The organism is Arthrobacter pasteuri, from assembly GCF_054510955.1.
The window spans coordinates 852821-910491 of sequence record NZ_JBTNDO010000001.1; the positions used below are offsets into that span (position 1 = coordinate 852821).

The 57671-nt window shown below is 69.4% G+C and carries 44 protein-coding genes and 1 pseudogene (1 of these 45 cut by a window edge); 20 read left to right on the plus strand and 25 right to left on the minus strand.

The window, feature by feature from the left end:
- Positions 1-130, plus strand: the 3' end of a protein-coding gene (locus ACX80H_RS04015; protein ID WP_459311200.1) for an NAD-dependent epimerase/dehydratase family protein. It extends 968 nt beyond the left edge of the window; the window shows 130 of its 1098 coding nt (coding positions 969-1098); its start codon lies off the left edge, out of view; its stop codon occupies positions 128-130.
- A gap of 175 nt (positions 131-305) precedes the next feature.
- Here ACX80H_RS04015 and ACX80H_RS04020 read toward each other — a convergent pair whose 3' ends face one another.
- Both ACX80H_RS04020 and ACX80H_RS04025 read right to left on the minus strand, forming a co-directional pair.
- Entirely contained in the window at positions 306-2219 is a 1914-nt protein-coding gene (locus ACX80H_RS04020; protein ID WP_459311201.1) for a hypothetical protein, read from the minus strand.
- Complete coding sequence (locus tag ACX80H_RS04025) at positions 2216-3436, minus strand: acyltransferase family protein (RefSeq protein WP_459311203.1); 1221 nt, start codon at positions 3434-3436, stop codon at positions 2216-2218. Before ACX80H_RS04025 ends, ACX80H_RS04020 begins: the two co-directional genes overlap by 4 nt.
- A 115-nt stretch (positions 3437-3551) precedes the next feature.
- On the opposite strand from ACX80H_RS04025, the gene rfbA reads away from it, so the two are divergent.
- A complete protein-coding gene (gene rfbA / locus ACX80H_RS04030; protein ID WP_459313358.1) occupies positions 3552-4424 on the plus strand; it encodes a glucose-1-phosphate thymidylyltransferase RfbA in 873 nt (290 codons plus the stop codon).
- Positions 4425-4506: 82 nt separating this feature from the next.
- Here rfbA and ACX80H_RS04035 read toward each other — a convergent pair whose 3' ends face one another.
- The 6 genes from ACX80H_RS04035 to ACX80H_RS04060 form a co-directional block, all read right to left on the minus strand.
- Complete coding sequence (locus ACX80H_RS04035) at positions 4507-6507, minus strand: DUF6541 family protein (protein ID WP_459311205.1); 2001 nt, start codon at positions 6505-6507, stop codon at positions 4507-4509.
- A gap of 81 nt (positions 6508-6588) precedes the next feature.
- Positions 6589-7317 carry an ABC transporter ATP-binding protein gene (locus tag ACX80H_RS04040; protein WP_459311207.1) on the minus strand — a complete coding sequence of 243 codons (729 nt, stop codon included), beginning with the start codon at positions 7315-7317 and terminating at the stop codon, positions 6589-6591.
- Positions 7317-8225: an ABC transporter permease gene (locus ACX80H_RS04045; RefSeq protein ID WP_459311208.1), complete on the minus strand. Its 909-nt coding sequence runs from the start codon at positions 8223-8225 to the stop codon at positions 7317-7319. The genes ACX80H_RS04040 and ACX80H_RS04045 overlap by 1 nt, the downstream gene beginning before the upstream one ends.
- Positions 8222-10249: a glycosyltransferase gene (locus tag ACX80H_RS04050; protein ID WP_459311209.1), complete on the minus strand. Its 2028-nt coding sequence runs from the start codon at positions 10247-10249 to the stop codon at positions 8222-8224. The genes ACX80H_RS04045 and ACX80H_RS04050 overlap by 4 nt, the downstream gene beginning before the upstream one ends.
- Positions 10246-11433 carry a UDP-galactopyranose mutase gene (gene glf / locus ACX80H_RS04055; RefSeq protein ID WP_301226703.1) on the minus strand — a complete coding sequence of 396 codons (1188 nt, stop codon included), beginning with the start codon at positions 11431-11433 and terminating at the stop codon, positions 10246-10248. The genes ACX80H_RS04050 and glf overlap by 4 nt, the downstream gene beginning before the upstream one ends.
- A gap of 151 nt (positions 11434-11584) precedes the next feature.
- Positions 11585-13642, minus strand: a complete 2058-nt coding sequence (locus tag ACX80H_RS04060) for an acyltransferase family protein (protein WP_459311210.1) — start codon at positions 13640-13642, stop codon at positions 11585-11587.
- A gap of 194 nt (positions 13643-13836) precedes the next feature.
- On the opposite strand from ACX80H_RS04060, the gene ACX80H_RS04065 reads away from it, so the two are divergent.
- A complete protein-coding gene (locus tag ACX80H_RS04065; RefSeq protein WP_459311211.1) occupies positions 13837-17991 on the plus strand; it encodes an FtsK/SpoIIIE domain-containing protein in 4155 nt (1384 codons plus the stop codon).
- On the opposite strand, the gene ACX80H_RS04070 is transcribed toward ACX80H_RS04065, so the two are convergent.
- Positions 17954-18376 (minus strand): hypothetical protein, encoded by a 423-nt coding sequence (locus ACX80H_RS04070; protein WP_459311212.1) that lies wholly within the window; start codon positions 18374-18376, stop codon positions 17954-17956. The genes ACX80H_RS04065 and ACX80H_RS04070 overlap by 38 nt on opposite strands.
- Positions 18377-18617: 241 nt before the next feature.
- On the opposite strand from ACX80H_RS04070, the gene ACX80H_RS04075 reads away from it, so the two are divergent.
- Positions 18618-18866, plus strand: a complete 249-nt coding sequence (locus ACX80H_RS04075) for a WhiB family transcriptional regulator (protein ID WP_055769355.1) — start codon at positions 18618-18620, stop codon at positions 18864-18866.
- 100 nt (positions 18867-18966) lie between these two features.
- Here the strand turns inward: ACX80H_RS04075 and ACX80H_RS04080 are convergent, their stop codons facing one another.
- From ACX80H_RS04080 to ACX80H_RS04095, 4 genes are all read right to left on the minus strand, one after another.
- Positions 18967-20445 (minus strand): sensor histidine kinase, encoded by a 1479-nt coding sequence (locus tag ACX80H_RS04080; protein ID WP_087076421.1) that lies wholly within the window; start codon positions 20443-20445, stop codon positions 18967-18969.
- Between the two features lie 144 nt (positions 20446-20589).
- Positions 20590-25428, minus strand: coding sequence for an NAD-glutamate dehydrogenase (locus ACX80H_RS04085; RefSeq protein ID WP_459311213.1), 4839 nt, complete (start codon positions 25426-25428; stop codon positions 20590-20592).
- A gap of 47 nt (positions 25429-25475) precedes the next feature.
- Positions 25476-26801 carry a CpaE/TadZ family protein gene (locus tag ACX80H_RS04090; protein ID WP_459311214.1) on the minus strand — a complete coding sequence of 442 codons (1326 nt, stop codon included), beginning with the start codon at positions 26799-26801 and terminating at the stop codon, positions 25476-25478.
- Entirely contained in the window at positions 26798-27451 is a 654-nt protein-coding gene (locus tag ACX80H_RS04095; RefSeq protein ID WP_459311216.1) for a CpaB family protein, read from the minus strand. The genes ACX80H_RS04090 and ACX80H_RS04095 overlap by 4 nt, the downstream gene beginning before the upstream one ends.
- Before the next feature lie 180 nt (positions 27452-27631).
- Here ACX80H_RS04095 and ACX80H_RS04100 point away from each other — a divergent pair, with 180 nt between their 5' ends.
- The gene (locus tag ACX80H_RS04100; protein WP_225437410.1) at positions 27632-27856 is read left to right on the plus strand and encodes a helix-turn-helix domain-containing protein; all 225 of its coding nucleotides are present in this window, start codon (positions 27632-27634) and stop codon (positions 27854-27856) included.
- Positions 27857-27920: 64 nt separating this feature from the next.
- Here ACX80H_RS04100 and ACX80H_RS04105 read toward each other — a convergent pair whose 3' ends face one another.
- A complete protein-coding gene (locus ACX80H_RS04105) occupies positions 27921-28481 on the minus strand; it encodes a hypothetical protein (protein ID WP_459311218.1) in 561 nt (186 codons plus the stop codon).
- A gap of 121 nt (positions 28482-28602) precedes the next feature.
- Here ACX80H_RS04105 and ACX80H_RS04110 point away from each other — a divergent pair, with 121 nt between their 5' ends.
- Positions 28603-29553, plus strand: a complete 951-nt coding sequence (locus tag ACX80H_RS04110) for a LysM peptidoglycan-binding domain-containing protein (RefSeq protein WP_459311220.1) — start codon at positions 28603-28605, stop codon at positions 29551-29553.
- A 166-nt stretch (positions 29554-29719) separates the two neighbouring features.
- Positions 29720-30334, plus strand: coding sequence for an Rv3235 family protein (locus ACX80H_RS04115; RefSeq protein WP_459311222.1), 615 nt, complete (start codon positions 29720-29722; stop codon positions 30332-30334).
- Here ACX80H_RS04115 and secA read toward each other — a convergent pair whose 3' ends face one another.
- From secA to mtrA, 7 genes are all read right to left on the minus strand, one after another.
- Positions 30335-33043, minus strand: a complete 2709-nt coding sequence (gene secA, locus ACX80H_RS04120; protein ID WP_459311224.1) for a preprotein translocase subunit SecA — start codon at positions 33041-33043, stop codon at positions 30335-30337.
- Positions 33044-33166: 123 nt separating this feature from the next.
- Positions 33167-34378: a winged helix-turn-helix domain-containing protein gene (locus tag ACX80H_RS04125; protein WP_459311226.1), complete on the minus strand. Its 1212-nt coding sequence runs from the start codon at positions 34376-34378 to the stop codon at positions 33167-33169.
- A gap of 117 nt (positions 34379-34495) precedes the next feature.
- Entirely contained in the window at positions 34496-35230 is a 735-nt protein-coding gene (gene hpf / locus ACX80H_RS04130; RefSeq protein ID WP_459311228.1) for a ribosome hibernation-promoting factor, HPF/YfiA family, read from the minus strand.
- Between the two features lie 218 nt (positions 35231-35448).
- The gene (locus tag ACX80H_RS04135; protein ID WP_459311230.1) at positions 35449-36408 is read right to left on the minus strand and encodes a ComF family protein; all 960 of its coding nucleotides are present in this window, start codon (positions 36406-36408) and stop codon (positions 35449-35451) included.
- Positions 36409-36469: 61 nt separating this feature from the next.
- Positions 36470-38224, minus strand: coding sequence for an LpqB family beta-propeller domain-containing protein (locus ACX80H_RS04140; protein ID WP_459311232.1), 1755 nt, complete (start codon positions 38222-38224; stop codon positions 36470-36472).
- Complete coding sequence (gene mtrB, locus ACX80H_RS04145) at positions 38211-39890, minus strand: MtrAB system histidine kinase MtrB (RefSeq protein WP_459313359.1); 1680 nt, start codon at positions 39888-39890, stop codon at positions 38211-38213. Before mtrB ends, ACX80H_RS04140 begins: the two co-directional genes overlap by 14 nt.
- Before the next feature lie 295 nt (positions 39891-40185).
- Positions 40186-40863: an MtrAB system response regulator MtrA gene (gene mtrA, locus ACX80H_RS04150; protein WP_459311234.1), complete on the minus strand. Its 678-nt coding sequence runs from the start codon at positions 40861-40863 to the stop codon at positions 40186-40188.
- A gap of 503 nt (positions 40864-41366) precedes the next feature.
- On the opposite strand from mtrA, the gene ACX80H_RS04155 reads away from it, so the two are divergent.
- From ACX80H_RS04155 to ACX80H_RS04180, 6 genes are read left to right on the plus strand one after another with little or no spacing between them, the layout of a single operon-like run.
- Positions 41367-42473: a DUF7847 domain-containing protein gene (locus ACX80H_RS04155; protein WP_459311235.1), complete on the plus strand. Its 1107-nt coding sequence runs from the start codon at positions 41367-41369 to the stop codon at positions 42471-42473.
- Positions 42474-42522: 49 nt separating this feature from the next.
- A complete protein-coding gene (locus ACX80H_RS04160; RefSeq protein ID WP_459311237.1) occupies positions 42523-43182 on the plus strand; it encodes a DUF4129 domain-containing protein in 660 nt (219 codons plus the stop codon).
- Positions 43179-44480, plus strand: coding sequence for a DUF4350 domain-containing protein (locus ACX80H_RS04165; protein WP_459311239.1), 1302 nt, complete (start codon positions 43179-43181; stop codon positions 44478-44480). The genes ACX80H_RS04160 and ACX80H_RS04165 overlap by 4 nt, the downstream gene beginning before the upstream one ends.
- Positions 44477-45559 carry an AAA family ATPase gene (locus tag ACX80H_RS04170; RefSeq protein WP_459311241.1) on the plus strand — a complete coding sequence of 361 codons (1083 nt, stop codon included), beginning with the start codon at positions 44477-44479 and terminating at the stop codon, positions 45557-45559. The genes ACX80H_RS04165 and ACX80H_RS04170 overlap by 4 nt, the downstream gene beginning before the upstream one ends.
- Positions 45560-45605: 46 nt before the next feature.
- Positions 45606-46898 (plus strand): DUF58 domain-containing protein, encoded by a 1293-nt coding sequence (locus ACX80H_RS04175; RefSeq protein ID WP_459311243.1) that lies wholly within the window; start codon positions 45606-45608, stop codon positions 46896-46898.
- 59 nt (positions 46899-46957) lie between these two features.
- Positions 46958-47626 carry a DUF4166 domain-containing protein gene (locus tag ACX80H_RS04180; RefSeq protein WP_459311245.1) on the plus strand — a complete coding sequence of 223 codons (669 nt, stop codon included), beginning with the start codon at positions 46958-46960 and terminating at the stop codon, positions 47624-47626.
- A gap of 30 nt (positions 47627-47656) precedes the next feature.
- Here the strand turns inward: ACX80H_RS04180 and ACX80H_RS04185 are convergent, their stop codons facing one another.
- The 4 genes and pseudogenes from ACX80H_RS04185 to ACX80H_RS04200 form a co-directional block, all read right to left on the minus strand.
- Positions 47657-48700, minus strand: coding sequence for a uroporphyrinogen decarboxylase/cobalamine-independent methonine synthase family protein (locus tag ACX80H_RS04185; RefSeq protein ID WP_459311247.1), 1044 nt, complete (start codon positions 48698-48700; stop codon positions 47657-47659).
- Positions 48701-48827: 127 nt separating this feature from the next.
- Positions 48828-49208 (minus strand): annotated as a pseudogene (locus ACX80H_RS04190) (chorismate mutase); the annotation flags it as partial.
- 43 nt (positions 49209-49251) lie between these two features.
- Entirely contained in the window at positions 49252-50394 is a 1143-nt protein-coding gene (gene mnmA / locus ACX80H_RS04195; protein ID WP_459311248.1) for a tRNA 2-thiouridine(34) synthase MnmA, read from the minus strand.
- Complete coding sequence (locus tag ACX80H_RS04200) at positions 50391-51617, minus strand: cysteine desulfurase family protein (protein ID WP_459311250.1); 1227 nt, start codon at positions 51615-51617, stop codon at positions 50391-50393. Before ACX80H_RS04200 ends, mnmA begins: the two co-directional genes overlap by 4 nt.
- Positions 51618-51731: 114 nt before the next feature.
- Between ACX80H_RS04200 and folP the strand changes: the two genes are divergently transcribed.
- The 7 genes from folP to ACX80H_RS04235 all read left to right on the plus strand — a co-directional run bounded on the left by folP (position 51732) and on the right by ACX80H_RS04235 (position 57653).
- Positions 51732-52673, plus strand: coding sequence for a dihydropteroate synthase (gene folP, locus ACX80H_RS04205; RefSeq protein ID WP_459311251.1), 942 nt, complete (start codon positions 51732-51734; stop codon positions 52671-52673).
- Positions 52670-53422 (plus strand): pyrimidine reductase family protein, encoded by a 753-nt coding sequence (locus ACX80H_RS04210; RefSeq protein WP_459311252.1) that lies wholly within the window; start codon positions 52670-52672, stop codon positions 53420-53422. The genes folP and ACX80H_RS04210 overlap by 4 nt, the downstream gene beginning before the upstream one ends.
- A 279-nt stretch (positions 53423-53701) precedes the next feature.
- Positions 53702-54661 carry a J domain-containing protein gene (locus ACX80H_RS04215; protein WP_459311254.1) on the plus strand — a complete coding sequence of 320 codons (960 nt, stop codon included), beginning with the start codon at positions 53702-53704 and terminating at the stop codon, positions 54659-54661.
- Between the two features lie 25 nt (positions 54662-54686).
- A complete protein-coding gene (locus ACX80H_RS04220; RefSeq protein WP_459311256.1) occupies positions 54687-55154 on the plus strand; it encodes a tRNA (cytidine(34)-2'-O)-methyltransferase in 468 nt (155 codons plus the stop codon).
- A gap of 19 nt (positions 55155-55173) precedes the next feature.
- Positions 55174-55992 carry a class I SAM-dependent methyltransferase gene (locus ACX80H_RS04225; RefSeq protein WP_459311257.1) on the plus strand — a complete coding sequence of 273 codons (819 nt, stop codon included), beginning with the start codon at positions 55174-55176 and terminating at the stop codon, positions 55990-55992.
- Positions 55993-56170: 178 nt separating this feature from the next.
- The gene (locus ACX80H_RS04230; RefSeq protein WP_459311259.1) at positions 56171-56788 is read left to right on the plus strand and encodes a sigma-70 family RNA polymerase sigma factor; all 618 of its coding nucleotides are present in this window, start codon (positions 56171-56173) and stop codon (positions 56786-56788) included.
- A gap of 16 nt (positions 56789-56804) precedes the next feature.
- The gene (locus ACX80H_RS04235; RefSeq protein ID WP_459311260.1) at positions 56805-57653 is read left to right on the plus strand and encodes an anti-sigma factor; all 849 of its coding nucleotides are present in this window, start codon (positions 56805-56807) and stop codon (positions 57651-57653) included.
- Positions 57654-57671 lie beyond the last annotated feature (18 nt).

Sequence of the window (57671 nt, forward strand, 5' to 3'; positions counted from 1 at the left end):
GCGACACGCCTGGGCCGATGTCAGCGCGGCCAACGAGGTACTCGGCTGGACCCCGCAGTACAACTTGGAGCAGGGCATCACCCGGCTCGCCCAGTGGATCGATTCCCAGGCCAACGTCCAGCCCGCATAACCGCCGGGCCGGGCCCGGGCACCCCGGGCCGACGGCCCCGGCAACACCACAGGAAAGTCCCCGCGCAGTGCGCGGGGACTTTCCTGTATCCGGAGACATTCCCTGTTCACGGGACTCCTGCCGGCCGGCCCACTCCCGGACGGGCCGGCCCGCAGGAGGTGGTGTCGCGGCGGCCCTAGGGGTCGATGATGAAACGGGTGTCCGGCGCCTCGGCGCGGATGGAGTCCACCACGCCGTCGACCGTGCTCGGCCCGCCGGACAGCGGGAACATGTTGAGTGACAGCTTCCAGCTGCCCTCGGTGTAGGTACCGCTGAGTCCGCTGTACCACTGCTGGGCCAGAATAGGGTGGAAGACGCTCCCGTCCTCGGTGGTGACGTAGATTGCCGGTTCGCCGTTCCCCTGCTCGACGGCCCTGAGCAGGCTCTGGACATGGGCGGGCACCTCAGCCAGGACTTTCTGCTGGTCGGCGACCTCCTGGGCCGCTGCCGACGTCCCCAGCGGCGTGTGCCCCCAGGCCAGGGGGGCGGCGCCGAACAGCTGCGTCGCTGCCAGCGCCGCCAGGACCGACGCCACGACGCCGGGCAGCCGGACGGTGGACGAAGCAGGGAGCGGACGGCGCTGCTGCCGCCGCCGGTCCATCAGGACCATCAGCGCCACGGCAGCGAGGACCAGCGCGACGAGTTCGAACGCGATCAGGAACTTGAGGACGTAGTAGGACAGCTTGCCCGCCTCGAGGAGCTGGACTCCGCCGAGCCACACCGCGAAGAGAGTCCCCGCGGTAAGGACGAGAAGGGGCAGTCGCATCCGCGGCAGGGAGCCCGCCCGATGCATCCGGAGCGCCAGGATCGAGAGTACCGCGCAGAGCACGAACACTGCCGTGGTTTCGACGACCTCGGGCCGGGGCACTCCCCCGGTCGCCCCGATGACCGTCTTCACCTCGATCGCCGAGATCTGCCGGAGCGCGAGACCCACCCCCGCAAGCGTCAGCACCACTGTGAGCAGCGCAGCGGCCCACCCGCTCCGGGAGGCACGCCAGCGGACCCTGCGCCGCGGCAGGAACAGAATCAGCGGAAGGGGCGCCAGAAACACGAGGAGCAGCACCCAGTTCTGGGCCACACCGACCGCCGACCCGCCCAGAGCCGCCAGCGGCAGGGGAAGCAGCGGCTTTTCCATGGTGAACGCCACAAGCACCGCCGAGACCACGAGCGCGACCCCCAGGTAGAAGTTCGGGAACCCGTGGTGGTAGGCCATCGCGCCGGGCCCGAACAACCACCCGGCCGACACGGCGGAGAGCACCGGGAGCGCAACCCCGGGCCGCCTGCGCATGGCCGGCAGGGACACCAGCCCGGCGGAGACGAGAACCGCCGACAGCACTGTCACCACCGCGCTGAGGCGGGCGAAGGCGACGACGGCGGCCTCGGGTCCGAGCGCCCCGGGACCGCAGACGAGCTGGGACAGCGTCGCCAGCACCGCGTGGAAGCCCTGCGGATAGTCCTGGAAGGACCATCTGCTGCCGTCCGCGGCGACGCCCAGCAGGGGGATCACGCGATCCCGGGCCTGCAGGGTGGAGTACATGGTGAAGTGCGAGGCGTTGTCCCAGCTGAGCGAGAGCAGCGACAGCGCCTTCCCGGCGGTGCCTGCAGTCAGCGCCGGAAGCTGGGTGATGACGGCCGCGGCACCGGTCACGATCGGCAACGCATCGAGCGGTGTGAGCTCCGGCAGCAGGCGGTGGAGCTCGCCGGGCCGCCCCGAGGCCCAGGCCACCCAGGAAGCAAGCACGCCGAGCGCCGTTGCCAGCAGGAACGTTCCGTAGTCCACGACGGCGAACAGCCCGGGAACCCACCACAGCAGGGGAACGAATCCCAGCACCGGCGGGAGGATCAGCAGGATACGCCGGGACAGGGAAGCTGAGGTCGGAAGGGCAAGCAGAATCAGCCCGAGCACGATGATCATCGCAGGGCCCTCGAGGAAGCCTGTAAGGCGCAGGGCCACGACGGCGAGGAACGCTCCGGCGCCTGCGGCGCCCGGGATGAGAACACGTGCCGTGCCTGCGGGCTGGGGCCGAACCTCGGTGACCGGGAGGCTCACCCTCCGGTCGCTTGGATCTCGACAACCTTCGACTGCTGCGCCACGAGCGGGTCGCCCTGCTGCCCTGCGGGAACCGTTCCCTCGGGCTGCGCCGCCTCGGAGGGCACGGCTCCTGCCGGGGGTTCGGTCTGCCGGGGCTCGGCCTTCTTCCCGTGCCGGCGTACGGCGCGCATCACGGGCCGCTCGACCAGCAGCCAGCTCGCGATCCCCGCCGCGATCGTGAGAACCGCGGCCACGAGCATGTACACGACGAGCCCTCGCTCATGGACGCCGTACACCGCGAGCAGCTGCTGGATCGGGAAGGCGTAGATGTAGACGCCGTAGGAGACGTCGTTCTTCCGGATCAGCATCGGCGAGGGCAGCAGCGTCGAGATCCAGAGGGTCGCATACGCGATGAAGACAGCCGACGCGGCGCCGCCCCAGCCCGGTACGAGGGCCGTGACCGCCACGGCGGCCGCGGCGGAGGCGGCTCCCGGGAGCCAGTGGATGCCAATCCGGTCCTTCCACGCCAGGACGACGGCTCCGCCGAGGAAGAAGGGCAGCAGGCGGAACAGCAGGTCGAAGTCGAAGTTCCCCTGGGTGAAGGGAGCGACGTCCTCCACCGACGCATGGACGATCACGCTGGCGACGAAGAGGATGGTCAGGGGCCACGGAAACTTGCGGATGATCGCGAAGATCCCCAAAAAGGCGAGGACCGCGTAGCAGTAGAACTCGTAGTAGAGGCTCCACAGCGAGCCGTTCCACGCACCCGGGTAGGGGACGCCCGCGGGCGTCCCTGCGACGTCGTACCGCAGCATTTTCAGCCCGAGGTTGGAGAAGACGTAGTTGAAGGGCGTCGTACCTGTCGTGAAGAAGCCGTCGAGACTGCCCTTGGCGGCGAGGTACCCGAGCGGGGCGAAGAAGCCCGCGACGACGACGAGGCAGACGATGAAGGCCGGCATGATGCGGGCGACGCGGTGCACCAGGTACTCCCCCAGGGAGTGGCTGAACCGGCTTGCGGTGATGAGGTACCCGCTGACGACGAAGAACCCGGCCACGGCCCACCCTCCGAGGGTGTCCCCGGCGAAGGCTGGTTCCTCGGGGCGTCCCGACAGGGGCCAGCTGTGATGCACGAGCACCGCCAGCGCGAGCACCAGGCGGATCAGGTTCAGGCTGTTGTTCCGGGTATCGAACGGTCGGCCGAACCAGAGTCCGGACGGCTTTTTACTCCGTGGCACAATCTCTCCATCAGCACGACCGACACTAGGGCAACCCAGTCATCCTACCCCGGAGTCCCCGCCCGGCCTCCGGGACGATTTGGCGCCACGGTGACGCGAGGCAATAATGCGCAGTATGCGTGGAATCATCCTTGCCGGGGGTACCGGCTCCAGACTGCATCCGATCACCCTGGGAATCAGCAAGCAGCTCGTACCCGTGTACGACAAGCCGATGATCTACTATCCGCTGTCCACGCTCATCCTTGCGGGCATCAGGGACATCCTCATCATCACGACGCCGCAGGACGCGGACCAGTTCCGGCGCCTGCTGGGCGACGGGAGCAGGTTCGGTGTCTCCCTCACGTACGTCCAGCAGCCCTCTCCCGATGGCCTCGCCCAGGCGTTCATCCTCGGCGCGGACCACATCGGGGATGATTCCGTGGCCCTCGTCCTGGGGGACAACATCTTCTACGGGCAGGGCATGGGAACGCAGCTGCGTCGTTTCGCGCAGGTGGACGGTGGTGCCGTGTTCGGCTACTGGGTGGCTGATCCCACGGCGTACGGAGTCGTCGAGTTCGACGAGACGGGGAAGGCTCTCTCCCTCGAGGAGAAGCCGGCCAATCCGAAGAGCAACTACGCGGTCCCCGGCCTTTATTTCTACGACAACCACGTGGTCGAGATCGCCCGCGACCTCAAGCCCTCACCCCGCGGGGAACTGGAGATCACGGACATCAACCGCGTGTACCTGGAAGCCGGCAAGCTGCAGGTGGACATCCTCCCCCGCGGGACCGCCTGGCTCGACACCGGTACTTTCGATTCCCTGAGTGACGCATCGAACTTCATCCGGACGGTGGAGCACCGGCAGGGGCTGAAGATCGGAGCCCCCGAGGAGATCGCGTGGCGGCAGGGGTTCCTGAACGATGCCGAACTCGAGGCGATCGCCACGCCGCTCGTGAAGAGCGGCTACGGATCCTATCTGCTGTCCCTGCTGGCGACGTCGTCCAACTGACCGTCCGCGGCGCTCGTCGCCCTCGTGCCGGCGGATCTGCAGCCCGGTAGACCCTACTTCCGGCAGGCCTCGACCTGCGGGCCTAGTCCTGACAGACGGTGACCTCGTAGAGCTTGGCTGCGCCCTGCTCATCGACGAGACGGACCGCATCGGAGTCCTCGAGGTCGTCGAGGCCCGGGAACAGCTGCGACGCCCCGTTCTCGACGAGGTACTGGGTACCGAAGTCGAGGACGTGGGATACGCCCGTCTCGCGGACGGCAGCACAGGCCTCCTCGTCCGTGGCCGCATCGCCCAGGGACTCCGCGACCTCCATCACGGCCGGTGACTGGGTCTCGAAGAGATGGTAGGAGAGCACCTTGCGCCCGGTGAACGCGAAGGCGAGAGTGCTGCCGTTCCATGGGTTGCCCGCGATGACCGCGTCCTCCGGCAGGGTCTCCTCGGCGCGCTCGAGGAGGGAGTACTCGTCGGAGGAGACGATGGACGTGGGTGTGTCCCGGAGGTAGTAGAGCTCTCCCCCTTCCAGATACGTCTCGAGCGGCTTCGTCTGGGTCGCCGAGGCCACCAGGACGGCCACGACTCCCAGTCCCGCCAGCGACGCAGCCCCACGGACCAGCGCGGGCCGCGAGCGGACTCCGCGTGCAAGCGACGTACCGACGGATGTTCGTCGGACGACGTCGCCCAGCCACGCCAGCACGGCACCTGTCCCGATCGCACCGAACACGACGCCGAACATCGGCAGCAGTGCCGCCAGGCGGTTGGTGTCCGCATACCAGATCCCGGTGAGCACAGCGCGCCATGGCCCCCGCTCCAGCCCGGCGTCGACGACGTAGAGATAGCCGACCAGCGCGAAGCTCACCAGCAGCCACCGCTGCTCGCCGCGGCGCAGGAGGTGGATCATCCCGGCTCCCGCGAGCAGGGACACGGTGAGCGACACCAGGGGGAAGCCCATGGGCGAGTACGCCAGCACCTCTCCGACGGCGCCTCCGGGGGTCTGGTGCGGCCCCCATACGTCGTAGGGCACCGGACGGAGCTTGAGCCACAGGAGGATGGACACGCCCAGCGCGACCAGGCCGAGGACCGCCCTGAGGACGGCGCTCGCCCTCGCCGAGCGGATCCTGCTTCCGGCCCTCCTCCTCGTGACGAGGGCGACGACGAGAGCAGGGAAGCCGAACAGCACGAGGCTGTTGACCGAGCTCATGTGCGACAGCGCCAGCGCGGCGACCGCGATGAGGACCACCAGGACCGCCGGGAGCGTGGGGACGGCCAGGTGCCGGCCCATTCCCAGGAAGAGGAGGACCGCCCCGAGAGCGGCCGGCAGGAGGGCAACGGACAGCATGTAGGGGAAGAGGGGCCCCCACACCATCATGAGGTAGGGGAACCCGATGAAGGCGGCGGAGAGGACCCCGGCGGAGAGGAGGACGACCCTGTTCCGGCCTGCGACCACCCTCGCCAGGAGGACGACGGACAGGGGCCACACGACCGCCGCGACGACGATGTTCAGCGCGTTGACGGCGACCGGGACGGATGTGCCCGTCCCCTGCACGACCAGGGCGGCCAGGGCATGCCAGGCAGCGGGATAGATCGCCGCCGCACCCGAGTTGCCCGTCATCTCGCCCAGGGTGAGTGATGAGCCGTCACCGGTGGAGACGATGTACTCCACGGCGTTCAGGTGGAACACGTTGTCGAAGCGCTGGGCGATGTTCTCCGGGTTCCCGATCAGCGTGACCGTGCGCCAGGCGATGAGGCCGGAGCCGACCAGGAACCCCGCCCCTGCCGCTCCAAGGACTCCCCACCCGTCGGGGGCCGGGGTCCCTGCTTCAGCCTCGACCCGCGAGCGTCGCGTCAGGAAGTAGCCTCCAGCGGAAAAGATCAGCGCTCCCCCGGCAACGAGCCAGATCGACCACGGGATACCGACCAGTGAGCCGAGCACAGCAGCTACACCCGCCGTGGCCACTGTCAGGAGCGGCGCCACGCCGACCGCGGCCAGCCGACGGAAACCGAGCGAGAGCGCCAGAAGCAGTCCCGGCAGGATGGTCACCAGCACGGTCACCGCCAAAATCGGCGCGATCGACCACCAAGACACATTTCCTCCATCGGCAGCACGAAGGCCGCATTGTTTCAACCGGGTGGCTCGACGGGCGCACAGCGCTCTCGCCGCCGGGGACTAGTTGGACCGGAGCCGCTTGATGACGTCGCGGACCGGGCCATCCATGAGCACGTTGCCGTGATCGAGCAGGACACCCCGCTCGCAGATCTTGGCGACCATGTCGAGATCGTGACTCACGACCACGAGCGTCTTGCCCTCCGCCGCCAGCTCCCGGATCCTGGCGATGCACTTCTTCTGGAACGGTTCGTCGCCGACGGCGAGGATCTCATCGATCAGGAACACTTCCGGATCGGTGTGGACTGCCACGGCGAATGCCAGCCGGAGGTACATGCCGGACGAATAGAACTTGACCTCGGTATCGATGAACTGGCCGATTTCCGAGAACTCGACGATCGAGTCGAACTTGGCCTCGATCTCGTCCCGGTCCATCCCGAGGATCGCCCCATTGAGGTAGACGTTGTCCCTCCCACTGAGATCGGGGTGGAACCCCGCTCCGACCTCGATGAGGCCGGCCACCCTTCCCCGGGTCCGTACGGATCCCGAGTCCGGGCGCATCACTCCGGACATGTGCTTGAGGAGCGTCGACTTGCCCGACCCGTTGAACCCCAGGAGCGCTACGGACTCCCCCTGTTCGACCGTCAGGGACACGTCCGACAGCGCGTGGAAACGCTCGGACAGGTCCCCCTTCCGGCCCTTCATGAGCCAGACGAACGCTTCCTTCATGGAACGGGTGTGGCGGAGGACGAACTGCTTGTTGACGTTGCGTATCTCGATGGCGGTGGTCATCACAACTCCTGGGCGAAACGGCCCTCGAGCCGACGGAAGACGAGCTGGCCGATGATCAGCATCAGCCCCGACGTGACGAGCGCGACCGGGATCCACAGTGAGAGGAGGTTCGGCGGGATCGCTTCGGCCCTCTCGGTGGTCGGTAGCCAGAACGCGAAGTGGAACGTCTCCACCGCCACGGTGATCGGATTGAGCTGGTAGATCGTGAAGAAGGTGTCGCCCAGCTTGTCCCGGACCAGGAGCCACGGGTAGAGGACCGGCGAGGCCCACGTCGCCACCATCAGCAGCATGTCCACGAGGTTCTCCGCGTCCCTGAAATACACGTTCACCGCGCCGAAGAGAAGCCCCAGTCCGATCGCGAACATCGTCACGATGAGGAAACCGGCGCACGCCGCTGCCAGCTGGAGGATGGTCGGCGACCATCCGGAGAACAGGCACGCCACGACGAGGATGATGATCTGGGGCACGAAATGCACCGCCGACACCCAGGTCGACGCGATCGGGAACAGCTCACGCGGAAGATAGATCTTCTTGATGAGCCCACCGTTCGACACGATCGCTCGCGATGCGTTGCCGAGCGCCTCGTTGAAGTAGTTGATGAGGACGATGCCGGAGAACAGGTAGATGGCGTAGTTGGGCAGGCCGGCCGGGTTCCGCTCGCTCTGTTCGAGGCCGAGGAACACGCCCAGTGCGATGTAGAACACCACGAACTGCACACCCGGCTTCACGTAGGACCACAGCAGCCCCAGCACCGATCCCCGGTACCGCACCCGGAGCTCCTTCTGGACGAGCAGCTTCAGCAGGTAGCGGGAGCGGACGACGTCGCGCAGGCCGTGGCCGTAGCCCGGCACCACGAGGTCGGCCCGCGATGCGCCTCCCGATCCGGCCCTGTCCGACACACCAGTCACAGGACCGACTTCCCTACTCCTTCGGCCGGGTGTGCGTTCTCGAAGGTCTGTGCCCAGGCCTGCTGCGACGTGAACTCCGGCAGCGCCTTCTGGTAGTCCTCGGCGAGGGTGTCCCACCGGGCCAGGAGACGCTGATGCAGGATCATGCTGCGCTTCAGCATGGACTGGAACTGATCCGAGTCCCGCTTGTACCAGGACGCGCCGGACCCGTCGGCCGACGAGACGAGGGCGGAGTCGAGCTGCGACAGCCGCCACCACCGTGCGTCCATGGCGGGTACGTTCGCTTCGGGCTGGACGCCGGCTTCGGGGCGCGCAGGACGCATCTGCCGCAGTGCGCCCGTACCGGCCTTGATCAGTGCGCCCTTGAGGGTGCGCGGCGGGGCGGGTTTGATGCCCCGTTTCGGCGGCTTGACCCTCTTCACCTCCGGGAACTCGGCGATGTTCTTGCTGACGCGGGCGTCATCGAACTCAGCCCTGCGCCTCCGGATCTCGGGCAGCTTCGCACCGATGGTGCTGTGGAGGTGTGACGGTCCGTCGAGGAGGTCCTCCAGCGCGTTGAGGCGGAGTTCGACCGCCGAGTACTGCATGGAGAGCAGGTGGCGGACGTCGACCATGAAGCTTTCCCGCGGCATCCGGCCACCGTGCTTGTAGGGCGAGTAGAGCATGGCGGCCAGCCAGCGGTTGCGCTGGTGGTAGTAGGCCTGCCAGTCGATCGTGTCGTCCTTCTCGGTCCACGGCATGTGCCAGACGGCAGCACCGGGCAGCGAGACGGTGCGGAAGCCGTGGGCCTTGGCGCGGATACCGTACTCGGCGTCGTCCCACTTGATGAACACGGGCAGCGCCAGACCGATCTCACGGATGATGCTGGTCGGGATCAGGCACATCCACCAGCCGTTGAAGTCGACGTCGATCCTGCGGTGCATCCAGGGCGTGGTGCGGAGGTTGCTCGCCGAGAAGTCGTGGGCTTCGCGCGTGTTGGTGACGGGCCCCCAGAAGTAGCGGTACTCGTTGATCTCCTCGCCGAAGCTGTGGAGCACGGAGCGCTCGTACAGGTTGAACATGTGGCCACCGACGATGGTCGGCTTGCGGGTGAAGTCCGCGAAGTTGGCGGCCCTCAGGATTCCCTCGGTCTCGACCAGCACGTCGTCGTCCAACAGGATCACGTACTTGCTGCGGCCGTCGTTGACCGTCTCGTGCATCCCGCGCGCGAAGCCGCCCGAGCCGCCGAGGTTGCCCTGTTCGAGGAGCGTGAACTTGTCGCCGAGGCGGGCAGCGGCCTCGTCGAATCCGTCCTGGTCCCGCACCTTCTGGGTGCCCTGATCGGTGATGATGAGGCGGTCCAGTACGTCGAGCAGTTCTTCGGACTCGGCGAAGGTCGACAGGTGGCGGACGCAGTAGTCGGGGCGGTTGAAGGTCGTCACCGCGATGGAGATGGATCCGGCGTCGAAGTCCTCGGGCTGCGGGACAGCCCACTCGGCCCGCTTCAGCGTGACGTCGGTGTCGAGGGCCACGAGGTCGAACCAGTACCAGCCGCCGTCGCCGAAGGCCGTGACGGGCAGGTCGATGCTGGCAGGTTCCTCTGCGCCGACCTGGATGCTCTCCACGCGATTCGAGGTCCCGCGTGCGTTGGAGCGGTAGATGACGACGGTCGCGTCTCCATCGACCTCCACCAGCAGGCGCACCTGCGACACGTCCGTGTGCGCACGCCAGTAGCTCGCGGGGAACGCGTTGAAGTAGGTGCCGAACGAGACCCGGCGGTAGGCCGGAAGCTGCAGCTGACGCCTGTCGACGATGAAATCGGACCGCTGGGCGCGGTGCTGGGCCACGACGGCCGTCGTGCCCGCCCCGGTCCGCTCGGTACGGTGCTGCTCATCGACGACCCTCTGTGCGGCATTGAAGTCCACGTAGAGGGGCAGTGTGTCGGTGTCGCCGTCCGTGGGGAACACGACCCGGTGCACCGTCTTCCAAACCGTTGCGCTGTCCTGTTCCATGACGGCCTCCTTGACCTCTGACGTGGCGCTCATGCGTCCACTCCGCCGCTCTCGAACGTCTGGCCGCTCGTGAAGTGGGGGGTGATCTTGTTGTCGAACATGGAGAGGGCCGATCCGATGGCCATGTGCATGTCGAGGTATTTGTAGGTTCCCAGGCGTCCGCCGAAGAGCACCGACTTCTCGCCCTTCGCAAGGTCGCGGTACGCCAGCAGCTTCGCCCGGTCGTCCGACGTGTTGATCGGGTAGTACGGCTCGTCGCCCTTCTCGGCGAAGCGCGAGTACTCCCGCATGATGACCGTCGCGTCCTTCGTGTAGTCCCGTTCGGGGTGGAAGTGACGGAACTCATGGACCCGGGTGAAGGCCGCGTCCTCATCGGGGTAGTTCATGACCGAGCAGCCCTGGAAGTCCTCGATGGGCAGGACCTCCTCCTCGAGGTCGATGGTGCGCCAGGAGAGGTCGCCCTCGGCGAAGTCGAAGTAGCGGTCGACAGGCCCGGTGTAGACGACCGGCACCTGCCCGAGCGTCGTCGACCGTGAGTACTCGTGGCCCTCGTCGAAGAAGTCCGTATTCAGCTGCACGTCGATGTTCGGGTGGTCCGCCATCCGCTCGATCCATGCCGTGTAGCCGTTGACCGGCAGGCCTTCGTACTTGTCGTTGAAGTACCGGTTGTCGTAGGTGTAGCGCACGGGGAGGCGGGAGATGATCTCGGCCGGCAGGTCCTTGGGGTCGGTCTGCCACTGCTTGCCCGTGTAGTACTTGATGAATGCCTCGTACAGGGGCCGACCGATGAGCTGGATGCCCTTGTCGTTCAGGTTCTGGGGGTCCGTGCCGGCGAGCTCGCCCGCCTGCTCCTGGATGAGGGCGCGGGCCTCCGCCGGCCCGAGGGCGGAACGGAAGAACTGGTTGATGGTGCCGAGGTTGATCGGCATCGGGTAGACCTCGCCCTTGTGGCGGGTGTAGACCTTGTGCACGTAGTTCGTGAACTCGGTGAAGTTGTGGACGTAGTCCCACACGCGCTCGTTCGAGGTGTGGAAGAGGTGCGCGCCGTACCGGTGCACCTCGATGCCGGTCCGGGCCTCGTTCTCGCTGTACGCGTTGCCCCCGATGTGGTGGCGGCGGTCGAGGACGGCTACTTTGAGGCCGAGTTGGGTGGCCGCCCGTTCCGCTATGGTCAGGCCGAAAAAGCCCGATCCAACGACGACGAGATCAACGTTCACAGATACTCCTGATTGATTTGAACTACAGACATGCCCGCTCAAGGCTACCCGACACGGCGCGTGGGCTTTCCACCGGCCGCCGCCTCCGGCGGCGGGCCGAGCGCGTGGATGAGGCGCCCCCGGACGTGTGCGGGGTGACCGCGATGGTGGCCTACGCCGATTTCAGCACCGCGGTATCGGCGATGCGCTCCTCGAATCGGGAGACCATCGTGCGCCAGTAGGTGGCACTGATGTGGTTGTTGTCGATGTAGACGTACACGTTGCCGATGATCGGCGGGCAGACATCCCCCGGGCACACCAGATCGTTCATGTCGACGGAGGTGTACAGCGCTGTGCCGGGGTCGAAGGACTCCAGCGGAGAGACGGCCGGGAGCACGCGGTCCCTGTCCGGGGTGCACAGTTCCAGGGCGTCCGCGTTCTCCTCCGTGCACTCGGGCATGTTGAAGTCGAAGCGCGGATTGTCGCGGACTCCGATCACTTCGATGCCCCTGTCGGTGAACCGCTGCACGGTGCGCCCGAAGTCCGGCATCAGGGTCTCCGCGCTCGAGCCGAACTGGGTCCTCGTCGCGATGGTGAACACCGCATCAGGAGCCAGGTCCTCGATGTAGGCCGCGGACCGTTCGTAGAACTCCGCGCATTCGGGGGTAACCCCTCCTCCCGCGGGGCCGAAGGGGCAGCCGAGCGAGATCAGGTCGATCACGGTCCAGTTGTACTTCTCCGCGAGCGCGACGACCGCCGTCGACATGTGCTGGGCATGGCTGTTCCCCACCACGACCACGGTCTTGCTCGCCTCCCCTTCGGCGAGCCGCTGGGTGCAGGAAGCCGCAAGCTCGGAGGGGATGGATGTCGACTCGACGCTGCACGCGTCGAGCCGGGGGAAGTCACCGCGGATGGTGCTCAGCTCCGGCAGGATCACGGCGTCCTCGGAGACCTCGTCGGTGTACCCGGGCAGCAGGGAGACGGCGCCGGGGTTGTCGGCGCTCGTCTGCGATTCGGCCTGCTCCGCCTGCAGGCGGATGACCTGCTGCCACCCGGCCAGCGGCGCGGCGACCATTCCGAGACAGATCATCAGGACGAGAACGGCACGACGACGACGCCGGTCGGCCCAGGTCAGTGCGCGCATCGGACGCTCGACGAAACGCATCGTCAGGTGTGCCAGGACGAGGGACACGCCGATCACCAGGAAACCGCCCAGCACACCCGGCGATGCCCTGTCCTGCCAGATCAGGGCCAGCACCAGGACGGGCCAGTGCCACAGGTAAAGGGCGTAGGACAGGTCTCCCACCTTGACCAGCGGCCGGGAGGACAGGAGGCGGTCCGCTCCGACGGCGCTGTCCGTCTGCCCGGCGACGATCACCAGTGCGGCCGCGACCAACGGCCACAGCGCGACGTAGCCCGGGAACTGGCCCTGCACGTCGAGGACGAAGCCGCCGCTGAGCATCGCCGCGACGCCTACCCAGCCCGCGACGACCCGCACGAAGCGCGGCAGCCGCAGAAACGGCAGTGCCAGTGCCAGCAGCGTCCCGAAGGCGAACTCCCACAGACGGGCCCGCGTATCGAAGTACGCGAAGGCCTGGTTGGTGTAGGTCTCCCAGACCGAGAACGCCAGCGACCCCACGAAGAGCAGGCCGAAGACGAGGAAGACGACACCCCGGAACTTCAACCGGAATCGCCGCGCCATCACCGCACTCGTGAGGAACAGGAGTGGCCAGAGGATGAACACCTGGCCCTGGACCGAGAGCGACCAGAAGTGCTGCAGCGGGCTGGCCTGGCTGTGGTCGCTGGCGTAGTAGTCGACGGCGTTGGAGGCTAGGACCCAGTTCTGGGCGTAGAAGAGGGAAGCCCAAGACTGCTCGATGACGTCGGACCAGCGCGACTGCGGAACCAGCACGTAGCTCGCGCCGAGTATCCCCAGAATCACGACGACGACGGCAGGCAGGAGGCGCTTGAACTGGTGCAGCCAGTGCCGCCCCAGCTCTAGGGGCCGCCCCGACTCCACTTTGCGGAGGAACGAGAGAGCCAGCAGGAAAGCCGAGATCAGCAGGAAGACATCCACGCCTCCGGACACCCGCCCGAACCAGACGTGGTAGGACACCACCATCAGGACGGCCAGGGCACGCAGGCCCTGCACCTCCGGCCGGAAGCCGCGGTCGGCCCCCGTCCCGCCGCCACGGGGCGCGGCAGGACGGCTCGCTTCAAGGATTGCCATTGCAGGCTTTCAGAGTAGACACGAGGACCGATTGTACCGGCGGCATCTGCGCAAATCCTCCAATCAGGGAGACGGCTTGGCGGGCGTGTGGCCGTCGCCGGCGCAGTCCCTGTTATCCACACAGCCGTCCAGTTTCCGCGGCCCCACCCCCGGTCCCTCTAGCCTCGGACGAAGCCATCGCCCAGGAGGTCCCCGTGGAGTTGCACGTCACCCTCGCGAGCGGTCCTCCGACGGGGTTCCCTTCCCGGGAGATCGTCGTCGACACCGACGCCCTCCCCACGGGTGCCGCCCTGGCCGACCGCCTTGCAGCTGCCGGCTACCTCGGTCCGTTCGCCGTCGACGGCGTCCCGCTCACCACGTTGGTCCCGCACGTCGGTGGGCTGGTGGACGGTGCGATCATCGTCTCGGGTAGCCGCGCCGAGGAGGGCTCTCCTGCACCCGTTCCCCCTCTGGTCTTCGTCGTCCATTCGGGTCCCGACGCCGGCCAGGTGATCCCACTCACGCGGGGCAGCTACACCATCGGCCGCAGCGGAAGCGACATCGTAGTCTCCGATCCGGCGGTGTCCAGGAACCATGCCCTCCTCACCGTGACGGAGGACTCCATCGTCCTCGAGGACCTGGGCTCGGTGAACGGGACATTCGTCGACGGGGAGGGCATCACCCGCGCCCCCATCACGGTGGCGGCGAACCTTCGTCTCGGAGCGAGCCGATGCCGTATCGAACTCATCGACGACGAGGGGTGGAAGGCCGCACCCACCCCGGATCTCCTCGAACCGTTGCCCGTCGGCCCGGACCTGCCCCACCGGCCGTCGCGTGTCCTGGTCCTGACGGCACTGTTGCCGCTCGTCGTCGGTGTCCTCCTGGCACTGACGACCGGCATGTGGTTCTTCCTCGCCTTCAGTGCCCTGTCCGCTGCCACGGGCCTGGTTCCCCTGCTGACGTACCGCCGTTCCGCCCGGATCTTCGAGCCCGCCGTGCATCGCGCTGCCGAGCAGGACAGGGTACGGCGCGCACGGGTGGTTCCCGATCCCGGACAGACTGCCCTCGACGCCCTGCGGGCCTGCCGGCAAGGACCCCGACGACCCGGCGGACCACCTCCGGCCCCGGACGTGCTCCTGCTGCGGCTCGGGACCGCACACCAGCCGGCGCACCTTTCGGTGGGCAGGGACAAAGAATCCTTCGCCCCGCCGATCCTCCCCGATCTGCCGTTGGTCCTGCACTGCACACGCCGCGGACAGGAGACCGGCGGGCAGGATTTCACCATCGTCGGGGACACCGGGGCGGTGCAGGCGCTGGCCCGCGCCGTCCTGCTCCAGCTGGCCCACCCCGAATCGGGCGCCCCGCCCGTGCTCTGCTGGGGATCTGCAGCGGACGTTCCGCACTCCGCCCGGTTCCTTCCCAATGTCCGCCTGACGCGGGACCCCGTCGTGCTGGCCCCGCTCATCGGGCAGGCAGGCGTGCGCCTGGTGCTCCAGTTCTCCCCCGACCTCCCCCACCTTCCGCGGGCGCCGGGCGTGTTCGTCGTCCGTTTCGCCGGCGAGCGGGGCAGCCCCGCGAGCGCGTCGGGGAGCCACGCAGCAGCGGGAGGGGCCATGGCCGGAGCAGGCATGACCCTTGCTGCGGGCGGTGCCCGCGCCCGGATCGACGGGCGGGAGTACGACGTCCTTCCCGATGGCGTGTCTGCCCGGACGTTCGAACGGGCAGCTCGCACCCTTGCCCGGGCAGCAGCGGGCGCCGCGCGGCCTGCTGCGTCCGGCGCTGCGGCGGGGAAGGTCGCCGTCCCACCGCGATCCGCTTCCCTGTGGTCCCGCCGGGGAAGCCCTGATGACCTGGCGACGACCGCCCCAGGCCGGTGGTCCTCGGCACACGTCCAAAGCCCGAGGGCATATCTCGGTGAATCGGGTTCCGGCCCGCTGTCCATCGACCTCGTCCGGGACGGTCCGCACCTCCTGGTCGCCGGTACGACCGGTTCCGGGAAATCGGAGTTCCTGAGGACGTTCGTGCTCGGACTCGCCCTCGACCAGGCTCCCGAGCATCTGGCGCTGCTCCTGATCGATTACAAGGGCGGGTCCGGCCTCGGCATCCTCGCGGCGCTGCCGCACTGCGTCGGATGCCTGACCGATCTGTCGACCGAGTCGACCGGACGTGCCCTGATCTCACTCCGCGCGGAGCTCCGGCGCCGCGAGCAGCTGTGCGCCGAGCACGGCGCCTACGGCCTGGTGGAGCTGCGCCGGGCGTCCCCGTCGTCGTGTCCGCCGCGACTGGTCGTCGTGATCGACGAATTCCGGATGCTGAGCGACGAGGTTCCGACCGCAGTCCCGGACCTCATGAAGATCGCCGCGCTCGGCAGGTCACTCGGGGTCCATCTCGTGCTCGCCACCCAGCGGGCGCAGGGTGCGGTCACGCCCGACATCAGGGCGAACATCACCTCGTCCGTCCTCCTGAGGGTCCAGACGGCCGGGGAATCGCAGGATCTGCTCGGGTCCGCGGCGGCAGCAGACATCTCCATCGATCTTCCGGGCAGGGCGTTCCTGCGCCGTGGGACCGAACCCCCGATCGCCTTCCAGGTGGCGTCGTGCTCGTACCTGTCTGCACCGGCGGGTTCTCCCGGCTGGCAGGATCTTGCTGCCTATCTCGGAGGCGGCCATCGGAACGGTCCTCGACCCGCGGCCGATGATCCCGCTCCTCCTGTCGACGGCACCGTCGACGGCGCGGCCGGGATCGGCAGCCGCGACCCATCGGACACCGCGGAGCACGGCGACACCGCGGAGCACAGCATTCTTCAGCGGGCAGCCGGGAACATCGCCGCAGCCGCACTCCGGCATGCCGCTCCATCGGGTCCCCGTCACCCCGTGCTGCCGCCCCTGCCCGCAATGCTCTCCCCCGCCGGGTGTTCCGCGTTCCTGCCGGCCGACCCGCCGTCATCGGCGGCCTCTCCGCGTCCCGCCGCCATCGCGCTCGGCGTCGCCGACTTCCCCGACCGCCAGGAGCAACGCCTCCTGCAGTGGCGGCCGGGAGACCATTCCCACCTGGCGTTCGTCGGACTCCCCGGCAGTGGAGCGAACAAGGCCCTCGGGTCGGCCGTGGTGTCCCTGCTGTCCGACCCGCACGTACACCTGTACCTGCTCGATGGGGACGGGACCCTGGCGGGCCACGCCTTCAGCCTCCGGGTCGGCGCCCATGTGCAGCCCCACGAGACGAAGCGGGCCGCCCGGGTGCTCGAGCGGCTGTCCGCCCTGCCCGTGGGCCGACAGGACGACAAATCCTTCATCGTCCTCGTGATCACCGGGTGGGGACGGTGGAGCAGCCAGTTCCGCACCGGCAGGGCCGCACACGCGGAGGACGATCTGCACGCCGTCGTCCGGGACGGCGCCCGGAGCGGAGTGACGGTACTCGTCGACGGCGACCGCGACCTCACCTCGTCACGGTTCTTCGCCCTGCTGCCGAACCGCGTCTACCTGCCCCTCGGTGCACATGCGGAAATGACGATGACCTGGCCGAAGCTGCCGCCGGTCGACGCCGTGGCAGGACGGGGTCTCGTGCAGGGGAGGATCACGGGAAGCTGGGGTGACGGAGCATGCCAGCTGGTCCTGGACCCCGGGACCGTTCTGCTTCCGGATGGCCCTCCCGCCAGGCCTCCCTTTCCGGTACACCCCCTGCCACTCTCTGTCCCCCTCGGACGACTCGCTGCGCGCAGGGAGGCCGGGACGGAGTGCGGGGGGCTGCTGCTGGGAGTGTCCGGCGACGACCTGCGCCCCTACTGCGTCAACGTGCGGCCCGGTGAGGTCTACCTGGTGCTCGGACACGCGTCGTCGGGACGCACCAACGCCCTGCGGGTCCTTGCGGCCTCGGCCGCCCTTCCTCCGCGGCGTGCTGTCCTGGCGCCACCGGAGGGCGCCGGGCGGGAGGAGGCGGCGGCCTTCTGGCGGGGAATCGCGGAACGCCGGGCCCGTGCTGCCCCTCCGGAGCGCTGCATCCTGGTGGTCGACGACGCCGACCAGCTGCCCGGCGACGCCCAGCAGGCACTGTCGGGGCTCGTCGCCTCCGGTGCCGCCGCGGTGCTGTCCGCTCCACCGAACCACGCGCTGCTGGCTCGCGTGCCGCTCTCGCTCCTGGCCCGCGGGACGGGCCGCGGCTTCGTCCTGTCGCCGAGATCACCCGGGGACGGCGACTTCTTCGGGGTACGGCTGGATGTCGACGGGACCCCGATCCCCGGGAGGGGCTATGCCTGCGATCCCGCGCACGTCGTCGAGGTCCAGGTAGCGCTTGCTCCGGGCGCTGACGCGGCGGGACCTGACGAACCTGACGGACCTACAGCGTCCTATCGTTCCCGATCGTCCGCACCGTGAAGTCGACGACGGGTTTCGTGAACAGGGTCACGATGATCGCGGCGGCGGGGACCAGCAGCAGCAGTCCGATGACCGGGTTGCCGGACGAGAAGTAGGGGAAGGCGAGGATGACCAGGAAGAGCTGGACGACGAGGGACGGCGAACGCGCCCACCGGAAGCCCGCCGTGAGCGTCCTGGCAAGAGCGCCCAGGAACGCCGCGACCAGCAGCAACAGGACGACGAGGAAGGCCGAACTTCCGACCGAGACGGGGTCGGCCCCGAAGATCGCCGCGACGGAGCCTGCTGCGAGTACGACGAGTGCGACCGCCTCGAGTATCAGGACTGCGGCTATCAGGAGGACGCCGGGTGGTCGGTTCGAGGGATCCGGGGCTGGGTCTGTGGCCACCATCGAACCCTACCCGACCGCGTCGGGACGGTCCGCGCAGTGTAAAGGATGGGTCGCTGTGACATACCCCTCACGCATGAATCCAAATAGAACGATAAACCCCTTGTTTACGCGTTGGTAACGTGACAGCCTTAAATGCAGTGCAAACCCGGGGGCCGAAGTCGGCCCCTTTACTATGAGCCCCCTCGTGAATGTTTTCACAAACATACGAGAAGCGAGGCTAGAGGAGAATGTGATCACCATGGATTGGCGTAGTCGCGCGGCCTGTCTGGACAAGGACCCGGAGCTGTTCTTCCCGGTCGGCAACACCGGACCGGCGCTTCTTCAGATCGAGGAAGCGAAGAGCGTCTGCCGCCGCTGTCAGGTACAGGACACCTGCCTGCAGTGGGCCATCGAATCCGGGCAGGATGCCGGAGTGTGGGGTGGACTGAGTGAGGACGAGCGCCGTGCGCTCAAGCGTCGGGCCGCCAGGGCGCGCCGCGCCTCATGATCGACGCCGGGGCGTACCCGGCGTAGCCAGGCAGTTGGATGGATGACGAAGGGCCGCCTCCGGGCGGCCCTTCGTCGTTCCCTGGAGCGGACGCCCGCGGTCAGCTTCCCTGGTTGAGGCGCAGGTCCGTCTCGAGAGTGACGGAGGTACCGCCGCCGGGGCGGGTGCTCCATTCGATGGTCCCGCCCAGCTCACTCGTGACGAGGGTCCGGACGATCTGCAGGCCCAGTCCCTCCGCGTGCCCGCCGGCCGGCAGTCCTACGCCGTCGTCCTCGATCGTCACACGGAGGATCTCCTCGCCATCGGCCTCGGTCCGGCGGTTGGCCATGAGCCAGACCGTTCCGGCCCGTCCGGACAGTCCGTGTTCGACCGCATTCGTGACGAGTTCGTTGATCACGAGGGCCAGCGGCGTCGCGAGGTCGCTGGGGAGTTCCCCGAAATCGCCGCTCCGTTCCGTGCGCACCGCCTGGGACGGCGACGCGACTTCCGCTGACAGGCGGAACTGGCGGGAGATGAGCTCGTCGAAGTCCACACTCTGCGCAAGACCCTGCGACAACGTCTCGTGCACCAGGGCGATGGTCGACACGCGGCGCATAGCCTGTTCGAGGCCGAGCTTGCCCTCCTCGCTGACCATCCTGCGGGACTGCATCCGCAGGAGCGCCGCCACGGTCTGCAGGTTGTTCTTCACCCGGTGGTGGATCTCACGGATGGTCGCGTCCTTGGACACGAGCTCCATCTCCCGGCGCCGCAGCTCGGAGACGTCCCGGCACAGCACGAGTGCTCCGAAGCGCTCCTTCTCGTCCCGCAGGGGGATGGCGCGCAACGACAGGCTGACCCCGCGGGAGCCGATCTCAGTGCGCCAGGGCATGCGTCCCGTCACGACCAGGGGAAGGGTCTCGTCGACCATCCGCCGATCCTTCAGGAGGCCCGTCGTGATCTCCGCGAGCGGCCGGCCCTCGAGGGTCTCGACGTCGCCCAGCCGGCGGAAGGCCGAGACGCCGTTCGGACTGGCGTACTGGACGATGCCGTCGACGTCGAGCCGGATCAGCCCGTCGCCCACGCGGGGGGCGCCGCGCCGCGACCCGGTCGGCGTTGCGAAATCGGGCCACAGGCCCAGGGTCCCCATCCGCAGCAGGTCGTAGGCGCACTGCCGGTACGTCAGCTCCAGCCGGGACGGCATCCTCGAACTGGACAGGTCCATGTGGGTCGTGACGACGGCGAGCGTCCGGCCGTTACGGACCATCGGGACGGCCTCGACGCGCATCGCCATCTCCGTGGTCCAGTTCGTCTCGCCGGAGCGCTCGATCTTCTGGGACTCCCAGGCGAGATCGACGAGCGGCTGCAGGTCCGCACGGATGCGCTCCCCCACGAAGTCGCTGTGGAAGACGGTGTGCGACGTGGACGGCCGGGCGTGGGCGAGCGCCACATAGCCGCCCCCGTCGAGGGGGAACCAGAGCGCGAGGTCCGCGAACGCCAGGTCGGCCACCATCTGCCAGTCCCCCACCAGGAGGTGGAGCCACTCGGCATCACCGGGCTCGAACCCTGTGTACTCGCGGATGGGGTCAGTGAAGATAGCCATGGAATCTCTCTATTGCTCGGGTGCTCGGGGCCGACACGGCGGCAGGCTCCCACTCCCGGCGACGAACCGGACCTGCGGGACGGGGTGCCGCAGGTCCAGTCTGTCACTCCCGATCCACTGACGCTGGCCGGAGGGGCTCCCGGGCTACCGCACGATGGAGCGCAGGAGACGGAGAGCCACCGAGAGCGACGAGATGTCGTCCTTCTCCAGCCTGTTCACTTCGGCGAACATGTTGCTCGCACGCTGCAGCTGGTCCGCGTTCTGCTCCTGCCACGCGAGCAGCCGCTCCCCGGCGTCGTGGTCCTGCATGTCGCTGGTGGCCCGCATGACCGCCACGCAGATGTCGGCGACCGTCGAGTAGAGGTCGTCGCGCAGGGCCGCCCGGGCGAGGGCCCGCCAGCGGTCGGTCCTCGGCAGCTTCGTGATCCGCTCGAGCAGGTCGTCGACCTCGAAACGGTCGTAGACCGCGTAGTAGACCTTGGCGATGTTCTCCACCGGTTCGTCGACCCGGCGTGTGCTGTACGCGATGTCCAGCAGGGGGAAGGACTCGAACTGCTCGGCCCAGTGGCGGCCGAGTTCCTGCGGCAGGTTCCACGCCCTCGCCGTCGCCATGCCGTCGCGTGCCCGCTCGAGGTCGCAGCCCCGCAGGTACTCCGAGAGCCGTGCCCTGAACGGAGCCACGAGCGGCTTGAAGGCGTCGATGTCCTCGTTCACCGATGAGCCCGGCTCCACGTGGTTCACGAACCAGCGCACCCCCCGGTCCAGGAGACGGCGCAGGTCCAGATGGACCGTGGTCCAGTGATCCGTCGGGAAGTCCGCTGGGAGGACCGCGAGCGCATCGACGGTCTCGTCCAGCGAGTAGATCTCCCGCAGGGCCACGAAGGCCCTCGCCACCACCGGTTCGGGCACCGAGGTCTCTTCGATCACGCGGAAGGCGAAGGTGATCCCACCGAGGTTGATGATGTCGTTGGCGACGACGGTGGAGATGATCTCCCGGCGCAGGGGGTGCGTGTCGAGCAGGTCATCGAACCGCTCCACCAGCTGCCGGGGGAAGTACCGGCGGAGGGTGCCCCTGAAGTAGGGATCGTCGGCGAGCGCGCTAGCCGAGAGGACCCTCGTCAGCTCGATCTTCGCGTAGGCCGCGAGCACCGAGAGTTCGGGCGAGGTGAGCCCTCGCCCGGTGTCGGCCCTCCTGCGGAGTTCGGCGGTCGTCGGCAGCGCTTCGAGGTTCCGGTCGAGGTCCGCCTTCTTCTCGAGCCAGTCCATCATCCGTTCGTAGCTCGGGCTCCATTCGACGACCCTCTGGCGGTCGTTCAGCAGGAGGACGTTCTGGTCGATGTTGTCCTGCAGCACGAGGTGCGCCACCTCGTCGGTCATCGAGTGCAGGAACTCCGCCCGCTCCTCCGGCTGCAGGCGCCCGGCGCGCACCATCCGGTCGACGAAGATCTTGATGTTGACCTCGTGGTCCGAGCAGTCGACGCCGGCGCTGTTGTCGATGGCGTCGGTGTTGAGGAGGACCCCGGACAGCGCAGCCTCGATACGGCCCCGCTGGGTCATGCCCAGGTTGCCGCCCTCACCCACGACGCGGGCGCGCAGTTCGCTGCCGTTCACGCGGATGGCATCGTTCGCCCGGTCGCCGACGTCGCCGTTCGTCTCGTCCGTGGCCTTCACGTAGGTGCCGATGCCGCCGTTGTAGAGCAGGTCCGCGGGCGCCCGGAGGATCGCCCGGAGCAGTTCCGGCGGGCTGAGCTTGGTCACTCCGGCGTCGAGCCCGAGGGCCTCGGCCACCTCCGGAGAGATGGGGATGGACTTGGCCTGCCGCGGATACACGCCGCCGCCGGAGCTGATGAGGGTGCTGTCGTAGTCCTCCCAGCTGGACCGGGGAAGGTCGAACAGGCGACGGCGCTCGGCGAAGGACGTCGCGGCATCCGGGTTCGGGTCGAGGAAGATGTGGCGGTGGTCGAAGGCGGCGAGCAGCCGGATGTGTTCGGACAGGAGCATCCCGTTCCCGAAGACGTCCCCGCTCATGTCGCCGACGCCCACCACGGTGAAGTCGTCGGTTTGCGTGTCGACGTCGAATTCGCTGAAGTGCCGCTTCACCGACTCCCAGGCGCCCCGCGCCGTGATGCCCATCGCCTTGTGGTCGTAGCCGACGGATCCGCCGGAGGCGAAGGCGTCACCGAGCCAGAAGTCGTACTCGGCCGACAGCTCGTTGGCGATGTCGGAGAACGACGCCGTTCCCTTGTCGGCTGCGACGACGAGGTAGGTGTCGTCGTCGTCGTGCCGTACGACGCGCGCCGGCGGCAGGACCGACTCGGTCGTGCCGTTCGTGATGACGTTGTCGGTGATGTCGAGCAGCCCGCGGATGAACGTGCGGTAGCTTGCCTGGCCCTCCGCGAGCCAGGCCTGGCGGTCGACCGTCGGATCGGGGAGCTGCTTCGCGAAGAAACCACCCTTCGCGCCGGTCGGCACGATGACCGCGTTCTTCACGGTCTGGGCCTTCACGAGGCCGAGGACCTCGGTGCGGAAGTCCTCGCGCCGGTCGGACCAGCGCAGGCCGCCGCGGGCGACCTTGCCGAAGCGGAGGTGCACGCCTTCGACCTGCGGCGAGTATACCCAGATCTCGAACTTGGGCCTCGGGAACGGGGCTCCGTCGATCCGGGCGGTGTCGAACTTGAAACTGACGTGCCGCTTGTCCTGGAAGTAGTTCGTCCGAAGGGTCGCCTCGATGAGGTTCGCGAACGTTCGCAGGACGCGGTCGGCGTCGAGCGTCGGAACGGCCTCGAGTCCCGTGTCCAGTGCCGCCCGTGCGGCGCCCATGGCCGCCGCCCTGTCGCCCTCGAGGTCGGGATCGAAGCGCGCGGTGAACAGGGCCACGAGGGCTCGGCTGACGACCGCGTTCCGCCGCAGGGTATCGGCGACGAAGCCGTAGGAGTTCGTGTTGCCCATCTGGCGCATGTACTTGGCGTAGGCGCGGAGGATCAGCACCTGGCGCCAGCCGAGCTGTTCGCTCAGGACGAGCCGGTCGAACGCGTCGGACTCGCTGTTTCCGGTGACCGCGGCGCCGAACGCCTCCTGCAGCAGGGCCGCCGTCCCGAGGGGTGAGATCTCGGCGGGGTACTTCAGGCCGAGGTCGTACAGGAAGAACGATCGGCCGTCCGACCGCGTGATGCCGAACGGCCGCTCGTCGAGCACCTCGAGGCCCAGGTTGTGGAAGTAGGGAAGGATCTGCGTCAGACTCTTCGCCTCGGTGAGGTAGAGCTTGAGCCGCGCATCCGCGGCGCTCCCGGGCTCGTGGCGCTCCGGCACGTACACGTGGAGCTGGGGTACTCCGGCCCCCGCTTCGGCGAGCTGTTCGAACCGGGCGATGTCCTCCAGCGCGTCCTCGACCTCGTAGTCCACGCGGTAGCTGGGCGGGAAGGACTCCGCCCACAGGGCAGCGAGCCGATGCGCCGTGTCCTGCTCGAAACGCTCCTGGGCGACCTCGACGACGCCCTCGGGCCACGAGCGGGCAGCCCGTACGAGGCGCCGCTCGAGCTGCACGGCATCGACGTCGGGGACTTCCGCACCCCTCTGCAGCCGGATGCGGAAGAACAGCCGCGCGAGGGCGGATTCGCTCATCCGCGCCTCGTAATCGATGGTGTCGGCGTCGAGCGCCGCCCGCAGTTCCTCCTCGATGCGCAACCGCACGCTCGTTGTGTAGCGGTCGCGGGGCAGGTAGACGAGGGCGGACATGAAGCGCCCGTAGACGTCCGGGCGCAGGAACAGCCGCGTGCGCCTGCGCTCCTGCAGCCGGAGGATCCCGAGAGCGGTGGAGACCAGGTCGGAGACCTCGATCTGGAACAGTTCGTCGCGGGGATACGTCTCGAGGATGGACAGCAGGTCCTTCCCGGAGTGGGAGTCGGACGGGAATCCGCAGCGCCGCAGGACCTCGGTGACCTTGTCGCGGACGAGCGGCACGTTCCGCACCGAGCCCGTGTAGGCGCTGGTCGCGAACAGGCCGATGAAGCGGCGCTCACCGTTCACATTCCCCCGGGCATCGAAGCTCTTGATGCCGATGTAGTCCAGGTACGCGGCCCGGTGCACCGTCGACCGCGAGTTGGCCTTCGTGATGACGAGGACGCGGCGCTCCCGCGCCTTGGCCCTGCCTGCTCCCGTGAGTCGCTGGAGCTGCCCGCCCCCGATTGCGTGCCGGAGCAGCCCGAGGCCGGTTCCTTCCCGGACGCGGAGGGCGTCGGCGCCTGCCTCGTCGGTCACGAGGTCGTATTCCTTGTAGCCGAGGAAGGTGAAGTTCCCGCTGTCGAGCCATTGCAGAAGTTCCTGCGCCTGCCGCAGGTCGGGGATGTCCTCCGCACCCGCGATCGAGCTGAGGGACGCTTCGATGGAGCGGACCTGATCGCGCATGGCGGGCCAGTCCTCCACGGCAGACCGGACATCCCCCAGCACGCGGTGGAGTCCGTCGATGACGGACTCCTTGGCAGCCGTGTCCGGAAGACGCGCGACCTCCACCGAGATCCAGGACTCGATGTGCGCGGAGTGGCCCGCCAGCCCGGCCAACTCGCCCATGTCGGGGAGCGCGGCCGTGTCGCCGCTCGAGGCTCCCGCCGTCGACGGGACGCGCTCGAGCGCCGCGAGCGTCGACGCTCCGTCCTCCCGCACCGCGAGGAACGTCGGGTGGACGACGAGCTGGATCGCGGCGTTCTGGTGGACCAGCTCCGCGGTGACGGAGTCCACCAGGAAGGGCATGTCGTCCGTGACGATCATGACCACGCTCGCATTGCCCTGGTCCATCACACCGATGGCGGCGGTTCCCGGCTGCCGGGATTCGGCGAGGTCGCGGTGCGCGAAGGCGCGCTGGCGGAGGTCGGTGAGGAGGTATCCGGCGGCATCTTCGCGCGCGAGATGCTCGAAGTAGTGCTCTACGAAACCCTCCCGCGCAGTGTCCGAGCTTGACTGATCCGTTGTCCTGGATCCAGACGACATGGGAAGGGCCTCCGTAACGAAATTAAAGGCCGCGCCATTGCGACCTCTTACCGTGGAAGCCTATCCGTGTTGCCCGAAAACTTCACGTTACGCAGGAGCCGCCCGGGCCCGCGCGGGGACCTCTCCTCGATCGGCACCCCGGCGAGCGCCGCGATCGCGTGGCGCAGCGGTGAGCCGGGCGCCGTTTCGAGCAGCGCGGTACCCGCCAGGAGAGCCTCGTCGGCGGCCGCGACGTCGACGGGCAGGAAAGCGGAGATCCCGGCGGCCGGCCCGAAGCGCTCCCACGCGTCCCGCAACTGGGTCTCCGGGCCACGTCCGACGGCGGCGGCCCGCACCTTGTTGAACACCACCCGGGGGATAGCCGTCGGGACGATGTCGGCGAGTTCGGCGAGCGCCTTCACCAGGCGTGGAACACCGATTGCGTCCGCTCCCCCGACGGCGATGACGGAGTCCGCCAGCTCCAGGCACCGGAGGGCTGCACCGTTGCGGCGCGGCGTGAGGGTGTCGAAACTCAGTTCCTCGTCGGCCTCGATGCAGAAGCCGCAGTCGACGATGGTGACCTCCGCGAGCGACCGGGCGGCCTCCAGGACCCGGCCGAGGGCCGCGGGACGCAGTTCGGGCCAGCGGTCCGGCCTGGTGATGCCGGTCAGCACCCGCAGGCGTCCCCCCTTGATGGCCACGCTCACCGCGGTCCGGCCGAGTGCCGCCCCGCCGAACCCGCCCTGGTCCGCGATCCGGCAGGCCTGGGCGAGACCAGCCGATTCATCGAGCAACCCGAGCGAGGCGCCGACGCTCGCACCGTAGGTGTCGGCATCGACCAGCAGGACCGAGGTTCCCGCCGCGGCGAGTTCCGCTGCCATGTTGACGGCCACGGTCGTGCGTCCCGGACCGCCGGGTGGCCCCCAGACCGCCACGATGCGACCGTCCGGGGGGCCGTCGGCCGGCCCGTCCCCGACAGGGACGGGCGAGGGCGCCGCCTCCGGGACGTCGAGCGGATCCGCATAGGCGAGGGATCCCCGGGGGCGGGCCGACGCGTCGAACCTCTCGACCGCTCGCGAGACCGCGTCGGCGAGCGCTGCGGGATCGGCCGTGGACGCCACGTACTCGATCCCCTCGATGGCGGGGGCCGCCGGACCGTCGGTCAGGGCGACGATCACGACGCCTGCGAAGCGCAGTCTGTCGGTCAGGGACGCAGTGAGCTCGGCGGCGCCGGGCGCGATGATGGCCGCCCGTGCAAGACCCGTCTGGCACGCGGCCATGAGTTCGGTGAGCTCCTCGCACCGGCGCACGACGGTGACCGGTCCGCGGAGCTGCTCGAGGCCCGGGACGTACGCGTTCGCCAGCGACCCGAGCGTGATGACGGGGATGTTCACGAACCGGCGCCCGGATTCAGGACGACGGCGATGCGGGCGTCGTTGGAGAGGGCGTCGAGCAGTTCGGGCATGGCCTCGTCGTCCACGAGCACCTGCACGAGGGTGGAGGCACTCGCCCCGAGGGCCGACTCCCCCACCGTCAGTTCGGAGACTTCTGCGGCCTCGAGGAGCAACCGGGGCTGGTCGTAGGAGTTCGTGTCGGTCCGGAGGGAGACCCAGACATCGACGCGGTCGCCGGCAGCGGTCCCGGTGGGCAGCGGATCCTCGACGCTCAGGCCGACGGGCTTCCGGTCCAGGTCATCGGCGATGCCGACGGCGGCCGCCGGAACGAGTTCCCCCTGGGTGACGAGCCTCGTGAGAACCGCGTTCTCGGGTATCCCCTCGGACACCCGGAGGTAGGCGCCTGTCGAGTCACCGAGGCGGACGGGCACGGCGACGAGGTCTTCGGGCGACAGCGCGGTCCCGACAGCGATGTCCTGCCGGGCCGAGTACACGTCCGTGGTCCTGTCCTGGCTTGTGAGAAGCGCGATGACGCCGGCGGTGGAGGCGAGCACCAGGAGCACTCCGATGAGGAGACGGGGGTCCTTCCAGGACGGCTTCCTCAGCCGGGCCGCGCCCTGCACGTCCGTGGTACGCGTATCGGTCGTCACTGTTGCTCCCAAAGGACCGGTGCCGCCCCTGATGGGCGCTCCCGACGGCAATTCTTGTGGACGACGGGCGCAAAAGGAACCGACCGGCGGCAAATCGGGCCCAAGTGTGGAAATCCCCGTCAAACGACACCGCCGGTGGCAGACTGGAGTCGTACCGGAAGAACCAGGAAAGGCGGACCCGTGGCCGAGCGGCGTTTCCTCACCCTCGCCGATGTCGGTGAGGTGCTCAACATCAGCTCTTCGCAGACGTACGCCCTCGTCCGCTCCGGCGAGCTGCCCGCCATCCAGGTGGGTGGGCGGGGCCAGTGGCGCGTCGAGACACGGGTACTCGAGGAGTACATCGCGAAGGCGTACGAGAAGACCGCGTCCGCGCTCAGGACCGAAGCCGACAGCCCACTCGTCTGACCGTCCCTGCCCCTGCTTGCAGCCGGGCTCCACTGCTGTCCGCGGCGCCCGGCGTCGGGGATGCCTACTCCGTCTGCGCGGCTGACTCGAGCGTGTCGATGGATGCGAAGGGCACCGTGAGGACCTCCCGGATATTCGCCGAACGCCTCTCGTCCCCTGGATCGACAAGTCCCAGGTCCAGGAAGTCGGCACCCACCCGGTCGATGACGCCCGCGTAACGCGAGGACGGCGACGCCACCCAGAGCGCCACGTGTGCCCTGTCCCGCGACAGGGCCCGCAGTGCCGATCCCAGTCCGAGCTTCGCCTCGATCCCCGCGAGCGGCTGGCCCACGCTGCGCCCCAGGCTCCGAAAAACCTGCACTGACGACAGCGGCACGATGACCGACCGCTCCTCCACCGCCAGGGCGATCCATTGCGAGCCGACATTCGTCAGGACGCCCCTCAGCGAACGGCCTCCCTTGGTCGACACCCCGACCGGCCGTCCCGTCTGGCCGGTCAACCGCTGCAGCAGCGTCACGCGCGCTTGCTCCGCGCGCGTGCGGTCCCTGACCTCGCTCTCCTGTCGGGCGTCCGTCGCGGCCTGCAGCTGCGACTCCAGATCCTGGAAAAGGGCATCCCACCGCATGCCCACAACGTAGAGCCCCCTATAGCCGGCGTCAACAACACCAGTGAGTACCACTAAATAAACTGAACCTAGACAAACTTTATCAAATTACATCAAACTAGTGGAAGAGAGGGGGCGTCCCATGAAGAGCTCGGACGCAGTACAGGCCGGCATCATCCTGGCGTGCGGAGTCGTGTCGGCCGCGGCTGGAGGAGCCCTGTCCCGTTCCCGGCGAGCGCCAGGGCGGGGACTGGAAGATGTCCTCGGCGTGGGTCTGTCACTGCTCGGCGTGGTGATCGTCGGCTTGTGGCTCCTCACGCTGGCAGTGGCGGTCATCGCCGAAATCCTCGAGCGACGAGGCCTGGTGACCGCCGGGGCGTTCGCCGGACAGTGTGCTCCCGCGTTCATGCGGCGGCTGGCCGCTGCTCTCATGGGAGTCCAGCTCCTGGCGGTGCCCGCGGTGGCGCAGGCAGCACCCGGCAGTCCCGATACAGGTACGGGATCCGCCGTCACCGGGCCCGCGGTTCTCCCTGCAGCACGGTCGGCGTCCGGCGCCGGGACCGGAGCCGACACATCCGGTCGCCCAGGATCTCCCTATTGGTCGCCGCTCGCTACCTCCACACGTGCGGACGGACAGGACGGACAGGACGGAGAGGAAGTGCCGCCCGGACCGCCGGTTCCCATGGCACCCGTCTCGCCCGTGTCGCCCACCTCGGAACCGGTGCCCACCTCGGAACCGGCACCCGTGTCGCCCGCGTGGGAACCGGCACCCGCGTCGCCCACCTCGGAACCGGCGCCCGCGTCGCCTACCTCGGAGCCGGCACCCGTGTCGCCCGCGTGGGAACCGGCGCCGATGCCTTCCGAGGGAGGGCTTCTGGTCCGGCCGGACACCAGGAGGACCGCCCCGGCGGAGGTCGTCGTGGCTCCCGGTGATTCACTCTGGTCCATCGCCGCGCGCCGACTCGGTCCGCTGGCTACAGCAGCCGACATAGCGGAAGCGTGGCCTGCCTGGTTCGACGCGAACCGGCCCGTCATCGGCGACGATCCCTCGCTCCTCCTGCCGGGCCAGGTCCTGCAGGCGCCCTCGCCCTGAACCCGCGCCTTCAGGCGCAGCCGACCCATGCCGAGCACCACGTCGCGCACCCGTCGCGCATCACCGCATCGAGCGCGGCAAGCACACCCGTGCTTTCCGCGCACCCTGCCCATAGGAGGAACCAGGCAGGACGTCGCCTGCCACAACAGCAAGGAGAGGACATCCCGTGCCTGCCGTAACCCGTCTTCGCCCAGCCGCCCTGCTCGCCGAGGCCGGCGGGGCGCCTCGCCCGGCACCGCCGTCCCCTGGCAGGCCTGCCGCGGCCGGCCCCGCCACGATCCTCCAGCTGAGGCCGTCAGCCGAACCTGCAGCGCCACCGGATTCCTCAGCACCGGCGGAGCTTTCGGCCTCTCCCGCGCGGACCGGGACCACACCGGACAGGATGCGGGAAGGGACTCCTCCGTGGGAAGCCGACCCCGACTCGTCACAGCGCATCTCGGGTATCGCCCGGTCGGTTGCCCAGGGGGCACTGGAAGTGCTGGGAGGATCGCGCCCCCTGCAGCAGATGGCGCGCTGGCTCGACCCCGAGAACTACGAACGGCTCCAACTGCGGGCGAACCTCGTGCGGTGCATCGGTACGGCCAGGAGCGCAGGCCGCGGGGATCCACGGCCGAGCGCCGACCGGCACATCGTGGTGCGCTCGGCCCGGGTGTGCCCGATCAGCCCCGGCGTCTACGAGGCCTCCGTCGTCACCTTCGACCAGAAACGGGTCCGCGCCGTCGCTCTTCGGATAGAGCAACGGCGCGGAGCGTGGCGGGTCACCGCCCTCGAGATCGGCTGACTACTTCTTCCGGGACTTCTTGCCCCCCGCGGGCTCGGCCTGGACCTTGTTCCGCTCCACGTGCATCTCGGCGTCGCCCTGGGCGTTCGGCGCCGTGAAGTTGAGGGTGGCCGGCTTCGCCGGTGCGTCGAGTCCCGCGGCCTTGATGGTGGGGGCCTGCACCACGCCCCGCCCGTCGGTCACTCCCGGGAGTCCGGTCTGCGCAGGAGCGGAGACCTCGACGTCGAGGTTGAAGAGGTACCCGATGCTCTCCTCGCGGATCGACTCCATCATCGCCTGGAAGAGGATGAAGCCCTCGCGCTGGTACTCGACCAGCGGATCCCTCTGGGCCATGGCCCGGAGGCCGATGCCCTCCTTGAGGTAATCCATCTCGTAGAGGTGCTCCTGCCACTTCCTGCCGATGACGGACAGGACCACGCGTCGTTCCAGCTCACGCATCGTCTGCTCGCCGAGGGCCTCTTCCCGCGCCTGGTATGCGAGCTTGGCGTCGGAGAGGATCTCGTCGTGCAGGAAATCACGGGTCAGCTTGGACTTGCCGCCCGCCTCCTCGATGACCTCGTCGGCGGTCAGCGTGATCGGGTACAGCGTCCTGAGGTTCGTCCACAGGAGCTCGTAATCCCAGTCGTCGCCGTGGCCCTGTTCCGTCGCCTCGTCGACCATCGCGGTGATGACGTCCTCGAGGAAGAACTGGACCTTCTCCTTGAGGTCGCCGCCCTCGAGGATCCTGCGGCGGTCGCCATAGATGGCTTCGCGCTGGCGGTTCAGGACGTCGTCGTACTTCAGGACGTTCTTGCGCTGCTCGGCGTTGCGCCCCTCGACCTGGCCCTGTGCGTTCTCGATCGCCTTGGAGACCAGCTTCGATTCGAGGGCGACGTCGTCCGGCATGGTGGCGCTGTTCATGATGCGCTCGGCGCCGCCGGAGTTGAACAGCCGCATGAGGTCGTCCGTGAGCGACAGGTAGAAGCGGGATCGGCCGGGGTCGCCCTGGCGGCCCGAGCGTCCACGCAACTGGTTGTCGATGCGGCGCGACTCGTGCCGCTCCGTACCGAGCACGTAGAGGCCGCCGAGTTCGCGGACCTCCTCCTGCTCGGCCTTGACCGCTTCCTTCGCCGCTTCGAGGGCCGCGGGCCACCTGGCCTCGTACTCCTCCGGGTTGTCCGCCGGATCGAGCCCCATCTTCTCCAGTGCCGCGACAGCGTTGAACTCGGCGTTGCCGCCGAGCATGATGTCGGTGCCACGCCCGGCCATGTTGGTGGCGACGGTGACCGCGCCCTTGCGACCGGCCTGCGCGATGATGGCCGCTTCGCGTGCGTGGTTCTTCGCGTTCAGCACCTCGTGGCGGACTCCCGCCTTCGCGAGCTGCTTCGACAGGTATTCACTCTTCTCGACGCTCGTGGTTCCGACGAGGACCGGCTGGCCGGTCTCGTGCCGCTCGACGATGTCCTTCACCACGGCGTCGAACTTGGCGACCTCGTTCTTGTAGATGAGGTCCGAGAGGTCCTTGCGGGCCATCTCCTTGTTCGTCGGAATGGGTACCACACCGAGCTTGTAGGTGGACATGAATTCGGCGGCCTCGGTCTCGGCGGTACCGGTCATGCCCGAGAGCTTCTCGTAGAGGCGGAAGTAGTTCTGCAGCGTCACGGTGGCGAGGGTCTGGTTCTCGGCCTTGATCTCCACACCCTCCTTCGCCTCGATGGCCTGGTGCATGCCCTCGTTGTAGCGCCGGCCGGCGAGGATCCGGCCGGTGTGCTCATCGACGATCATGACCTCGCCGTTCAGGACGACGTAGTCCTTGTCGCGCTTGAACAGCTCCTTCGCCTTGATGGCGTTGTTCAGGAAGCCGATCAGCGGCGTGTTGGCGGACTCGTACAGGTTGGAGATGCCGAGGTAGTCCTCGACCTTCTCGATGCCGTCCTCGAGCACGCCGACGGTGCGCTTCTTCTCGTCCACCTCGTAGTCCGCTTCGACGGAGAGCTTCTGGACGACCTTCGCGAACTCGTTGTACCAGCGGTTGACGTCGCCGGATGCCTGGCCGCTGATGATGAGCGGTGTGCGGGCCTCGTCGATGAGGATCGAATCGACCTCGTCGACGATCGCAAAGTTGTGTCCGCGCTGCACGAGTTCGGCGGCGCTCCAGGCCATGTTGTCGCGGAGGTAGTCGAACCCGAACTCGTTGTTCGTGCCGTAGGTGATGTCGGCGGCGTACTGTTCGCGGCGCGTCGCGGGATCCTGCTTGGAGAGGATGCATCCGCTCGTCAGGCCGAGGAAGCGGTAGACGCGGCCCATGAGGTCCGACTGGTACTCGGCGAGGTAGTCGTTCACCGTGACGACGTGGACACCCTTGCCTGTCAGGGCGTTGAGGTAGGCGGGCGCGGTCGCCACGAGGGTCTTGCCCTCACCGGTCTTCATCTCCGCGATGTTGCCCAGGTGGAGGGCGGCGCCGCCCATCAGCTGGACATCGAAGTGGCGGAGCCCGAGCGTCCGGCTCGACGCCTCCCGCACGGCGGCGAAGGCTTCCGGAAGCAGGTCGTCGAGGGTCGCGCCGTCGGCGTAGCGCTTCTTGAGCCGGTCGGTCTCGCCACGCAGCTCCGCGTCGGACATCTCCCGGAATTCGTCCTCGAGGACATTGATCGCGTCAGCGTAGTTGCGGAGTCGCTTCAGTGTCTTCTTATCGCCGGTGCGTAGTACTCGTTCAAGAAGTGATGGCACTGGTATTTACTCCCAATCTGATGCTGCCCAAAGATGGCGTGTCTAGTCTACGTGAGCGACGTTCGGTGCCCCGTTTTGGTTCCCCCCGCGCCACCATGCGACGACATGGGACTGCGTGTCCGCTCAGAGTAGCCTGCCGACCTGCGTGGAGAGCGAGGACGCGAGATTCCCCCGGTCCTCGACGACGACGGCGTCGAGCCCCAGCCACCGGGCGAGCAGGCACAGTTCCTCGGCGAGTTCCGCAGATGTGTCGGAGGGAGCGCCGGGCTCGGCGTGGCTGGCGCGCACCATCAGGCGGCCCGCCGACCGGTCGGCCTTGAGGTCCACCCGGGCGGCGATGCAGTCGCGGAGGAGGAAGGGCAGGACGTAGTAGCCGTGGATGCGCCGCTCGGCCGGGGTGTAGATCTCGATGCGGTAGTGGAAGTCGAAGAGCCTGTGCAGCCGGTCGCGTTCGAAGACGAGGGAGTCGAAGGGACTCAGGAGGGCCCTTCCCCGTGCCTGGCGCGGCAGGGCTGCCGCCGGGTGGAGGTACCACGGCTCGGATCCGCCGTCCACGGATGCGGTGTGCAGGGACCCCGCGGCCACGAGGTCGTCGAGGACGGCACGTGTCTCGCGCACCGGGGTACGGAAGTAGTCCGCCACGGAGCGGGCGGGGGCTACGCCGAGGGCTCCTACCGCCCGCTCGGCCAGCACGGTGAGGGCGTGCGTCCTGTCGGGCTCCTCGACGGCGAGGCCCGGATCCGGGAGCACGTCGGCGATGGGTGCATAGAGCCGCTCGAACTGGGCCGTCCGGCCCGCCGACCCCACCGTCCCCTTGGCGAAGAGGTCTTCCAGCACACGTTTGGCCGCCGTCCACCGCCACCCCCAGCCTTCGGCGGGCCGCCCGGTATCGGCACCCAGCAGTCGCTGGATGCTCGACGCGGTGAGCGGCGTGCCGTGACCGAGGAGGTCGAGGATGGACGACTCGAGGTCCTGCCGCAGCGCAGCCGGCACGCTGGCCGCTCCCATCCAGGTCCGGCGCTGCCAGACGCGCAGGTGCGGGAACAGCTCGGGCGCGACGAGGCTCGCCTCATGGGCCCAGTACTCCACCAGCCGCCGGGGTGCCCGGGAGTACAGCGCGTCGAGGTGCGCGGGATCATAGGAACCGAGGCGGGAGAACAGGGGCAGGTAGTGCGACCGGGCGAGGACGTTCACCGAATCGATCTGGAGTACCTGCAGCCGTTGGACTGCGATGGCGACGGCCCGGCGCGACGGCGGCGCCTCGAGGCGCGGACGGTGCAGGCCCTGGGCGGCGAGGAGGATGCGTCGGGCCTGGGCGGTCGTGAGGTTCGGCATGGACTCCGGCATGGAACTGCCCCCGCGCGGTGCGTGGAGGCAGTTCCGGGTATGCGGTCGATAGGTTGTCGGGTGGCGGGTTGATCGGCGCGACCGGGGTGCCCGGTGCGCGGGACACTAGGCGGAAGCGGCTTCCTTGGCGCGGTAGGCCAGGAGTTCCTCGTGGGGCTCCTCGGTTCCCTCCGCGCATTTCGCGTCGAGCGTGATCACGCCGTAGGTCCAGGCCTGCCTCCGGTAGACCACCGAGGGGGCGCCGGTGGCGGAATCGATGAAGAGGTAGAAATCGTGCCCGACGAGCTCCATGTTGTCGACGGCATCGTCCAGGGTCATCGGTATCCCCGAGAAGACCTTGCGGCGGATCAGGACCGGTGAGTCCCCGGCAGGGACGTCATCGGGGGACGAATAGGCGTCGAGGTTCTCGGACTGGGTATCCGGCTCGTGCGACGTCGGTTCGATGGCGGGGGTCTCGAGATAGAGGGGCTGCGTCGGGTCCGCCGGCTCCAGACCGGCTGTTGCGGCGCCGACGGCCACCGGCGTGTGCCGGCCGTGGTGGACCTTGCGCCGGTCACGGGCCCGCCGGAGACGCTCGAGGAGTTTGCCGTAGGCGAGGTCGAACGCGGCGAATTTGTCGGCCGCCGTAGCCTCTGCCCGAACCACCGGGCCCCTGCAGAGCACCGTCAGTTCGACCGTGAGCGAGGTATCCGCCATGCGTGCGCTGGTTTCCTTGGTGATCTTCGCATCGATGCGCTGTACCTTGTCGCCGAGCTGCTCTATCTTGTCGATCTTCTCCGTCGCGTACTCACGGAAACGGTCCGATACCGCCAGGTTTCGACCATTGATCACAAACTCCATGGTGCCCTCCACATCGCTAGCTGACACGACGGCAGCCGAGGCGTTTCATAGAGCCGCCGCCGACGGGTACGTGTCATCACTGTGTCGTACCCGTACTTCACGTTAGATCACGGCTGTCCTTTATTCATCCTTCGGCGCTCCGAATCTTCCGGTAGCTTGCCGGACGTCGGGTGAGGCACTAGGGGCGGCGCGTGGCAGGTCCGGAGAGGGTGGCCGGGTCAGGTCGTCGGGCCGGGACCCGCGTCCGCAGAACCTCCGGCAGGTGATGACGTCGCGGCGATCACCACGGCTCCGAGCACCTGGGCCCCCTGCTGGACGAGCACGCGATGCACCTCGCCGATGGTCGCTCCCGTGGTGAGGACGTCGTCGACGATGATGCACTCCCGTCCGGCGAGGCGGGTCCGGGTGTATCTGGCCGGGGCCATCGAGCCGAGGACGTTCGCGCGCCGATGCCGACGTCCGAGTCCTTTCTGCCCGCCGCCCGGCCCGGAGCCTGCCGCGGCCAGGGCCGCGAGCGCCGGCACTCCGCCGTGGAGCAGGGCGGCAGAAAGCCGAACCAGCTCCGAACGCTGCCGGACGACCGGCGCGAGGACTGCACCCGCAGGCAGATGGCCGCCGCGGTCCAGCCGGGACAGGAGGAGTATCAGCGGGTCGTACCCGCGTCGCTGCCGGGATGAAGCCCGGGTCGGAACGGGCACGATCAGGACCGGCCCGGACGTGCGCCGCCCGTCCCCGGCTCCCGAGACTCCCTGATGCAGCGCGCCGGCCAGGGCAGCGGCGACGGGAGCGGCCAGGTCCGCGTGACCGTGGTCCTTGTAGGCCAGCAGCACGACCGACACGGCCCGACCGTACCGTCCGGCTGCGAGTACGGGCAGCGGGCCGTAGGACGGCCCGTTCTGGTCCGGCGTCCCGCCCGCGGTCCGCGTCCCAGCCTGTGCTGGGCCTCGCTCGACGTCGGGAAGGGACTCGGCCCCGGTCTCGGCGGAAAAGGGCCGCGCCGTGGCGCTGCGGAAGAGCCCAAGGCATGCCGGGCAGAGCGACGTGTCCCACTGGCCGCAGAGCACGCACGACGACGGCAGGACGAGGGCGCCGAAGTCTGCAAGGGCACCTACTGTCCGCTGGTAGGCCCGTCCGAAGACGACACGGTCGAGGAGCGGAGCGAAACCGGTGGAACGCATGACCCAAGGCCATCACGCCTGCACGGCGGATCGCGGCCCGACAACCGCTATGTGGACGGTCCTACCCCGGGAAGGCCGGATCGACCACGGCCAGCTGCTCATCCACCCAGCTGTTGCCGATGCGTCGGTACAGCGTGCCGGCGGCCTGCACATAGAAGGTGTCTTCTGCGTCGGACCCGGCGCTGATACCGAGGACGCCGTCGAGCGCGGCCATCGTCTCCTGTTCGCCGTTCAGCTGCAGGATGACCGGGGTGGCCTCCTCGTTCGCACCCGTCGAGGACGCCACGATCGCGCTCTGGCCTGCCCACTTGGCCGTGTCGATGGTCCCGTCCGTCGGCAGCGAAAGAGGGGTGGTGAGCGATTGTGGCACTCCTTCGGTGGAGCGGGTGACGCCGGCCACCAGCACCTCGCCGACGCCGTCGCGGTCCGTCACCATCAGTGCGCGCGAGCCGTCACGCGAGATCCGCAGTTCCTTCACCTTCCTGTCCCCGAGCCATCCCGCCGCGAGCTTCGCGGCGTTCGCCTCGGTTCCGCCCGGAGGAATCGCAAGGACCTCGCTGCGTCCTCCGGCCGCCCTGGTGGTCCACACCCAGTTGTCCGGATCGAAGGAGGGCTGGGTGAGGGCGCTGCCCTTGGCGACCGCCCGGGCCTGGCTGCCCGGCGCCGTGACGAACAGGGATGTCCCGGCGGAGTTCACGAACGCGTAGGCACTGCCGGAGACCGAGGTGGCCGGATCGCGCGGCTGGGACCCGGCCACCGAGGGCAGCCCCTCGATCGGTACGACGGCCCCGTTGCGCACCCGCACGAGCTCATTGCCTGCGATCGCGACCTGCTCGCCCCCGACGTCGGGAGCCAGCTCGGGGACGACGAGCTCGGGCGAGGTGGCACCGAGTTCGATCGGCTGGCCGCTGGTCATCTCCACCGACGTGACGTCGTTGAGGCCGAGCAGGTTGGCCTGGAGTTGCTGGTTCATCTGCTGCAGGCCGAGGCTGGTGGCGTTCTCCAGGACCTCCGAGGAGAGCTCCACCGATGCCGTGCCCGAGGTGATCGGCACGGAGTCCCGCGCGAGGGTCACCCCTTCGGGGAAGGCGCTGGTCACCGAGCCCTGCAGGTACGGCGCCGGACCGGCCAGCATCGCACCGACGATCCTCGCCGTCACCCCTGTCCTCCGGACGAACCAGCGGGCATCGGGGACCCAGTAACGGTAGTTGCTGCTGTAGAAGTAGAGGCTGTGGGAGAGCAGGAGGTCCCGGGCGCTGCTCTGGGCGAGCATGATGCCGTCCGGGACCTCACCGATCCGCCACTCACCGTTGACCTGGGCCATCCGTACTCCGAGGGTCTCCGTCGCCGGGACGGGACTGTTGGTCCGCACTCCCCTGGCGTCGATCGTCCCCGTCGTCTCCAGCTGGATCTGGTACACCCCCTCGGCCTCGCGCTTCTCCACGCGTGGATCGGACCGGAACAGGACGATTCGTTCCTCGGGATCCCAGGACTGCGCCAGTTCCGGCGTGAGGAACTGGCGTGCCACGCTGTAGCCGTCACCTGCACCGGTTCCGGCCGTGATGAAGTCGCGGAGGATCCGCTCGGGTGTGGCACCGGGCGCCGGGCCCTCGGGATCGAAGGCGGGCGCGACGGCGTCGGCCCCTGCCTCGGTGGCCGCGATCACGCCCACGGGTCCCTTCGTCGGAATGGCCGAACAGCCTCCGAGCACCAGCAGGCAGACAGCGACCAGGGCGGCAAGGACAACCGCCGGCACCTGGCGTGCGGGGCGGGGACTCCCGGACCGGCCGTCCGGCATGGTGCTACTGCGTCGCACTGCTCTCCCTCGCTCCGTCGCCGGCATCGTCCTGTGAATCCACTCGTGCATCCATCCCCGTATCCATCCCCGCATCCGTCGGCAGGTGCTGCCCGACCCGGGTCAGCTGCGAGCCCGAAACCGGCGGCAGTGCCAGGGGCGACGATGCCAGGACGATGCCCTGGCGACGCGGCAGCGTGAGCCGGAAGCAGGCTCCCTCGCCGGGCATGCCCCATGCCTCGAGCCAGGCACTGTGGAGCCGGGCGTCCTCCGTCGCGATGGACAGCCCCAGGCCGCTGCCTCCCGTGGTGCGTGCCCGCGCCGGGTCGGCCCGCCAGAACCTGTCGAAGACGCGTGAAGCCTCGAGCGTGGTCATCCCGATGCCGTAGTCGCGCACGGCGACGGCGACGGCTTCCGGGTTGCACGCGATGTAGATCTCCACCGGCCTCGCTTCCCCGTGCTCGAGGGCGTTCACGATCAGGTTGCGGAGGATGCGGTCGATGCGGCGCGCATCCGCGTCCACGATGCAGCTCGTCTCGGCCGACACGATGCGGAGGTCCGACCCGAGCCGCTCGGCGAGCGGATGCGCTCCCTCGATGGCGTGCTCGACGAGCTGGACGATGTCCACCGATTCCGCCTCCAGCACGGCAGCACCGGCATCGAACCGGGAGATTTCGAGGAGGTCCGCGAGGAGGGCCTGGAAGCGCTCCACCTGGTCGAACAGGATCTCCGCGGATCGCTTGTTCACCGGATTGAACTCGTCGCGCGCGTCGAAGAGCACTTCGGCCGCCATCCGCACCGTGGTCAGTGGGGTCCGGAGTTCGTGCGAGACGTCCGACACGAAACGCTGCTGCATCTGCGACAGTTGCGCCAGCTGGGTGATCTGGTCCTGCAGGCTGCCCGCCATGTGGTTGAACGCGGCCCCCAGTCGGGCCACCTCGTCCTCCCCGCTGACCTCCATGCGTTCCTGCAACTGGCCCGACGCCAGCTTCTCCGAGACGGACGCCGCGTGGCTGACCGGCTGGACCACACTGCGGGTCACGTACCAGGTGATGGCGCCGATCACGAGCAGCAGCACGAGGCCCGCCAGCCACAGGACGCCATGGATGTAGTCGAGCGTGGACTGCATCGAGGACAGGTCGTAGTAGACGTACAGGGCGTAGGGGCTGCGCTCGGGCGGCAGTTGGACCTGCGTCCCGAAGGCGATCCCCGGCGCGTCCTGGTCGCCGTCCTGCGTGACGGGGATGGTCATGGGAGCCCAGTACACGTCCTGGCCGCTGCCGACCGCCGCCTGGAGGTCGGGCGGAAGCATGCCCGCGGTGGCGCCGTCCTGGCTCACGGTCGTCGGGATGAACAGTCCCTCGCCCCCCGAGATCGGGACCAGGATCGACTGCCGCGGCGCGTCCGTCTCGTTGCCCACCAGGGCATTGACCGAATCGAGCACCAGCCGGCTCGTCGTATCGCGGTCCGTGGCCGAGGAGTCCCGGAACACCGCTTTGGTGGAGGTCAGCGCCGAGGTGGCCTCGCCACTGAACTGGTCGAACCGCTCGTCGTAGAGCGCGCTCGCGATCTGGTTGGACAGGAAGCCTCCGACCGCGACGAAGGAGACGGAAGTGAGGAGCATCGTCGCGACGACGGTCCGGAACTGGAGCGACCTGCGCCAATGGCTCGCCACCGACCGCAGCATCGCCCGGGCCCGGGCCAGATCGATACCGGCCGGAGCGATACCGGCCGGAGCGACCGGAGCCGTCGCGGGATGCGAGGCCGGCGACGCACCGCCCAGGTCGTTGTCGTGGTCGTGGTCGTGGTCGTGGTCGTCCGGACGGTCCGCGTCCGGGACGGCAGACCTGGCCGCAGGCGCGGCCGAGACAGCCACTCCGGATCCGGACGCCGGAACCGACGGTCCGGGTCGGCGATCGGGGTCCGTCAGGGAAGCCGGCGGAGCACCCTTCCGGGGAGCGCGGCCGGCTGGGCCCTCCGGATCAGCCCTGTCCGGCCTTGTATCCGACACCACGCACCGTCAGGACGATCTCGGGTGCCTCGGGATCGCGTTCGATCTTCGAACGCAGCCGCTGCACGTGGACGTTGACGAGCCGGGTGTCGGCGGCGTGGCGGTACCCCCACACCTGCTCGAGGAGGAGCTCGCGCGTGAACACCTGCCAGGGTTTCCGGGCGAGGGCCACCAGCAGGTCGAATTCCAGCGGGGTCAGTGACACGCGCTCCCCGGCCCGCATGACCTCATGGCCGGCGACGTCGATGCTCACCTCGCCGATCCGCAGGGTCTCGGGAGCCTTCGATTCGGCGGGCCGCAGCCTCGCCCGCACTCGTGCCACGAGTTCGGCCGGCTTAAAGGGCTTGGGCACGTAGTCGTCGGCCCCCGATTCGAGTCCGCGCACGACGTCGGACGTGTCCGACTTCGCGGTCAGCATCACGATGGGGAGATCGGACTCGCTGCGGATCTGGCGGCACACCTCGATACCGTCCATCCCCGGAAGCATCAGGTCCAGCAACACGAGGTCCGGATGGGTGGAGCGGAAGACACCGAGCGCAGCTGCACCATCGGCGCAGAACACAGGGTCGAATCCGTCGTTGCGCAGGACGATGCCGATCATTTCGGACAGGGCTTCGTCGTCATCGATGACTAGTATGCGAGCCTTCATACCCCCATACTGTCCCATCGGGCGCGTAAAGTCCTGTCAGCCCCACCGGCGGAACTCCGGAGCGGCACGACATCCCGCCGGGCGCGGTTGGTCCGAATGGTGGCTTGCGTCACTATGATGCTGGAGGGGGATGCCTGCTGTATGCCTCGCGGAGTATCGACCGAGGGGGCGCCATGGGCCAGGGAAGTGATCGACCGAACGACGGGGAGCCTGAGGGCGGGTCAGGCGGGCAAGGCATCGGCGGAGCTCCGGCTCCCCACGCGGCGGAGAGCCAGACGGCGGAGAGCCAGGCGGCAGCACACCAGCCGGCAGCGCCGTGGCAGGCGCCCGGCGACCGACCGTCCGGTGACCGACCGTCCGGTGACCGAACGCCGGGTACGCCGACACCTCACGCATCGGGCCTGCCTGCGTCGACCTGGCCGCCCCCGGGCCCCTCGACCGGCGGCACTCCGTACGGCACCCGGGCCCCGAACCAGGGGTGGGGCGGCTACGCCTCTCCGGGGATGCAGCAGCCCGCCCCCTACGGTGGCTCGGCCTACCCTCCCCCCGCGTACCAGGCATCCAGCTACCAGGCGTCCAGCTACCAGGCATCCGGGTACCAGGCGCCCCCGAAGCCCGGCGTCATTCCACTGCGGCCGCTCGGTCTCGGCGAGATCCTCGACGGCGCCTTCCAGGCCTGCCGCAGGAACCCCGTCGCTACCTTCGGCAGCGCCATCCTGCTCCAGGCCGTCGTCACCCTGGCGACGGTCCTCCTGTTCGGCAACATCCTGTCGTCCATGGAGGTGTTCGAGTCGCAGAGCCCGACTTCGGAGGACCTCATCGGCGCCTTCGCCGGCTTCGGCGTCGCCGCCTCGGCGGCGGGAGTCGTGTCGGGGGCAGCCCTGCTGATCCTGCAGGGCATCCTCGTGATCCCGGTCGCCCGGGCCGTGATCAACCAGCGGACGTCCTTCGGGCAGGCCTGGCGCCTCGCCCGCGGCCGCATCCTCCCACTCTTCGGGTTCGGCCTCCTGTCCCTTGCCGCCGGGCTCCTGGGCCTGCTCCTCCTCGTCGGGATCTCGGCGCTGGCCATCGCGGGCCTCGAGGAGTATTCGGCCCTGGTCATCGTGCCGCTCGTGCTCGGCGTGGCCGTGGTGCTGGCCTGGGCGAGCACGAAACTCGTCGTCGCCCCGGCAGCCCTCATGCTCGAGGGAACCGGCCCCTGGACGTCCATCAAGCGGTCGTGGCAGCTGACCCGCGGGAACTGGTGGCGGACGTTCGGCATCATCGTGCTGACGAGCATCATCGTCTCGATCATCGCCTCCGTCATCTCCATGCCGCTCACCTTCGCCGTATCCCTCCTCGTCGGCTTCAGTTCCGCGGCGTCCTCCCCCGACGCACTGTCTTCGCTGCCGCTCATTGCCGCGACCCAGGCCATCGCTGCCCTCTTCACGGCCATCGGGTACGCCTTCCAGTCGGGCGTCACGTCACTGCTCTACGTCGACCTCCGCATGCGGCGGGAGGGGTTCGACGTCGTGCTGCTCCGCGAGCACGAGCAGTCGGCGGCAGGGCGGACGGACATGATCCCGGGCGGTATCACCTCCTTCGGCCACCGGCCCGGCGGTCCTGCGTGATGCCCCGGCGTGCCGCGGCAGCACCCGGGAGCCCCGGCACGAGCTGCCCGTGAGCACCGGGGCGCTCCGGTTCCTGGTACCGGACTCCGACGAAGCCCGCCGGCTCCTCGAGGAGGAACTGGCGAAGCCCGCCTACGTCGAGGCGCAGCCCAACCTCGTCGAACGCATCCTCGGCGACATCCTCCGGAGTATCGTGCGGCTCCTCGACGGCCTCGACGGCCTCGGGGCGGGGCCGGGGACGCTCGTCGTCGCGATCGGCGCCTCGCTCCTCATCCTCCTGGCCATCGTGCTCATCAGGCCGCGCCTCAACGCACGCGGCAGGAAACCGGAGGCCGGCGTCTTCGATGACGGAGGGAAGCGCTCCGGCGCCCACCACAGGAACAGGGCCGCCGGTCTCGCGCGGAGCGGAGACTGGAACGACGCCGTCGCGGAGCTGCTGCGCGCGATCATCCGCTCGGCGGAGGAGCGCCTCGTCCTCGAGGAGCACCCGGGCAGGACGGCGACGGAAGCAGGCGTCCAGCTCGGGGGCGTGTTCCCGCCCCTGTCCTCCGACGTCGCCTGGCTCGCCGACCTGTTCAACGAGACCCGTTACGGAAGCGGCACGGCCACGGACGAGGACTACCGGCGTGCCGCCGGCCTCGACGCGCGGCTGTCCTCCGAGCGGCCCCTGCCCGCCGGGGGCACGACTCCGCTGGTGGCCCCGCAGTGAAGTCCGGGGCGACGCCCCGCGCGCTGCACGGGGAGCAGGCGACCGAGCTGCCACCGGCCACGGAAAGCATGTCGGTGCGGCCCCGCACCGTGACCGGCGGCGGGGTGACCGGCAGCGGGGTGACCGGCAGCGAGGTGATGGGTGACGGCGGGAGTGCCCTGGCCACGGCCCGCTCGCGGCTGCGGCGCGCCCTCCCCCTCATCGTCGGCGCCGTCGTCCTCGCGGTGATCGTCCTGATCAACCTCCTGCCCGGGTCAGAGAAGGACGACCGCCCGCTGTCCCCCGGCAATCCCGGGCCCGAGGGCGCCCGGGCCGTGGCGGAGGTCCTCGCGGCGCAGGGCGTCGACGTCGTCCGGCCGGATTCGTTCGACGACGCGATGGAATCGCTCGGGACCGGACAGGCGACGCTGTTCCTCAACGACGCGCTCGGGTATCTCAGCGCCGGGCAGGTGGCGGACCTCACCGCAGCGGCGGGCCGCACGGTCCTCGCAGCACCCGGTGACCGACAGCTGACCGCGCTCGATGACGACTTCACGCTGCTCGGTCCGCTTCCCTTCGACCTCGGCGGCGACTCGCCGGCCCTGGCCGCCGACTGCCCCGACCCCGCCGCGTCGGCCGCTGGTACCGTCTCATCGACGGGCGAGGCCTACTCGGGGGGCACCGAATGCTTCCCGACGACGATCGACGGGAAGACGGGCGGCCTGTACGTCACGAGCGTCGACGGCTCGGTGGCCATCCTGGGCGCTCCGGCCATCCTCTCCAACGGATCCATCACCGACGAGGGGAATGCCGCACTGGCCCTGCAGGCGCTGGGCTCCTCCCCGACGCTCGTGTGGTTCGAGCCGACGGGAGCGGACGTCGCCTCGAGCGGCGAGGGTATCGACCCCTTCACCCTCCTGCCGGACTGGCTCGACTACCTGCTCGTGTGGCTCCTCGCCTGCTCGGTCCTCGCCATGGTGTGGCGCGGGCGCCGGCTGGGACCGCTGGCGGTCGAGCCGTTGCCCGTCGTCGTGCGCGCCGCCGAGACCGCGGAGGGGCGTGCGCGCCTCTACCAGGACTCCCGCTCCGTGGCGCATGCCGCGGCCACCCTGCGGGCGGCGACGCTCACCCGCATGGCCCGACGCCTGCGGGTGGACCGCTCGGCGTCCCCGGGAGAGGTCCTCGAGGCGGCCGCACGCCACGGCGGACGGCCCCGGGCCGAGCTGGAACAGCGACTGCTCCACTACACACCGACCACGAATCGTGAGCTTGTGCTCTGGGCACAGGAGATCCTCGACCTCGAGAAGGAGATTCCATGATGAACCCATCCGAAGGCCTGCAGGACGGGACGCCGCAGGCGTCTCAGGGGGCCCCGACGGGCGGAGCGCACCACGCGACCCGCGTCGAGGAACGGGCACCGGAGACGTCCCGGCGGGCAGCGTCCGACGGCGAGTCCGCCCGCGCAGCGCTCCTGCGGGTGCGCGCGGAGGTCGGCAAGTCGATCGTCGGGCAGGACCCGGCCGTCACGGGACTGCTGATCGGACTCCTGGCCGACGGGCACGTCCTGCTGGAGGGAGTCCCGGGCGTCGCCAAGACGCTGCTCGTGAGGACCCTCGCCACTGCCCTGGACCTCGACACCAAGCGCGTCCAGTTCACGCCGGACCTCATGCCCGGCGACATCACGGGCTCGCTCATCTACGACTCCAGCACCTCGGAGTTCGCGTTCCGGGAGGGACCGGTCTTCACGAACATCCTCCTCGCCGACGAGATCAACCGCACTCCGCCCAAGACGCAGGCATCCCTCCTGGAGGCCATGGAGGAGCGCCAGGTATCGGTCGACGGCGTCTCGCGCCGGCTGCCGGCGCCGTTCCTCGTCGCGGCGACCCAGAACCCGGTGGAGTACGAGGGGACCTATCCCCTGCCCGAGGCGCAGCTCGACCGCTTCCTCCTCAAGCTCACCGTCCCGCTTCCCGGGCGCGACGACGAGATCGAGGTCGTCCGCCGCCACAGCGTCGGCTTCGACCCCCGCAACCTCGGGGCGGCCGGTGTCCGGCCGGTCGCAGGGGCCGAGGACATCGAGCATGCCCGGGCGGCAGTGGCCCGGGTGGCCATCGCGCCCGAGGTGCTCGCCTACATCGTCGACCTCGTGCGCGCGACGAGGTCGTCGCCGTCGTTCCAGCTCGGCGTCTCCCCGCGCGGTGCCACAGCCCTGCTCAACACCTCGCGTGCGTGGGCGTGGCTCTCGGGCCGGTCCTTCGTGACGCCCGACGACGTGAAGGCACTTACCCTTCCCGCGCTCCGGCACCGCGTCGCGCTGAGGCCCGAGGCCCAGATGGACGGCGTCGAGGTCGACGACGTCCTCCGCGGCATCCTCGGCACCGTCCCCGTCCCGCGCTAGGGCCCCACGCGCTCCGCCGGCCCTGCCCGATCAGAGAGGAATCCCCTTGGTCATCACCGGCCGCCTCGTCCTCCTGGCGCTGCTCGGCGTCCTTCCCGTGGTCCTGAACCCGGGCGCGACATCGATCCTGCTGTGGGCCGGCATCCTCGCCGCCCTTGCCGGACTCGACCTGGCGCTCGCCGCCTCGCCGCGCCGGATCGGACTCGTGCGCACGCTGCCCGACAGCGTCCGGCTGGGTGAGCAGTGCCGCAGCTCCCTGGTCCTGCGCAACGACACCTCACGCCGGCTCCGGGTGACAGTGCGCGAGGCGTGGCAGCCGTCGGCGGGAGCGGCCGACCCCGAGCAGTCCGTCCGGGTGCCTCCCGGCAAGGCGCGACGCATGACGGTCACCCTGCTCCCCGCGCGGCGCGGCATCCTCCGGGTGGAGACCGTCGCCCTGCGGAGCACCGGCCCGCTCGGCGTCGCTGCCCGGCAGGTCACGGTCCCGGCACCGGGCGTGCTCAGGGTGCTCCCGCCGTTCCACTCGAAGCGGCACCTCCCGTCCAAACTCCGTCGACTGCGCGAACTCGACGGCCAGTCCGCGGTCCAGATCCGCGGTGCGGGCACCGAGTTCGATTCCCTGCGGGACTACGTCCGCGGCGACGACGTGCGCTCGATCGACTGGCGGGCCACCGCACGACGCCGCGACACGGTCGTGCGGACGTGGCGCCCGGAGCGCGACCGGCGCGTCGTGGTCGTCCTCGACACATCCCGTACCTCCGCTGCGAGGATCCTCGACGAGCCTCGGCTGGACACGGGCATCGAAGCCGCGCTGTTGCTCTCCGTCCTCGCCGAGCGTGGCGGGGACAAGGCGCACTTCCTGGCCTTCGACCGCAGGCTCCGTGCACGCGTGGACTCGACCGCCAAGGGGAACCTCCTGGGTTCCCTCGTGAACGCCATGGCACCCCTCGAACCCGAACTCATCGAGGCGGACTGGTCCCGTGTGCCGGCGCAGGTGCGTGCGGCGTCCGCCCACCGGTCACTCGTGGTGCTGTTGACATCGCTGGACTCGGGCGCCGTGGAGGAGGGCCTGCTGCCGGCACTGCCGGGACTCACCCGACGCCACGTCGTCGTGGTCGCGTCGGTACGGGACCCGAGGCTCGAGGAGATGAGCGTCGACCGGTCGACGGCCGCGGCGACCTTCCGCGCCGCGGCCGCGGAACGTGCACTGCTGGACCGCGCGGCCGTGGCCCACCAGATCCGCCTCCTCGGCGCCGAGGTCGTGGACGCGGTGCCCGCGGACCTCCCGCCGCAACTCGCCGACGCCTACATCCGCCTCAAGGCCGCCGGGCGCCTGTGACGGCCTGCTACGGCCCGCCGCGTGGTTGACTGGTGGTCCGAGCGAAGGAAGGCGACCCCATGGCCTCGATCTACCAGGACGCGATGGGCAGCGACTTCGGCCGCCTGCAGCCCGAACTGCGCGAGTACTTCGGGCTCTCCGCGGAGAGCGGCCTCTCCGGCCACGGCCGCGGGATCTTCGACGTCGCCGGCTGCCCCGCCTGGTTCGCGCGGCCGGCGTTCCGGCTCACCGCCCTCGAGAACGCCTTCTTCCCCGAGTACAACAGCAACGTACCGTTCACCATCAGCAACTACCCCCACGTCGACCCGTTCGGGCGGCCGGCCCTCACGGCCAGGCGCGAGCTCGACTTCGGCACGACGCGGCGGGTCTTCGAGGACACGACCTCGCTGCAGGACGGTGTCCTCACGGACTACGTCGGCAGGTACCGGCGGATGGCGACGCTCCTGACGTGCTCCGCCACCGACGACGGGCACATCCGGATGGTCTCCTCGCGGACGCGCGTCTTCGCAGGCCTGCGGCTGCCCCTGCCCGACGCCCTCGGTGCGCTCGCCTACGTGGAGCAGTGGTGGGACGAGGCCGCCGGGGAGTTCCGGATCAGCACCCGGGTGGTGCACCGCCAGCTCGGGACGCTGCTCGTCTACGCCGGACGCTTCGACTACGTCCTCGAGGAGTTCGACGGCGTCCTTCCCGCCGAGGCCACCCCTCGGCGCTGGGAGCGACGCGTCTGACCGGACGGACCTGCAGGCCGGCGCGCTCGATCAGCCTTCGGCGCGGACCTGATCCAGGGCATCAGCCACCTGTGCCAGGCGGGTGAGGGCCCGCACGGCGTCGGACGGTGACAGGGCGGCCAGTCCGGGCGGCGTTGTCACCGTCACCGCGGCGAGCGCCGACACGGGCAGCCCGACCCGCCGCCACGCGGCCAGCACCGACTCCACGAGGACGCGAACCTGCGGAAGGGTCGCCTCGGGCTGCAGGATCGCGAGCTCCAACTGCCTCCCGGACTCGACGTCCTCCGCGAGCGCTTCCCAGCGCCGGTCGGAGATGCCGCGCAGGGGCAGGGACAGCGCGGAGGCCGCACTGGACCGCGCCGCATCGAGGGCGGTGTCGCCGCTTCCCGCAACCAGAACGGTGCCGGCGGCTCCGGCCGCCACGGCCGACGCCGTCACGAGGTCCCAGGCTTCCGTCGCTTCACGCCGGTCGACCGCACGGAGGGTACGGTAACCGCTCGCGGTGGGAACCCGTCCCGCCAGGACGGCGTCGGCGTCGGGCTCGTCGAGCTGCAGCAGCAGCTGGGCTCCCCGGGCCACGGAAGCGACCCGGCGCACCAGGTCCGCCGCCCCCGCCGCGAGCGACTCGTAGAGCTCGCGCCGGGCGCCGGAGTCGATCAGGACGCGTTCACCGTTGTGCAGGTGGGCACCGGCAGCGAGCGACAGGGGTCCGTGCAGGTGCAGTTTCAGGCGTGGCGCGGGACTCTCCTCGGCGCCGGCGACATCGCCGAGCGCGTTGATGTCGGACGACAGCGCGGACTCGGCACGCCGCTGGTCCTTGCCCGGCCGCTGGACGAGCCGCCACCCGTGGGGCTGCAGGTCGAAGGGCAGCTCGACGAGGACGCCGAGGGTCCGGCCGACGGCATCGCTCCCCGGTCCGCGCGCTGGCAGTGACGGGAGGAAGGGAAGGTTCGCCGCTCCCCCGAGCTCGCCGCGCACGGCGCGGTTCGCCTCCAGGGGGTCGCTTCCCGGCCAGTCGCCGGCAGCTGTGGCGCCGACCGCGCGGCGGTCGTCGTCCGCGGCGGCGTCAGGCACCGGTCTCCTCGGCAAGGCGATCGTCGGCACTGCGTTGGTCGGCACTGCGGCGGTCGGCAGCGGATCCCTGTGCACCGGACCCCTCGGCACCCGAGACGTCCGCACGGGGATGTCCGGCCGCCGAGGAGGACGCAGGAGCCTGGGTCGGGTCTGCTGCGGGCTTGCGGTTCTCGGAGATCGCCTGATGGTGGCGGATCACCTCGGAGATGATGAAGTTGAGGAACTTCTCGGCGAACGCCGGATCGAGCTGCGCCTCCTCGGCAAGCATGCGGAGACGTGCGATCTGGGCGGCTTCGCGCTGCGGGTCGCCCGCGGGCAGGTCGTGCTCGGCCTTCAGGTGTCCCACCCGCTGCGTCGCCTTGAAGCGCTCGGCCAGGAGGTAGACGAGGGTGGCGTCGATGTTGTCGATCGAGCTCCTCACCGACAGGAGTTCGGCCATTACCTCGGGGGCCACGCCTCCGGTGAGGGAACTGGCTGCCGGGTCGAAGCCACTGCGTGGGTGCGTCATGACTCCAGTCAAGCAGAACCCGGCGGGCGTCCGGAAACTGCGACTAGCCCTGCGCCGTCACCAGTTCCGGGCGGAGGACGGAGCGCGCCGAGTCGATGGTCGCCTGCCCCAGCACGCGCGTCCCCTGGTACAGCACCACGGTCTGGCCGGGCGCGACGCCGCGCATCGGCTCCACCAGGCGCACCAGAAGCTGCTGCGTCCCGTCCTCCGCCACCTCGACGCAGGCGCGTGCGGCCACGGGATCGCCGTGCGCACGGACCTGGGCCATGCAGTCGAACTCCCCGCCCGTGCCCACCTCGTCGATGGGCAGCCCGGCCCAGGACACCTTGATGCCCCGCATCTCGTCGATGGCGAGCAGATGCTCCGGCCCCACGACGACCTCGTTCTGCTTGGGGCGGATCTCGAGCACGAAGCGCGGCTTCCCATCCGCGGCAGGGGTGCCCAGCTTGAGTCCGCGCCGCTGGCCGACGGTGAAGGCGTTGGCGCCGGGGTGGCTGCCGATCCTCTGCCCGTCGACGTCCACGATGTCGCCCTCCGACAGGTCGATGCGCTCCTCGAGCCAGCCGCGCGTGTCCCCGTCGGGGATGAAGCAGATGTCGTGGCTGTCGGGCTTGTTCGCGACGGACAGTCCCCGGCGCTCGGCCTCGGCCCGGACCTCCGCCTTCGACGGCGTCTCGGCGAGCGGGAACATGGAGTGCCGGAGCTGCTCGTGGGTCAGGACGCCGAGCACGTAGGACTGGTCCTTCGCCCAGTCGGCCGCGCGGTGCAGCTCGGGGTTGCCGTCCGCGTCCTCGATGACCTTCGCGTAATGCCCGGTGCACACGGCGTCGAAGCCCAGGGCGAGCGCCTTCTCGAGCAGGGCCGCGAACTTGATGCGCTCGTTGCACCGCATGCAGGGATTGGGCGTGCGCCCCGCCGCATACTCCGCGATGAAGTCGTCGACGACGTCCTCCTTGAAGCGCTCGGAGAAGTCCCAGACGTAGTACGGGATGCCGAGGATGTCGCAGGCGCGCCAGGCGTCCCGCGAGTCCTCGATGGTGCAGCACCCCCGGCTGCCCGTGCGGAGTGTTCCCGGCATCCGGGAGAGCGCAAGGTGGACGCCGACGACGTCGTGCCCTGCCTCGACTGCACGCGCGGCCGCCACTGCGGAGTCGACGCCGCCGCTCATCGCTGCCAGTACCCTCATGATGAAAAACCCGTTCCTGCAGTTCGAATGGTTGATGCGTGTCCTGCCATGCCCGCCTTCCGGGCACGGGCATACGCGCCTCCGATGGCGGCCACCACGGCGTCAACGTCGGCGGCCGTGGATGTATGCCCGAGGCTGAACCGCTGCGCGCCGCGCGCCTCGTCCTCCGTCAGTCCCATGGCCAGCAGGACGTGGGAGGGCCGCGGGACGCCGGCCGTGCAGGCGGAGCCCGTGGAGGACTCGATCCCCGCGAGGTCGAGCAGGAACAGGAGCGAATCCCCCTCGCACCCCGGGAAGGTGAAGTGGACGTTGCCGGGGAGCCGCGCCCCCTCGGGGGCAGGATGCCCGACACCGCGCAGCACCGCGTCCGGGACCTCCCGGCGGATGCCGTCGATCAGGCGGTCCCTCAGCGCGGCGAGGCGGGGTACCTCCTCGCGCAGGTGGGTGATGGCGTCGTCGGCCGCAGCGGCGAACGCGGCGATGCCGGCGCCGTCGAGCGTTCCCGACCGGATGTCCCGCTCCTGCCCGCCGCCGTGCTGGACCGGTGTGAGGGTGACGGCGCGGCCCACGAGGAGGACGCCTACCCCTACGGGTCCGCCGATCTTGTGCGCGCTGACGGCCATGGTGGCGAGCCCGGACTCCGCGAACGACAACGGGATGGACCCGAACGCCTGCACTGCGTCGCTGTGCACGGGGACGCCGTACCGGGCGGCCTCGGTCACGACGGCATGGATCGGCTGGACGGTCCCCACCTCGTTGTTGGCCCACATGACGGTCACGAGCGCGGTCCGCTCGGGCGCCTCGGCCAGCGCGTCCCGCAGCGCATCGAGGGAGACGACGCCGGTCGCGTCGACGGGCAGCCACACCACCTCGGCACCCTCGTGCCGCTCCAGCCACTCGACGGTGTCCTGGACGGCATGGTGCTCCACCGTGCTGCAGAGGATGCGCGTGCGGGCCGGGTCGGCCGACCGCCGCGCCCAGTAGAGGCCCTTGATGGCGAGGTTGTCCGCTTCGGTGCCGCCGGAGGTGAAGATGACCTCCGATGCGGAGGCGCCCGCGGCCGCGGCGATCGTCTCCCGGGCTTCCTCCACCGACCGCCGGGCACGGCGGCCCGAGCCGTGGAGGGAGGAGGGATTTCCGCTCCGGCTGAGTTCGCGGGTGAGTGCGGCGAGCGCCGGCGCCGAGATCGGCGTGGTCGCCGCGTGATCGACATACACGGGCACGTATCGATTCTACGGGCGCCACGCCGTCCCGCCGATTTCCGTGGTGCCCGTCACGGACAGGGCGCCGGTCGGCGTGTCCGGCCCGTGCCGGTGGAGCGGTGGTAGAACTGCAGGGTGGACAGTCAAGCAACGGCTCCTTCCCCCAGCGCCCCCGTCCCGGTGTTCCGGCACGGAGTGCACGCGTTCGGTTCCCGGACCATCGATTTCGACCGCCAGGTCGCACTCATGGCGGTCATCAACCGGACTCCGGACTCCTTCTACGACGGCGGGGCGACCTTCGCGCTCCAGGCAGCAGTGGACGCGTCCCTGAGTGCGGTCGGCGACGGCGCCGACTGGGTGGACATCGGCGGAGCACCCTTCTCGCCCGGCGACCCGATCCCGGCGTCCGAGGAGGCCGACCGGATCGTCCCCGTCATCAGCGCCGTGCGCGCGGCGTCCGACGTCATCATCTCCGCCGATACGTTCCTGCCCGACGTGGCCCGGCAGGCGCTCGCGGCAGGGGCGAACGTGGTCAATGACACCACCGGGCTGCGGGACCCGGACATGGCGGCCGTGGTGGCCGACGCCGGCGCGCACCTGATCATCACCCACAGCCTCGCGGAACCCCGCACGGTGTATCCGAGGCCCTCCTACGACGACGTGGTCCGCGAGATCGTGGAGTTCCTCCTCCGCAAGGTGGACGACGCCGTCCGGCTGGGCATCCCGGAGGACCGGATCCTGCTGGATCCGGGGCACGACCTCAACAAGAACACGCTGCATTCACTGGAGATCACCCGCCGGTTCGCCGAGATCGCCGGGCTGGGCTTCCCCACCGTGGCTGCGGTGTCCAACAAGGATTTCATCGGCGAGACCCTGGACCGGCCCAAGCGCGAACGCGTGGAGGGGTCCCTCGCGGCGGCAGTGATCTGCATCCTCGGCGGAGCCCGCGTGGTCCGGATGCACAACGTCCCGGCATCTCGGGCGGCCATCGACCTCACCGAAGCAGTCCTCGGCTGGCGGCGACCCGCCTACCTCCGCCACAACATGGGCGACGTCAACGCGCCGGCCGAGCCATGATCACCGCCCTGGTCCCGGCCTCGGCGGACCCCCTCGACGACGGCGCGCTCCACCGGATCTACGCGTATCCCGCCGATCCCCCCACCGACAGGCCGTACGTCCGCTTCAACTTCATCGCGGCCGCCGACGGCGCCGCGACGAGCGGAGGCCTCTCCGCCGGACTCGGGAACGACGGCGACCAGCGGATCTTCACCGTCCTGCGACGCCTCGCGGACGTGGTCCTGGTGGGAGCCGGGACAGTGCGCGCGGAGGGTTACGAGGGCGACCTCGTCGACGACGCCGCACGCGCCTGGCGCTCCGCGAGGGGACTCGCGCCGCATCCCGCGGTCGCGGTCATCTCCGGCAGCCTTGACCTCGATCCCGGCGCGGGCTTCTTCCGCAGCGCTCCGGTGCGTCCGGTCATCCTCACCAGCAGGGACGCGCCGGCGGGAAAGCGGGAGGCGCTCGCGGCTGTCGCCGACATCGTCACCTGCGGACCGGACACGGTGCAGGTACCCGCGATCCTCGCCGAACTCGGCCGGCGAGGACTCACGAAGGTCCTGTGTGAAGGAGGCCCTTCCGTCCTGGGGAGCTTCACCCGTGCGGGCGCCGTCGACGAACTGTGCCTCTCGATCAGCCCCCTGCTCGCCGGCGGTGACGGTCCCCGGATCTCCGTCGGCGCGAGCCCCGCGACTCCCGTCGCGCTGACGCTGTCCTCCCTCCTGACGGAGGATGGCGCTCTCTACACGCTGTACCGTCGCGCGGCCTGATACCGCGCCTGTCCGGCGGTCTCCGCCGCTGCACGCAGGCACCCGGGCGCCGTGGAGTCCCGTGCGGCCTGATCCCGCTGCCCTGGCTCGTGAATCCGGGGTGAACTCTTTGCGAGCGTGCTCCGTTGTACCTGAGCGCCCGCACCCGTCGGGCGCACCGCAGCTTCTGCTTTGGTGCGGACCGTTCGCGCCTTTAGTCTCGACTTGTACTGCAGCGCTGCCGCACCACAGCGAGCGGTCGCGATCGGAACCGCAGGAACCCCAGGAAAGGCCGGATCGATGGCAGAGGCACCACGGAAGTCGTACTACGACGTCCTCGGCGTGCCCCCGGAAGCCGACATCAAGGTCATCAAGGATGCCTACCGTCGGGCAGCACGCGCCGTGCACCCCGACCTCGGCGGCAGCGCCGAGCAGTTCCACGACGTCGTCGTCGCCTACGAGACACTGAGTGATCCCCAGCGACGGGAGCGTTACGACGCCGACACCGGGCGCACCCGTCCCTCGTCGGCCGGCACTGCGTCTGCGGCGGGAAGCAGCCGTTCGCCGTCGGGCCCTCGCCCTTCGGCCGGGACACGGGTCGAGGACGAGGACGCCGCGAAGTCCCCACCGGATTACCTGCCGCCGTTCTCGCCGTCGGCTCCGCCTGCCGTTCCCCTGATTCTCGCGGGACGCCAGGTCCACGGGTCTCCACGACAGCCCGGGATGTTCGCGCGCAGGTCGTCGGGTGTCCGTGCGCGCATCGATGGCGAGCTGCGCACTGCGGCCCTGCTCGACCGGGCACTGCTGCCCACCTACCCCGCGGCCCGCCTGGTCAACGGTCTCGAATTCGATGACCGCGAGAAGACGGCGGCCGGGCATGTCCTGCTCGCCGGGTACAGGATGGCCGTGATCGACTCGTTCACGGCGGCCCCGGGAAATTTCGCCTGGGACGGCAGGTCGTTGCGCCATCAGGGCCGTTCCGTCGACCTCCCGCTGCCCCGGACCGTCCGCGCGGTGCAGGACCTGTTTCCCGAATACAACGTCGCCGGGTGGGTGGTGATCCATGGGGCGCCCGACAATCCCTTCGCGCCGGTGATCGACGTCCCACCCGGATTCGACCGGTCCTCGACCGCCGTCGTGCAGGTCGTGAATGCCGGCACCGCCGTCCGCACCCTCCGGTCCTTCCTGGCCTCCGGTCCCGCACCGAACGTGGTGCAGCTGCCGGTGCTCGCGCGCCTGCTGGCGTCCGCAGGGAGCTAGGTCGGCCGGAAGCTAGGATGGAGCGGTGTTCCGCATCCTTTTCCATACTCCAGAAATACCGGGCAACACCGGCGCGGCCATCCGCCTCGCTGCCGTGGCCGGCGCGGAGCTCCACCTCGTGGAACCACTGGGGTTCAGCCTCGAGGACTCCAAGCTGAAGCGAGCCGGGCTCGACTACCACGACCTCACGGTGCTGCACGTCCACGCGAGCCTCGACGAGGCATGGACCGCCCTGCAGCCCGAGCGGGTCTTCGCCTATACCTCGGACGGGGACGTCTCGTACACGGACATCGCCTACCAGCCGACCGACGTCCTGCTCTTCGGCCGCGAATCCGACGGCCTTCCACACGACGTCAAGCACGACAGCCACATCACGTCGAGGGTCCGCGTCCCGATGCTCCCCTCGCGCCGCTCGCTCAACCTCGCCAACACAGCATCCATCGTCCTCTACGAAGCCTGGCGCCAACAGGGCTTCGCGGGCGCCCAGCGATGATCCACTCCTAGGAGCCCCGATGCCCGCTCGCCATGCCGCAACCCTGCCCGACGGTGGAGCGGAGGACTACGACCGCCTTGCTCCGGCCGTATGGAACCCGGTGAGCAACGCCGTCGTCGCCGCTGCCGACGTCCTCGTGGGCGAGCGCGTACTCGACGTCTTCGCCGGGACCGGCTCGGGAACCGTCCCCGCCGCGCAGCTCGCGGGACCGGACGGGCATGTCGACGCCGTCGACCGCTCGTCGGCGATGCTCGACCTCGCCGAGGCGAAGACCGAGGCACTCGGGCTGGACAACGTGTCCTTCCACCGCGCGGACCCGGCGCACTGGGAGCCAGAGGCACCCTACGACGCCGTCATCAGCTGCTACGGCATCTTCCTCCTCGATGACATGGACGCGGGGATGGACCGCATCGTCCGCCTGCTGCGCCCCGGCGGAAGGATCGCGGTGAGCGCGTGGGACGACGGCGCGCTCGAGCCGTTCGGCGAGATCCTCCTCGATACCCTCCGGACCACCCCGCACGGCGGATCGGCCTGCGACTCCCCTGCGCCGGTCTTCGTGGACAACTGCAGGAGGCTTGCCTCCGTCGACCGTCTGCAGGAATGGCTCGGCGCCCGGGGCCTGACGGAGATCACCATCGGGAAGCTGGGGCTGGCCGCGCCTCTCGAGCCGGAGTACGCATGGTCGCTCGCGCTCGGCAGCGGCTACCGCGGACTGCTGCCGGAGGCCCCCGAGGCCCTCGAGCAGGTCCGGCGTGCCTTCGTGGAGCGCCTCGGCGGGGATTTCGTCCTCAACGCGGACTCGCTCATCGCCGTCGGGTCCTACCTGCCGGAGGGCTAGTCCCGCGCGGAACCATCCGGGGGCCGTCCTGCTGCGAATGACAGGTGTCAGCGCGAGAGCGGAACACGGGAGGGGTGGTGGGATGGTGATTGTGCAGCAGGCACGGGTACGAAACCCACAGCGGGACACTCCTTCCATCGTTCGGCCTGGGCCTCACGGCGCTTTATGCTGGAGCCCTATGGAAACGCCACGAGCAAGCCGGGTCAGCCCCCCAGCGGCCCCAGCGGACGAGCTGGCCGTCGATCCCAGCATCGGTCCCACCCTGACTGATCTGCTGTTGCGGATCGCACGGCAGGACCGTACCGCGTTCGCCCTCTTCTACGAGCAGACGTCGAAACGCGTCTACGGCCTGGCCCGCCGGGTGCTCATCGACCCGGACCTGAGCGAGGACGCGACGCAGGAGGTCTACCTCCAGGTGTGGAACACCGCCGACCGCTTCAATCCTGCGCTGGGTAGCCCGATGGCGTGGCTCATGACGCTCGCCCACCGCCGCGCCGTCGACAAGGTGCGATCGGAGCAGAGCGCCACCGACCGGGAAGCCCGCTACGGAGCGGCGACGCAGACGATCGATCACGACGACGTCGTCGACACGGTGACCCAGCGCCTCGAAGCGGAGAGCGTGGTCAGGTGCCTGGACACACTCACCGAGACCCAGCGGGAATCGGTGAAACTGGCCTACTACGGTGGGCTCACCTACCGCGAGGTGGCCGAGAGACTCGGCGTCGCGGTGCCGACCATCAAATCGAGGATCCGTGACGGATTGCTCCGACTCAAGACCTGTTTGGGGGTGAGCTGAGATGCAGGACAAGGATATGAACAGACAATTCGCTGACGACCTCCAGACGGACCTGGCACGCGGCCACGTCCTCGAGTGGGCCGAACTCTACGCGCTGGATGCCATCAGCGCGGACGAACGCCTGGTTCTCGAGACGTTCCTGGAGGACGCCGGTCCGGCGATCAGTGCCACGTTCGCCGATCGCGTCCGTACCGGCCGCGAGACGATCACCTCCGCCTATGCCGTCGACCAGATCGAGCCGCCGGCGGACTTGTTCGAGCGAATCGTCGCGCAGCTTCCGGCGGTCGCGGACGGCGACGCGGGACCGAGTCAGCCGCTTCGCCCGCAGTCCCCCGGGTCGGCCGGCCCTGCCGGTCCCTCGGCGGAGGTGACCGGTCAGGACGAACTGGCGCAGCGCCGCTCGGCCAAGGCCTCGCTGTCCTCGCGTGCCGGGCGCTGGGTCGTCGCCGCAGCCGCGGCAGCCGTCATCGCCGTGGGCGGAGTCACCATCGCCCAGAACCTCCAGCAGACCACCGTCGAGCAGGAGGTCCTGCAGGCGTCCGACGTCCGAACGCAGCAGCTGACCCTGGCGGCCGGTGGTGTCGCGGACCTGGCGGTGTCCGGAGAGAAGAATGCAGCAGTCGTGACCCTGAGCGGTGTTCCCGCCCCGGCCGAAGGCTATGTCTACCAAATGTGGCGCATCCCCGCCGACGGAACGTCGCCGGTCTCCGAGGGCACGATGTCCGGAGAGGACGTCGCGGGGACCAAGGTCACCGAACTCACGGACATCAGCGGGTACACCGCGATCGCCATCACGGTCGAGCCCGAGGGCGGTTCGGCGGCACCGACCCTGCCGATCGTCGCTCAGATCCCGCTCGGGGCCTGATCCGACCGAGCCCTGATC

What these genes read in the sequence shown, in the direction of transcription:
- hpf (WP_459311228.1), bottom strand. Translation starts at nt 35,230, where the DNA reads ATGGAGTTTGTGATCAATGGTCGAAACCTGGCGGTATCGGACCGTTTC.
- mtrA (WP_459311234.1), bottom strand. Translation starts at nt 40,863, where the DNA reads ATGAAGGCTCGCATACTAGTCATCGATGACGACGAAGCCCTGTCCGAA.
- ACX80H_RS04085 (WP_459311213.1), bottom strand. Translation starts at nt 25,428, where the DNA reads ATGTCGTCTGGATCCAGGACAACGGATCAGTCAAGCTCGGACACTGCG.
- ACX80H_RS04225 (WP_459311257.1), top strand. Translation starts at nt 55,174, where the DNA reads ATGCCCGCTCGCCATGCCGCAACCCTGCCCGACGGTGGAGCGGAGGAC.
- ACX80H_RS04110 (WP_459311220.1), top strand. Translation starts at nt 28,603, where the DNA reads ATGAAGAGCTCGGACGCAGTACAGGCCGGCATCATCCTGGCGTGCGGA.
- mnmA (WP_459311248.1), bottom strand. Translation starts at nt 50,394, where the DNA reads ATGAGGGTACTGGCAGCGATGAGCGGCGGCGTCGACTCCGCAGTGGCG.
- ACX80H_RS04215 (WP_459311254.1), top strand. Translation starts at nt 53,702, where the DNA reads ATGGCAGAGGCACCACGGAAGTCGTACTACGACGTCCTCGGCGTGCCC.
- ACX80H_RS04080 (WP_087076421.1), bottom strand. Translation starts at nt 20,445, where the DNA reads ATGGCTATCTTCACTGACCCCATCCGCGAGTACACAGGGTTCGAGCCC.
- ACX80H_RS04135 (WP_459311230.1), bottom strand. Translation starts at nt 36,408, where the DNA reads ATGCGTTCCACCGGTTTCGCTCCGCTCCTCGACCGTGTCGTCTTCGGA.
- mtrB (WP_459313359.1), bottom strand. Translation starts at nt 39,890, where the DNA reads ATGCTGCGGTCGGTGGCGAGCCATTGGCGCAGGTCGCTCCAGTTCCGG.
- rfbA (WP_459313358.1), top strand. Translation starts at nt 3,552, where the DNA reads ATGCGTGGAATCATCCTTGCCGGGGGTACCGGCTCCAGACTGCATCCG.
- ACX80H_RS04230 (WP_459311259.1), top strand. Translation starts at nt 56,171, where the DNA reads ATGGAAACGCCACGAGCAAGCCGGGTCAGCCCCCCAGCGGCCCCAGCG.
- ACX80H_RS04180 (WP_459311245.1), top strand. Translation starts at nt 46,958, where the DNA reads ATGGCCTCGATCTACCAGGACGCGATGGGCAGCGACTTCGGCCGCCTG.
- ACX80H_RS04125 (WP_459311226.1), bottom strand. Translation starts at nt 34,378, where the DNA reads ATGCCGAACCTCACGACCGCCCAGGCCCGACGCATCCTCCTCGCCGCC.
- ACX80H_RS04075 (WP_055769355.1), top strand. Translation starts at nt 18,618, where the DNA reads ATGGATTGGCGTAGTCGCGCGGCCTGTCTGGACAAGGACCCGGAGCTG.
- ACX80H_RS04170 (WP_459311241.1), top strand. Translation starts at nt 44,477, where the DNA reads ATGATGAACCCATCCGAAGGCCTGCAGGACGGGACGCCGCAGGCGTCT.
- ACX80H_RS04060 (WP_459311210.1), bottom strand. Translation starts at nt 13,642, where the DNA reads ATGGCAATCCTTGAAGCGAGCCGTCCTGCCGCGCCCCGTGGCGGCGGG.
- ACX80H_RS04105 (WP_459311218.1), bottom strand. Translation starts at nt 28,481, where the DNA reads ATGCGGTGGGATGCCCTTTTCCAGGATCTGGAGTCGCAGCTGCAGGCC.
- ACX80H_RS04155 (WP_459311235.1), top strand. Translation starts at nt 41,367, where the DNA reads ATGCAGCAGCCCGCCCCCTACGGTGGCTCGGCCTACCCTCCCCCCGCG.
- ACX80H_RS04210 (WP_459311252.1), top strand. Translation starts at nt 52,670, where the DNA reads ATGATCACCGCCCTGGTCCCGGCCTCGGCGGACCCCCTCGACGACGGC.
- ACX80H_RS04040 (WP_459311207.1), bottom strand. Translation starts at nt 7,317, where the DNA reads ATGACCACCGCCATCGAGATACGCAACGTCAACAAGCAGTTCGTCCTC.
- ACX80H_RS04050 (WP_459311209.1), bottom strand. Translation starts at nt 10,249, where the DNA reads ATGAGCGCCACGTCAGAGGTCAAGGAGGCCGTCATGGAACAGGACAGC.
- ACX80H_RS04235 (WP_459311260.1), top strand. Translation starts at nt 56,805, where the DNA reads ATGAACAGACAATTCGCTGACGACCTCCAGACGGACCTGGCACGCGGC.